This window comes from Actinomadura rifamycini DSM 43936 (assembly GCF_000425065.1).
Classification (GTDB): domain Bacteria; phylum Actinomycetota; class Actinomycetes; order Streptosporangiales; family Streptosporangiaceae; genus Spirillospora; species Spirillospora rifamycini.
In genome coordinates, this window is sequence record NZ_AULB01000042.1 from 1 (window position 1) to 53,241 (window position 53,241).

Genomic DNA, 53,241 nt, shown 5'->3' on the forward strand with positions numbered 1-53,241 from the left:
GTGCCCGATTTGGCGCCTACCTTGTGTCGATCCCGTCGGAATCTATTGAACAGCGACTTCTTTTGCATGCGGATCACCTTCCCGGGCGGGTGGAGTGCCTCGGCGCCGAACATCGCGTCTCGCGGGCGCGCGGGACTCACTGTGCCTCAAGCCGCCCGGGACCCCTCCCGCCGCGCGTTGACTCCGCGGGCGAACTGTAACTAACCTCGTTGCAGTTGCAGTTGCAGTTGCAGTTGCAGTTGCAGTTGCAGTTGCAGTTGCAGTTGCAGTTGCAGTTGCAGTTGCAGTTGCAGTTGCAGTTGCGGTTCGTGGGAGTGGGGGTATGAAGGTCAGCAGCAGGACGGCGGTGGCCATCCACGCGTTGACGTTCCTCGCGCGGTGGGAGGACGACGGGCTCCAGTCGTCCAACAAGATCGCGGAGAGTCTGGAGAGCAATCCGGTGCTCGTGCGCCGGATCCTCGGGTCGCTGCGCGCCAAGGGCATGGTCGACTCGGTCGAGGGCAGCGGCGGCGGCTGGCGGCTGGCGCGGCCCGCCGAGGAGATCAGCCTCCACGACGCCTACGCCGCCGTGGAGAGCGACGAGGCGCTGCTGCCGGTGCACGCGCACCCGCCGAGCCGGAACTGCATGGTCGGACGGCACATGCAGGCGCTGCTCGAAGAGGAGTTCGCGGCGGCGCAGCGCGCCCTCGAAGAGCGTTTGAGCCGGACGAGCGTCGCCGAGATGCTCGACCGCGTCATCGGCCGCGAGCGCACCGCCGTCCCGCCTCGCTGACCGGAACCGCGCGGGCGGAGAGCCACCTCTCCGCCCGTCTTTTTCGCCCATAACTGCAACTACACCGGTATCAGTTCCCTCGAGATCGGAGACCCCCATGCCCTCGGCCCCGGCGTCCGCGGCGCCCGCCGTGTCGATGCCTCGACTGCTGCTCGTGCTCGTACCGGCGATGCTCCTGAACATCACCGCCGCCGACATGGTCTCGCTCGTCCTCCCGCGCATCTCCGAGCAGTTCGCGGCGTCCACCGCCCAGGTCGCGTGGACGGTGACCGGGTTCCTGCTGGCGTTCGCCGTCGGCGTGCCCTTCTACGGACGGATCGCCGACCGGTACAGCCTTCGCGGCCTCTTCACCGTCGTGCTGGCGGTCTTCGCGGTCGGCGGCCTGATCAGCGCGCTGTCGCCCGGCCTGCCGGTCCTCGTGCTCGGCCGGATCGTCATGGGCATCGGCGGGGCCGCCGTCCCGGTCCTGGGGATCGTGGCCGTGATGCGGCTCCTGCCCGCCGACAAGGCGGCGGTCGGCGTCGGGTTCGTCGCCGCGGCCGCGGGCGTCGGAACCGCCGCCGGACCCGCCGTGGGCGGCATCGTCGGGGAGTACCTCGGCTGGCGGGCCCTGTTCTGGATCACGACCGCCGGTGCGCTGGCCCTCATCCCGGCGGTGCGCCGGGCCATCGCCGACGAGCCTCCCGGCGACTCCGGACCCTTCGACCTCGCGGGCGGCGTCCTGCTGGGCCTCGCCGCCGGCCTGCTGCTCTTCGGCGTCACCCAGTCCGAGGGGGCGGGCTTCGGCCACCCGCGGTCGTGGGGGCCGATCCTCGGCGGCGTCGTCCTCGCGGCGCTGTTCGCCGCACGCAACCGCGCCGCGGCGCACCCGTTCGTCCCGCCGTCGCTGTTCGCCGACCGCGCCTACGTCGCCGCAGTCCTCACCGTCTTCCTGGCGATGACCGCCAACCTCGCCACGCTGGTGCTGGTGCCGGTCCTCATCATCGACGTCAACGGCCTCACCCCCGGCCAAGGCAGCCTCGTCATGATCCCCGGCGGCATCGCCCTGGCCCTCCTGGCGCCACTGGCCGGACGGGTCGGAGCCCGCGGCCGCCACGCGCACCCCGTCCTCCTGGCGGGCCTCGCCGTCATGGGGCTCTCCACCCTCTTCCTGTCCACCGTCGCGGCCGGGTCGTCCCACGTGCTGGTCGGCCTGGCCGTTCTCGGCCTCGACGTGGGCTTCGCGTTCGTCATCACGTTGACCACCGGCGTGGTCGGCAGCGTCCTGCCGCCCCAGCACGCCGGCACCGGAGTGGGCATCTTCCAGGGAGCGCAGTTCCTGGGCGCGGGCACCGGCCCCGCCCTCTTCGGCGCCCTGCTCACCGCGCGGGAGTCCACCGGAGCCGGCGCGGTGAACCCCTTCTACACCGGCGACGCCCCCGCCTACTCCGACGTCTTCCTGGCCCTGACCCTGATCACCGCCCTGGCCGCCCTCGCCGCCCTCCGCCTGCGGACGGCATGGTCCCCGCAGCCCACGGCCCCTTCCCCTGTGGACACCGGCGCGCCGGTCAAGTAGCTTTGATGTCAAAGCCTTTGTTGTCAAAGCTATTGGAGGCGGCCGTGCCGCATCTGACCGTGCACCTTCCGGAGAACCGGCTGGCGGGCAAGGAGCCCGAGCTCGTCACCGCGCTCACCGACGCGATCGTCGGCGTCTACGGCGACTGGGCCCGCGACCTGGTGGGCATCCGGCTGGACGGCGTCCCGGCGGGGCGCCTCGCGCAGGGCGGCAAGGCGGTGGACGCGAGCGCCTCGGTGGTCCTGGGCGTCCGCGCCGGCCTCTTCGACCGTCCCGACGCCGCCCGGCTCACCGCCGACCTCGGCGCCGCCCTCACCGACGCCGTCACCGGCGTCCTGGGAGAGGACTTCCGCCCGGGCACCATGGTCGAACTCGTGGCGTCCCCACCCGAACGCACCTTCGTAGCCGGCACCCCCGCCGCCTGAACCGGACACACGGCCGCATGCGGCCCGTCCCGGAGGACACCCCACATGCTCGACATCCGTGAGCACGCCGCCGTCCTGTCGAGCCCGGCGGCGACGGCGGAGGCGGCCCTCTCGTTCTGAGGGCTCCGGGTCACGGCTCGGCGGACGGGTCCGGTGGCTCGACGTAGCGGGCGTCCGCGAAGTGGGCGAGCGCCGCTCGGAGGTCGACGATCTCCTCCTCCGCCATGACATCGCTGATCGAGCAGACGACGGTGCCGCCGTGGAGGTCGTCGCCTTCGATCGGGCGCTCGTCCCCGGCGTACCAGATGACGAGCTTGTGCTCGTGGCCGTCGCCGATCACGCCCACCTGCTCGACGAGGTTCCAGGGGACGAACGTGTCCGCGACGTACCGGAACGCGAGGCCGTCGCGGTTCAGGGTGAGGCGGTCCGAGGGGAGCCACAGGCCGAGGAGCGTGAACAGTCCGCCGCCGAGGACGCTGATCGCCGCCGCGGCGGCGATCCTGCCGGACGTCCCGAGGCCGTGGAGGACGGGCAGCGCGAACAGCGGGAGGAGGACGAACATCCAGGTGACGAACAGGCCGGCCGTGAAGTGCGTCGACACCTGCCACCGCCTGTCCCGGACGTAGACGGCCTCGCCCGGAATCCGTGCGAGGACGTCGCCGGGGGTCGGGCGCTCGGCGGGGTCCTTGGCGAGGCAGTCGGCGGCCAGGGCCGCCAGGCCGTCCGGCATTCCGGACAGGTCGGGCTCGTCGTGGACGACGCGGTGCAGGACGTCCTCGGCGGGGCCCGTCCCGAAGGGCGGGCGGCCCGTCGCGGCGAAGGCGAGGACGGCCCCGAGCGCGAACACGTCGCTGGGCGGGACCACGTCGTGCCCGCGCGCCTCTTCGGGCGAGACGAACGAGGGGTGCGCCGCGCCGGACTCGACGACGCGCGGCCCGTCCTCGGCGAGCAGCACCCCGGACGGGTGCAGGCCGCGGCCCGCCGGACTCCGTGCGAGCCGCCGGGCCAGCTCCGCCGCCAGCGCCGCGGCGTCGGCGGGCGCCAGCGGCCCGTACCGGTCGACGGCGTCCCGCAAGGACGCGGGGGGCGGGGTGCCGGCGAGGGCGTGGGCCGGCTCGGAGCCGTCGGTGTGGGTCACGCGGCGGGCGGGGAGTCGATCACGCTCATCGGGCTTCGGACCTCCTCGCGTACGGTGCCCCTAGATCTTCCACGGGCGGGACGGCGTCGGCAATCAGGTCTCGTCGTCGCGTTCGACGACCGCGGCGACGGCGAGGTGCAGCAGGGCCGCCAAGTGCGGTTCGAGCTCGTCGGCGGGGACGGCGCCGACGAGGGCGGGGAGCATGACCCGGTCGCGGGCCGCGGCGGCGGCGAGCACCCGCGCGGCCCAGCGCGCCGGGACCGGCGCCTGCTCGATGCCGGGCCGGATGCCGGCGGCCCGCGGGTGCTCGTCCAGGATCGCCCTGCACCAGACGGCGACGAGGCGCTCGACCGCGGCGGGGCCGCGGTGGACGGCGCGGGCGGTCAGGGCGCGGCTCCGCCGGTGCTCGCCGTAGACGGCGGCCGTCAGCGCCCGCCCGGCCAGCAGCCCGGCGTGCCAGCGGAGGGCGAGGTCGGCCGCCCTGGGCCGGATCGGCATCACCGACTCCCGGGGTCAGTCGCAGAGCGTGGGGCGCGGGCTGGTCAGGCCGTCGGTGCAGTCCTCGGGGACGAACCCGGCCCGCTCCGTCGGGACCTTCGGCCGCCACGTGTGGACGGCCTCGCCCGCGGCGTCGTAGCCGGTCACGGCCGCGACGCGGATGGTGGGCGAGGACATGGCGTCGGTCGACCCGCCGTCCCGCACCATCTCGGCGGGGGTCTGGGCGATGAAGAAGCCGTCGTGGACGACGGCCTGCGCGGCGCGGCCGCCGTCCCACGCCACGCCGACGCGGGTGACGCCGGGTTTGGCGCGGCCGACGACCACCGCGTGCAGTTCGTCCCACTTCAGGGCCTGCACCTGCCGGATGCCGTCCACGCGCAGCGGCGCGTCGAAGCCGAAGAGGCCGCCGTCCGTCCCGCCGGGCCAGGGGTGCACCTGCGGCGGTTCGGTGTTGTGGCCCCCGCCGGTCACGCAGAGGACGTAGCCGCGGGGGCCGCCGACCTCCACGAGCTGCCCGCCCGGCACCCGCTGCCGCGTCAGCAGCCGGAAGTCGGACGACGGCCCGTCGCGCAGGCACGCGCGGGTGATCGCCCGCTCGCTCGGGGTGTCGCCCGGGAGGGCGGGCGGCGACTCGCCGGGCGGGCCGAGGACGCCGGGGGCGGACGTGTCGGCGCCCGCGGCGAACGTCGCGGGCACGGCGATCGCGAGGGCGGCGAGGGCCGCGCCGGCGGCCGTCCTGCCCCGGCGGCGGCGGGCGGCGGTGCGGAGGGCGCGGTCGGCGAGGTCGGCGGGCGGCTCGGCGCGGTCGGCGAGCGCGGTGAGCGCGTCCTTGAGCATCCGGTCGGTCACGGTCGGCCTCCGGCGGGTTCGAGGTGGGCGGCCAGGTCGGGGGCGAGTTCCCGGAGCCGGGCGATGGCGCGGTGCGTCTGGCTGCGGACGGTGCCGACCGAGCAGCCCATGATCGCGGCGACGTCGCGTTCGGGCAGGTCCTCGTAGTAGCGCAGGACGAGCACGGCCCGCTTGCGCGGCGGCAGGGCCAGCAGCGCGCGTTCCAGCGTCAGCCGCAGGTCGACGTCCGGGCCCGGGGAGGGCAGGTCGGGAGGCTCCGCGACGACCGACTCGCGGCGCCGGCGGCGCCACCGGTTGACCTGCTCGTTGTACATGGCGCGGCGGACGTAGCCGTCCGGGTTGTCCCGCACGCGGCCCCACCGCGCGGCCGTCTTCGCCAGCGCGTTCTGCAGCAGGTCCTCGGCGGCGTGCTGGTCCCCGGCCAGCACGTACGCCGTCCGGATGAGGCTGCCGGACCGTGCCGCGACGAACGCGGCGAAGCTCTCGCGGGCCTCTCGGTTCAACGGACCTCCTCTGTGGTGTCACCCTCTGAGACCCGCGAACCCCCCGCGGCTATGCTTCCGCGCCCGATCTTTTTCCGCCGCCGGTCTGCGGGACGTCCCGGCCGTCCGGCGGTTGGCCGGTTCCGGCCTGCGCCGGGAGGGGCCGCGCCTTGAGGCGCTTCGGGGGGACGGCTACCTTGATCACCTTCTCTCTCGCGGTTCCGCGCGTGCGCGCCGAACCCCACCCCCTCTGGAGGACGTCCGTGCGTCAGTGGCTCCTTGTCGGCTCCATGTGCGCAGTGCTGGGCATCACCGGCTGTTCGGGCGGTGACGACCCGGAGCCGTCCGCGGGGAGCGGGCAGACGGCGTCGGCCGGGAGCGGGCAGGGCGGCCAGGAGGCCGCCGAGGCGGCCGGGGACGACCAGGCGTCGATCACCGGGACGTGGCGCGGGCCGAAGAACGGCGCGGACAACGAGACGTTCGAGTTCCGCGGCGACGGGACGGTCAGCCTCTCCAGTGACGGCGAGACCTGCGACGGGACCGTCGAGCCCAAGGGCGGGGAGCGGACGTACGCCTTCCAGATCGACTGCGGCGGTGGCCCGTTCCCGGGCACGGCGGTGGTGTCGCCGGACGGCGCGACGGTCACGCTCACCGACCCGGACGGCGAGAAGAGCGACTACGGCCGCGTGCCCGACTGACCCCACCCCGAAAACGTGCCACGGTTTACTGGCATGGACGGTGCGGATGTTGCATCGTGGCCTCTATGAGGACATTCCTGGTGAGTGCGGCCGTCGCGGGCGCCGCACTGCTGGCCCTGCCGGCGGCGGCGCACGCCGCCGAGACCGACCCGCGCACCGTGCCGCTGCCGTTCCTGTGGCCGCGCGCCGACCTCACCGCCGTCGCCCCGGACGGAGCGGGCGGCGTCTGGATCGGCGGCGGCCAGGGCGCCCACTGCCTGGTCGTGCTCAACCCGTGGTGCTACAACATCGGCAACCCGGTCGTGCGGCGCTGGACCGGATCGGGCTGGCAGGAGTACCCGATCCGCGGCTGGACGGGCAACGGGTTCGTCCGGCAGGTCGCGTCAGGGGCGGGCGGGACGTGGATCGGCGGCGTCGAGCAGGGCGCGGCCGGGACGAACCGGCTGTTCGCGTTCGACGGGACGTCCTTCCGTAGGGTCGAGACGCCGTCCGCCGCCGCTATCGGCGTGCTCAGCACCGGGCCCGCCGGGACTTGGATCACCCAGGACGTCCCCGCCGGTTCGGGCGAGCCGCACCTCCTCCGGCGCGACGGCGACGCCTGGACCGCCGTCGGCCTCCCCGACCCGGGCGCGCGGTTCAACGACGTCCGTGCGTCGTCCGCCGCGGACGTCTGGGCCGCGGGCTCCCGCCCCGGCGCGGACGGCGGCGAGCGGCGGCCCGCCGTGGCCCGCTTCGACGGCACCGCCTGGACCCGGCTGCCCGAACCCGACCTGCCGTCCTCCAACAGCATCGACCGGGTCGTCCCGCTGGCGCCCGACGACGTGTGGGTGTCCGCGAACGCGCACCTCGCCCATTGGGACGGCTCCGCGTGGACGACGATCGACGGGCCGGGCGGCCCCGTCGTCGACATCGCCGTCGACGGTTCGGGCGCCGTGTGGGCGGCGACCGTCCCGTCCGGCGGCACCGGGCTCGCGCGCTACGAGGACGGCGCGTGGCAGCCGGTCGCCGTTCCGGACGGCGCCGAACTGCACGACCTCGCGGCGGTCGGCGCGTCGACGATCTGGGGCGTGGGCCGCGCGAACGATGCCCCGATCGCGGTGCGCACAGGCTGACCCCGGGCGGGGAGCGTCACGCCTCGGCTCGTCGAACGGCCGGGCCGACGCGCGGGTCGCGGCGGAGTCGCGTCCGCGCGATCGTCGCGTTCCGGCCGGGTACGGGGGCGGGCGTCCGGGCATCCTCTGGACATGGGCGACGCGACCGCCGCCATCCGGCCGTTCCGCCCCGGCGACGCCCGGCAGGTCGCCGGGCTCGTCCGGCGGTGCCTGCACGCGGTGAACGGCCGCGACTACCCGCCCGACGTCATCGACCGGATGTGCGCGCGGTTCACCGCCGAGCGGTTCGTGGAGCTGTCGGCGGTCCGCCGCGTCTACGTCGCCGACGACGGCCGGGTCGTCGGCACCGTCTCCCGCGACGGCAACCGCGTCTACTCGCTGTTCGTCGATCCCGGCGCGGCCGGGCGGGGCCTCGGACGGCGGCTCCTGCGGCACGTCGAGACGCTCGCCGCCCGCGAGGGCCACGCCCACATGGAGACCGGCGCCACCGTCACCGCCCACAGCTTCTACCTGCGCCTCGGCTACCGCGACGCCGACACCGGGCCCGGCTCCGACTACCTCCTGCGCAAGCCGCTGCCCCCGGCCGGGGGTGCCGGGGGTCAGCGCTCGCGGTAGAGGACGAGGTGCTCGTGGTAGAGGACGCCGTCGCGGACGTCGCCGGTGGCGGTGAAGCCGAGGTCGTCGAAGTAGTCGATGTGGTCGCCGGTGACCGTGTAGCGGCCGGTGTAGGCGCGTTCGCGGCCGTCCCGCGCCTCCTCGTAGCGGCCGTCGGGCAGGAGCTCCTGCCGGATGCGGCCGTCGGCGGTGACCCACATGCCCACGTGGGGATGCGGGGCGGTCTGGGGGCGGCCGGGTCGGTCCTGCTTGCAGGCGGACGCGGCGAGGACGGCGAGCAGGCCGAGGGCGACGGCGGCGGTGCGCGGCATGGCGGGCTCCTTGGACAGGTTGCTGGGACGGGCTGCTGGGACGGGCTGCTGGGACGGGCTGCTGGGGACACCGTCGAGTCTGCTGCGGCGCCGGTGCCGGGGGCAGGGCGCGGTCTTCCTGGGAGGGCCGCACCGAGGAACGCTCGGGGACTCCCCGGCGTGGTCGCCGCGTGACAAGATGTCAGTCAAAGGAACAGGTTTGTTCTCAATAAGGGCGGAGGCGCCGGGTGGCGGTCGCACCGGTGAAGACGGACGATCCGGAACGGGTCGGGCGGTACCGGATCGTGGGGCGGCTCGGCCAGGGCGGCATGGGGCGCGTGTACCTGGGGCTGTCGCCGGGCGGGCGTCCGGTCGCGGTGAAGGTCGTGCGGGACGAACTCGCGGGCGACCCGGGCTTCCGCGGCCGGTTCGTCCGTGAGGTGGCGGCGGCGCGGCTGGTCGCGGGCTTCTACACCGCCGAGGTCGTGGACGCCGACCCGGACGGCGACCCGCCGTGGCTCGCGACGCGGTACGTGGCGGGGCCGTCGCTGGAGGCGGCGGTGGCGGCGCACGGCCCGTGGCCGGAGCGGTCGGTGCGGGCGCTGGGCGCGGCGCTGGCGGAGGGGCTGGAGAGCGTGCACGGCGCCGGGGTGGTGCACCGCGACCTGAAGCCGTCGAACGTGCTGCTGGCGGCGGACGGCCCGCGCCTGATCGACTTCGGGATCTCCCTCGCGGCCGAGGGCACCCAGCTCACCGAGACCGGCGCGGTGATCGGGACGCCCGGCTTCATCGCCCCGGAGCAGCTCGTGCGGGACGAGGCGTCCGCGGCGAGCGACGTCTTCGCGTTCGGCGCCGTCCTGGCGTTCGCGGCGACCGGGAGCGGGCCGTTCGGGGGCGGCCCGGCGCACGCGCTGCACTACCGGGTGGTGCACGAGCCGCCGGACCTGGCGGGGCTGCCGTCCGGGCTCGCGGACGTGGTGGGCCGCTGCCTGGCCAAGGACCCCGAGGAGCGTCCCGCGGTGTCCGAGCTGGTCGCGGAGCTGGGCGGTGCCGGGGACGGCCCGCTGCCCGACGCGGTCGCGGCCGACATCGGGCGCGCGGAGGCCGCCCCGGTCCTGGTACCCGCCGGGGCGGTGGCCGAGCCGCCCGCGGAGCCGACGGCCGTCGACCGCCGCGCGCGGGCCGGGTGGCGCAGGCCGCTGCTCGCGGGCGTCGCCGTCGCCGCCACGGTGTCGCTCGTCGCGGCGGGGGCCGTGCTCGCGGCCCGGACGTCCGGGGACGAGCGGGACACCGCCGGGCCGCCCGCGTGGAAGGAGCGCTGGTCGTTCCCGCTGGACGGCGACCTCGAACTGGTGCGCGTCACCGAGAGCACGGTCTACCTCGGCGACCAGGACGGCACCCTGGTCGTGCTCGACGCCGCCGGCGGCGCGGAGCGGTGGCGGAAGCGCTACCCCGGGGAGTACCCGGCCCTCGAGGAGGGGAGCGACGAGATCGCGTACTACGGGGACGGCACGTACACGTACGCCCTGGACGCCCGGAACGGCCGGGAGCTCTGGAAGGAGAAGGACCACGGCATCACCGGGCCGTCCAGCACCGTCGGAAGCACCACGTACAAGGCGTTCGCCAACTGGCTGTTCGAGATCGACGCCCGCACCGGCGACAAGCGCTGGGAGAAGCGCACCGAAGGCGTGATGTGGGACACCCCGGTCGCCGCCGGCGGGACCCTCTACGTCGTGGACGGCGAAGCCGCCCTGCACGCCGTGGACGCCGGGACCGGCGACGGCCTGTGGCGGTTCGACGCCGGGAGCGAGATCGAGGCGCTGCCGGTCGCCGCGGACGGCATGGTCTACCTCGCCACCATGGACGGCGCGGTGCACGCGGTGGACGCCGACACCGGGCGGGAGGCGTGGAGCCGGGAGTTCGACGGGCCGGAATGGGACCCGGCCCTCGCGGCGGGGGCCGGATACCCGATCGCCGCGGGCCGGGTCGTCTACTTCGAGAACGACGCCTACGTGTGCGCCTTCGACGCCGGGACCGGCGAACTGCTGTGGAAGCACGAACCGGGCCCGGACAAGGAGCTCGTGCTGCTGGAGGCGATGGACGGCCAGGTCCTCTTCAACGAGGTCCCCGACAACGACGGCGACGGCGAGAACGAGACCGTGCACGCCCTCGACGCCCGCACCGGCGAACGGCTGTGGACGGACGTCCTCGGGGAGAGCACGACGATCGTCGGCGGCACCGTGTACTACGAGGACGGCGGGCGCCTGCGGGCGGTCGAGGCCGCCGGGTGAGCGCGAGGAGGAGCAGGGTGGGTGCGCGCGCGCCGCTGGAGGCGGACGATCCGGAACGGGTCGGGCGGTACCGGCTCGTCGGCCGGCTCGGCCAGGGCGGCATGGGACGCGTCTACCTGGGGCTGTCGCCGGGCGGCCGGGCGGTCGCGGTGAAGGTCGTGCGGGACGAGCTCGCGGAGGACCCGGGCTTCCGCGGCCGGTTCGTCCGCGAGGTGAGGGCGGCGCGCCGGGTGACGGGGCTGTTCACGGCCGCCGTCGTGGACGCCGACCCGGACGGCGACCCGCCGTGGCTCGCCACCGAGTACGTGCCGGGGATGTCGCTGCGGGAGGCGGTGGCGGCGCACGGCCCGTGGCCGGAGCGCTCGGTGCGGGCGCTGGGCGCCGCGCTCGCCGAGGCCCTCGAAGCCGTGCACGCGGCCGGGGTGGTGCACCGCGACCTCAAGCCGTCGAACATCCTCCTGGCGGAGGACGGCCCCCGCCTCATCGACTTCGGGATCTCGCTCGCGGTCGAGGGCACCCGGCTGACGGTGACGGGCGCGGCGCTCGGGACGCCCGGGTTCATGGCGCCCGAGCAGCTGCGGGGCGGCGACACGGGTCCCGCGGGCGACGTGTTCGCGCTCGGCGCCGTCCTGGCCCACGCCGCGACCGGGGACGGGCCGTTCGGCGGCGGGTCGGCGCACGCGCTGAACTACCGGGTGGTGCACGAGCCGCCGAACCTGGCGGCGCTGCCGTCGGACCTGGCGCACCTCGTGGCGCGCTGCCTCGCCAAGGACCCCGGCGCCCGCCCGGCGGTGTCCGAGCTGGTCGCCGAGCTGGCCGCGGACGGGCCGTCCGGCGGGTCCCTCGCGGAGGAGGGGTGGCTGCCCGGGCCGGTGACGGCCGAGCTCACCCGCGAGTACGCCCGCCCGTCCGTCGAGCCCGCGCCGACCGTCGTCGAGACCGCCGTCCTGCCGGACCCGCCGCCCGCCGGACGGCGCAGGTGGGCGCGGCGCCCGCTGCTCGCGGGCGCCGCCGTGGCGGCCGTCATCGCGGTGGTCGCGGCCGTGGTGCTCGTGTCCGGCGGCTCCGGCGCCGGGTCGTCCGGGGCGTCCGAGCCGTCCGCGAGTCCCGATCCGCCGAAGCTGACGCAGCTGTGGTCGTACGAGAAGGCCCCGTCCGATCCGCCCGTCGTGGCGGACGGGACGGTGTACTTCGACAGGGACTCCGTCGTGTACGCCGTGGACGCCCGCACCGGCGGCCTCCGCTGGACGTTCGACCGGACGGGCATCCCGCTGGGCTTGACCGTCGTCGGCGGCCGGCTCTACTTCGAGAGCGGCCACAACGACGACGGTGGCCGCGTGTACGCGCTCGACGCCGGGACCGGCAGGCAGGTGTGGGAGCACCCGGTCGGCAGCACGGTGACCGAAGGGCCCATCGTCGCCGACGGTGCCGTGTACTTCGGCACGTCGGAGTTCGGCGAGGGGGGCAAGGGGGGTGTCCACGCGGTGGACGCGGCCACCGGGCGGAAGATGTGGAGCGCTCCGGCCGGGCTGGTCGGCGGGCTGGCCGTCGCCGACGGCGTCGCCTACTTCGCCGAGGTCGGCAAGAAGGGGCGGGAGCACCGCATCCACGCGGTCGACGCCCGCACGGGCGAGGAGCGCTTGAACCTGCTGGACGGGAACGTCCGCAACCGGCTGGCGTCGCTGACCGCCGCGGACGGCGTCCTCTACGCCCTCAGCGATTACGGCGGTGTCCTCACGGCCCGGGATTCCGGCGGGCGGGTCCGCTGGCGGATCGAGACCGAGATCGAGGAGTTCGAGAACGTCGAGTTCCCGACCGTGCGCGGCGGCGTCCTCTACCTCGGCGGGAACGACTACAACGAGCACAACGGCACGGTGCTCGCCGTCGACGCGCGGACCGGCAAGGAGCTGTGGAGGGAAGAGACCGCCGACGCCCTTACCGCGCCGCCCAGGCTCGCGGACGGCATCGTCTACGTGAGCACCAAGGAGGGCGACCTCCACCTGCTGGACGCCCGCGCGGGCGACTCGCGCGGGACGGTGCGGCTGGCCGACGGGTCGGACGCGTCCCCGGCCGTCGTCGGCGGGACCGTCTACTTCGACGGCGGCGACGGCCGCCTGCGCGCCGCGGAGATGGCCCGGTGACGCCCCCGACCCCGGCGGGCACGGGGGCACCGCCGGGGCCGGGGCCGCGCGGGGGCGGGCCGGGACGGTAGCGTTCGGGTCGGACGATCGCTCGCGGCCCTGGTCCGGCCCGGTATGGCACGTTCCAGGCCGGACGGACCCACGGAACGGCCGGACGTCCGCGACGCACCCGGTTCGAGGAGGAAACGCGTGCCCAACGCCAGCCCGGCCCCCGCCCCCGCCGACGCCCCCGCCGACGGGTTCGTGGAGGTGCGGTCGCCGGACGTCCTGCGGGAGATCCTCGGCGAGCCGCTCCCGATCGTCATCGACAAGGTGCACGACCGGCTCACCCCGGACGACGCCGACATCCTCGCCCGCGCCCGGCTCGCGCTCCTCGCGACGTCCGACGCCGCCGGGGAGCTGGACGTCTCGCCGCGCGGCGGGAAGCCCGGGTTCGTCCGGGTGCTGGACGACCGGACGCTCGTCCTGCCGGAACGCGTGGGCAACCGGCGCGGCGACACGCTGCACAACATCCTCGCGCACCCGAACGTCGGGATGCTGTTCGTGATCCCGGGCGACACGCGGGTGCTGCGCGTCAACGGCCGCGCCCGGATCCTGCGGGACGCGCCGTTCTTCGCGGAGATGGCGGAGAAGGGGACCGCGCCGAAGCTGGCGGTCCTCGTCGAGGTCGACGAGGTCTACCTGCACTGCCCGGCGTCGCTGCGGCGCGCCGGGCTGACCGGCTGACCGGCTGACCGGCACGGCCCCCTCCTCCTGACGGGCGCTCAGGCGAGCAGCTCCGCCAGCTCGCGGGCACGGGCGTGGCGGCGCAGGCTCGTCATGCCCTTCTTCTCGAGCTGGCGGATGCGCTCGCGCGTCACCCCGTAGTTGCGGCCGATCTCGTCGAGCGTGCGCGGCCCGTCGCCGTCCAGCCCGAACCGGAGCGTCAGCACGGCGGCCTCGCGCTCGGGCAGCGTCGTCAGCACCGAGTCCAGGTAGCCGCGCAGCAGGGACGACGCTACGGCGTCGGACGGGTCGGGCGCGTCGTCGGGGACGAGGTCGCCGAGTTCGCCGTCGCCGTCCTTGTCGGCCGGCGCGTGCAGCGACACCGGCTCCCGGGCGTCCCGCAGCACCCGCTCGACCTTGTCGGCGGGCACGTCGAGCGCGGCGCCGATCTCCGCGGCGGTCGGCTCCCGGTCGAGGTCGGCGAGCAGGGCGCGCCGGGTGCGGGTGATCCGGTTCAGCAGCTCGACGACGTGGACGGGGAGCCGGACGGTCCGGCCCTGGTCGGCCAGCGCGCGGCCGATCGCCTGCTTGATCCACCAGGTGGCGTAGGTGGAGAACTTCAGGCCGCGCGTGTGGTCGAACTTGTCGACGGCCCGCATCATCCCGATGTTGCCCTCCTGGATCAGGTCGGCGAGCGGCAGCGCGCCGCCGGCCGCGTAGCGCTTCGCGATCGACACGACCAGCCGCACGTTGGCCCGCACCATGTGGTCGCGGGCGCGCTCGCCGTCGGCGGCGGCCGCTTCGAGCGCCCGCCGCTCGGCGCCGTCCGGCGGGGCGTCGCCGTCGGCCAGGCGGCGCCGGGCGAGCCGTCCGGCCGCCATCCGCTCGCCGAGTTCGCGCTCCTGCCCGCCCGTGAGCAGCGGAGTGCGGCCGATGCCGTTCAGGTAGTCCCGCACCGCGTCCGTCATGCCGACCGCCTCTCTCCGTCGCCGGTGCCTTCGGACCTAAAGTTAGAGCTGACCCAAAAAGAAGTCAAGCACAAATTTCGGTCGAGCCCATGTATGGTGGGGGCATGAGCGAGCAGGCGATGGGCTTGAGAGAGCTGAAGAAGCGGCAGACCAGGGAGAACATCTCGAACCACGCGACCAGGCTCTTCCTGGAGCGCGGCTTCGACAACGTGACGATCGCGGAGGTGGCGGCCGCCGCGCAGGTCGCCAAGATGACCGTCACGAACTACTTCCCCCGCAAGGAAGACCTCGCCCTCGACATGCGGGACGCCTTCGTCCAGATGCTCGCGGAGACCGTCCGGGACCGCGGTCCGGGCGAGTCCGCGCTGGCCGCGCTGCGCCGCGCCTTCCTCGCCGCCGTCGCCGAGCGGAACCCCGTCGCCGGCTTCTCCGGCCCCGCGTTCGCCCGCATGATCACCGGCAGCGCGGCGCTCGTCGCCCGGCTGCGCGAGTTTCACGACGAGCGGGAGAAGGCCCTCGGCGACCTGCTCGCCGCCGAGACCGGGGCCGGACCCGACGACATCGCCCCGCGCGTCGCCGCCGCCCAGCTCGGCGCCGTCCACCGGCTGCTGTTCGAGGAGATCCTGCGCCGCACCCTCGACGGGGACGGCGACGACGCGGTCGCGGCGGCCGTCGGCCGCGACGCCCGCATCGCGTTCGACGCCCTCGAACCGTCGCTCGGCGGCTACGCCGTCCGTCCCGCGGACTAGCCGACTGGACGTCCCGTATGTCCCGTACGTCCGGTACGGGAACGGGTTCGGAGGGAGCGGCGAAGGCTCGGTGACGGTCGACCCTTCGAACGGGAGGCGCACATGACGAGACCGCTCACGAGACCGCTGCCGGGACCGGCGACGTGACCGCCGACGTGACGGCCGCCGAGGACCGCCGCGCCGCGGACCGCCGCGCCGGGGACGCCGAGCTCGTCGCCCGGTTCCGGCGGGACCCCGACGCGTTCACCGCCGTCTACGACCGGTACTTCCCCGAGGTGTACCGGTACGCGGTCGGACGCCTGGACGTGCAGACGGGCGAGGACATCGCCGCCGAGACCTTCTGCGTGGCGTTCGCGCAGCGCGACCGCTTCGACCCCGGCCGGGGCGGCCTGCGGCCGTGGCTGTTCGGCATCGCCACCAACCTGATGGCGCGGCACCGGCGCAAGGAGGCCCGCCACTACCGGGCGCTGATGCGGACGGACGCGGCCTCGTCCGTCGAGGGGCACGAGTCCCGCGTCGTGACGTCGCTGGCCGCGCGGCGCCTCCAGCCGCGGCTCCTCAAGGCGCTCACCGGACTGAACCAGGGCGAACGCGACGTCGTCCTGCTCATCGCCGTCGGCCAGCTCAGCCACGAGGAGGTGGCGCAGACGCTCGGCATCGCCGCCGGGACGGTCCGCTCCCGGCTCAGCCGAGCCCGCGCCAAGTTCCAGAAGACGATCGACCGGGAGGCATTCCATGGATGACGACCTGCGGCTCCTCGCGGCCGCGCTGGCCAAGCCGGAGCCTTCCGCCGACACCGTCGAGCGGCGGCGGCACCAGCTCCGGAACACGATGCGGGAGCCCGCGCGGGCGCCGCGGCGGCGCCGGTCGCGGCGGCCGCTCCTCGCGCTCGGCACGGCCGCGGCGACGGCCGCCGCGGCCGTCACCGTCATCGTCGCGTCCGACACGGGCCCGTCCGCCCCGCCGCCGTCCCGCAACGGCACGGCGGTCGCGGAGATGTCCGGCCCGCAGGTGCTGCTCGCCGCCGCGACCGTCGCCGAGGCGCAGCCCGCGACGTCCGGCACCTACTGGTACGTCAGGAACGCGGGCCGGTCGGGCACCGCGAACGCCGGCACCTACGAGTCGTGGACCACGGCCGACGGCCGCAGGTGGTACCGCGCGGAGGGGAAGGCGGTCACCCGGCTCCCCGGACGGCACCCCATCGCGCTGGAGCGCGCCGGTCTGGAACTGGCGGAGATCGAGCGGCTGCCCACCGACCCGGAGGAGCTGAAGAAGGCGCTGCTGGAGGGCGCGTCCGGCGTGCCCGCCGCGGAGAAGGGCGACATCACGCAGGAGACGCTCATGCTCATGCTGCTGTCCGACCTGCTCGTCGAACTGCCGGCGCCGCCCAAGGTCCGCGCCGCGGCCCTCCGCGCGCTCGCCGCACTGCCCCACGTCGAGAACAAGGGGGCGGCGCCCGGCGGGCAGAGCCTGCTGTTCGCCGGCGACGGCGGCGGGACGAAACTGCTGGTCGACCTCGAGAACGCCGCGGTGCAGACGGAAGGCTACGCCGACGTCAATGGGAAGCAGGAGTCCATGGGCGTGCGCACCACCACGGCCCGGTGGACCGACGAACCGCCCCGCTGACCCGGCGGCCCGGCGGCGGCCCGGCGGCGGGCACGGCGAGATCCGCGGGACGGCCCTGGGAGTGCGCCGGGGCCGATAAGTTCGGTGGCATGTCCGTCCCGCGGCTCGCCGTCTCCGTCGACCTCGTCGTGCTCACCGTGCGGGCGCAGCGGCTCTGCGCGCTGATGTGGCGGCGCGACCGGGCGCCCTACGACGGCGCCTGGTCGCTGCCCGGCGGATTCATCCAGCTCGACGAGGACCTGCCCGTCGCCGCGTCCCGGCTGATGGCCGAGCGCGCCGGGCTCGCCGACGTCCGCATCCACCTGGAGCAGCTCGCCACCTACGGGTACCCCGACCGCGACCCGCGCCAGCGCGTCGTCAGCGTCGCCTACCTCGGCCTCGCCCCCGACCTGCCCGCCTCCAGCCGCGCCCAGGTCCTGTGGACGGCCGTGGACGACCTCCTGCACCACGACCGGGCCGCGTTCGACCACCGGCGCATCCTGTGCGACGGCATGGAGCGGGCGCGGGCGAAGCTGGAGTACACCTCGCTCGCCGCGGCGTTCTGCCCGCCCGAGTTCACCGTCGCCGAGCTGCGCCGCGTCTACGAGATCGTCTGGGGCACCGCCCTGGACCCCCGCAACTTCCACCGGAAGGTCACCGGCGCCGACCGGTTCCTCATCCCCACCGACCGGACGACCACCCGGGACGGCGGCCGCCCCGCCCGCCTGTACCGGCGCGGCGACGCCGAGCAGCTCCGCCCGCCGATGCTGCGGCCCCGCGGCTGAATAAGCTGGGGCGCATCACCCCTGCGCACCCTGGAGGACAACGGTGTCCGAGGCAACCACTCCTCGCTTCCGCTCCGTTCTCGACCGGTTCACGGCTTACAAGCCGGGCAAGGTCGTCACGTCACCCGACGGGCGCTCGTTCAAACTGTCGTCGAACGAGTCCCCGGAGGGGCCGCTCCCGTCCGTGCTGGACGCGATCGCGGACGCGGCGCGGAACGTCAACCGCTACCCCGACAACAACGCGACCGCCCTCACCGAGGCGATCGCCGGGTTCTGCGGCGTCCCCGCCGACCACGTCGCCGTGGGCTGCGGCTCCGTCGGCGTCTCGCAGATGCTCCTCGAAGCCGTCGCCGAGCCCGGCGCCGAGATCGTCTACGCGTGGCGGTCGTTCGAGGCGTACCCGCTGCTCGTCGCGCTGTCGGGCGCCACGTCCGTCCAGGTGCCGCTGAAGGACGAGACCCACGACCTCGCGGCGATGGCCGACGCCGTCACCGAGCGCACCCGGCTGATCTTCGTGTGCAACCCGAACAACCCGACCGGCACCGTCGTCCGGCGCGCCGAACTGGAGGCGTTCCTCGACCGGGTGCCCGCCGACTGCCTGGTCGTCCTCGACGAGGCGTACCGCGAGTACATCCGCGACGACGCGGTGCCCGACGGGCTCACGATGTACGGCGACCGGCCGAACCTGGCGGTCCTGCGGACGTTCTCGAAGGCGTACGGGCTCGCGGGCCTGCGCATCGGCTACCTCGTCGCGCACCCCGAGGTCGCCGCCGCGATCCGCAAGACGTTCCTGCCGTTCAGCGTCAACTCCGTCGCCCAGGCCGCCGGGATCGCGTCGCTGGACGCGACCGGCGAGCTGCTGGAGCGCGTCGAGGCGACGGTGAAGGAGCGCGACCGGGTCCGCGGCGCGCTCGTCGCCGACGGCTGGACCGTCCCGCCCACCGAGGCCAACTTCGTGTGGCTGCGGCTCGGCGAGCACACGATGGACTTCTCCGCGGCCTGCGACGCCCAGGGCGTCAGCGTCCGCCCGTTCGACGGGGAGGGCGCGCGCGTGTCGATCGGCTCGCCCGCGGAGAACGACGCGTTCCTCGCCGTCGCCAACGCCTACCCGCACCGCGTCTGACCCGTCCCTGACGCCCGCAGGCCCCGGACGTGCGCGCGTTCGCGCGTCCGGGGCCGTGCGCTCGCGGGCGGCCCGCGACCGGGACGTCCGCGGTCAGGACGCCTTGGACGGGCCCAGCTTCTCCACGATCAGCCGGTACAGCTGCCGGGGGCGGCCGGGTTGCGGCGTGCGGTTGGGCGGCAGCGGCCACGCCAGCCCCTCCTCGACGAGGGTGCGCAGCAGCCGCCGCGCGGTGCGCGGGGTGACGCCGAGCATGCGGCCCGCGTTCTCCGCGTCGACGATCAGCGGCTGGTCCTGGTCGCCGAGCTTGTCGGCGAGCCGGGCCAGGATCTCCAGGCCCTTCGGTTTCGCCTGCGGCTGCGACCGCGGCGGCGTGCGCGGCGCGGGGACGAGCGCGCGGCCGTCCCGGTCCAGCGCGAACCCCTGCGACCGCTGCGAGCTCTGCGAGCGCGCCAGCGCCGCGCGGGCGTGGTTCTCCGCCTCGTGCGCGGTGCGGCCCATCCCGATGCCGACCTCGATCGCGAGGCCGAGCTCCTCCCGGACGCGCTCCACGAACGGCGGCGTGCGGAACCCCTCGGTCGTCGCGGTCACCGAACCGCGCGTCGCGATGACGAGGTAGCTGTGATCGTCCAGCGGCCACACCGACGCGTTCATGCGGTGCGCCTCCTGCAGCAGGACGCGGTGCAGCGCCAGCTTCAGCTCGTCCCGCCAGTAGCGGGGCGTGACGCGGCGGGGCGTCTCGCGCAGCGTGGGGACGTCCACCAGGACGACGACGAGCTGCGACTCCTCCAGCCGGTGGTGCGCGCCGAGCAGCGCCGCCGTCTGCAGGGAGCTGCGGATCGCCGCGCCCGTCGGGCGCACCCGGATCGTCGGGACGCCCGCCATCTCCATCCGCTCGGCCGTCGCGTGCACGCACGTCATCGCCACGGTCGTCGCGCCGCGCCGCCACAGCCGCTCGTGGAACGCCGCGAGCGTCCCCGGGCCGGCCGACTCCTCGCGCAGGTGCACCTGCTCGGTGCCGAGGCTGATCTCCGCGTACGCCTCCTCGACCTCCGCGCGGCCCAGCACGTCGATGCTGACCCGCGCCGGGTCGTAGCGCTCGTCGAGGGACGCCCGCAGCAGCGCGCCCTGGAGGGCGGCGCCGTTCAGCGGGACGTACGTCGCGGGCATCGTCAGCACGCCGGCCTTGCGGGCGAAGTCGTACGGGACGGGACTGGCGAACAGGCACACGTCCACCCCCGCCCCCAGCCGCACGACCTTGTCGGCCGCCTCCTGTTCGTCTCGGTACGCGGCGGCCACCAGCCGGCTCGGCACCGGCGTGGGGCCGTGGCCCATCAGCATGACCCGTTCGACCAGGTCATGGGGGCCCACAACCCCGATCGTGAGATCGGGCGTGACCGATCCCGTTCGTGCGGCCGTCATCGATGTTCGCTCGCTTCCGGTCCATCCTCTCGGCGGGGGGCCCGCCCCGGCCATGCGTTCGCGCACGTTCCGCCCAACGGTTGACTCATGTCCTCTTGCCCTGCTTCAGACTCGGCACCGCAGACCCCCGTGCGATTCGCTCCCTCGTTGCCCTCGTGGGCTGATCGGGTCGGGACGACGCCGTGTGACGTCCAGACGCGAAATCGAATCAAGAGTGCGGCGAAAAAGTAACCTACGCGACCCCCTAGTCAGTAATTTGTCACCATTCGGCCAGTCATGATCCTGCATCTTCGGGTGTCCGAAGTTCAAACACAAGACCCGAAATCACGGCGGGTCACCCGCTGTGACCCGGTCGCCCACTGAGGAGACCCCTCCGTCCGGCGATCGGTTTACGCGAGGGCCGAAATGCGGACGTCCCGACGCCGCGGCGCCCGGAAAGACGACGGATCCGGTTCGGCGCTCGCGGCGCTCACTGCCGGTGATTTTTTGCCGCGTTACGGTCGGTCCCATCCGGACCGTTCCAGCGCCTATTCCCCCAGCGAGGAGGCGTGTCGGACGGCCGAAACTCGCGACGGCGCGAAACGCCGAGTGATCATCCGGTGACCGATTGCTGATCGCTTTCGGAGCTGTGCGTGACAACGCACGTCAGATGGCACGCCGAAGTTGGTCAGGAGGAACCCGAATGGCGGCACCAAACCGCCCAGTCGCATCGAGAAGTCCGGCACGGACGGCCCGTTCCGTGCGGAGGTACGTCACGCGGGGGCCCGGCCGGGTGCCGAATCCGCGTGCGGCCGCGCGCCGCGCACGTCCGTCCGGTCCGAAACGCAGAGCACCCCCGCGCTCACCGCCGGTCGTACGGGCGGTGACCACGGGGGTGTTCCGCTGAGCGGCCCGAAGTCGGGGCGGCCGGCCGGGCGGGCGCGGCCGGCGGGTCAGGAGACTTCGCGGACGATGTCGGCGCCGAGCTGCGACAGCCGCTCGGCGGTGTGCCCGTGGCCCCGGTCGAGGTAGTAGGCCGACGTGATCGTCGTCTCGCCCTCGGCGGCGAGGCCCGCCAGGACGAGCGCGCTGCCGCAGCGCAGGTCGTGCGCCTCGACCTCGGCGCCGCGCAGCGCGCGCGGCCCGTTGACCTTCGCGCGGTTGCCGTCGACGTCGATGTCGGCGCCCATCTTCCGCAGCTCGTCGGCCAGCTTGAAGCGGCCGTCGAAGATGCGCTCGTAGATGTAGGACGGGCCGTCCGCGAGGCACGACACCGCCATGATCGGCGACTGGAGGTCGGTCGCGAAGCCCGGGTACTCGTCGGTGATGACGTTGATCGGCCGCAGCGTGCGCTCCCGCCGGACCTGGAGCACCGCGCCCTGCTGGTGGAACTCGACGCCCATCTGCTCCAGCTTGTCGGCGGCGACGCCGAGGTGCTCGAGGGTGGCGCCGACGAGGTTCAGGTCGCCGCCGGTGATCGCCGCGGCCATCACGAAGACGCCGGCGTCGATGCGGTCGGGCATCACGGTGTGCTCGACGGCGGTCAGCTCGTCGACGCCCTCGACGGTGATGAACCCGGTGCCGCCGCCGCTGATCTTGGCGCCCATCGCCTGGAGGATCGCGATGTTGTCCAGGACCTCGGGCTCCAGCGCCGCGTTCTTGATCAGCGTGGTGCCCTGCGCGAGCGCCGCCGCCATGATCAGGTTCTCGGTGCCGGTGTGCGACGGGGTGTCGCAGTACAGCGTGCCGCCGCGCAGGTCGCCGGCCTTGATGTGGATGACGCCGTCGCCGTCGTCGCCGACGTTCTCGGTGACGGTCGCGCCCATCCGCTTGAAGCCGTTGTAGTGGAAGTCGAGGTTGCGGGACCCGAGGTTGCAGCCGCCCACGCCCTCGATGACCGCCTCGCCGAGCCGGTGCAGCAGGGCGGGCACGAACAGGAACGAGCCGCGGAACCGGGACGCGATGTCGGCGGGCAGCACGGGGCTGCTGAGCGACGAGGCGTCGATGACGAGGGTGCGCTCGGTCTCGTGCAGCTCGGCGCGGGCGCCGACCGCGCGGGCCAGCTCGACGGCGCGGCGGACGTCCTCGATGATCGGCACGTTGCGCAGCACGGTCCGCCCCTTGGCGGCCATGAGCGAGGCGCCGATCATCGGCAGGACGGCGTTCTTCGCGCCCTGGATGAAAACGGTGCCGTGCAGCTGCCGGCCGCCGCGCACACGGTAACGAACCTCGTGGCCCATGCTCATGCCGCGATACTCCTTTGGATGCGGGAAAACCTGCCGGATCGTGTGGGACCGCCTGGGCCGTGCGCGCCGAACGGCGTCCCCCTTGCGTCTGCCGCGACGCGTCCCCAGTAAACCACCGTGCCGAGGGTGCGGCGCCCGGAGCGACGTCCACGGAGCGGTTCGCTCGTTGAGATGTCCATCGAACGGAAAAAGTTCGCTTGCCCAACCGGACGGTGCAACCGCCACTATGGTGATCAATATGGACGAATCGCCAGGGTGGGACGCGATCGACGCCGCGCTGCGCAACGTGTACGGGGATGTCGCGCCCAAGCGTTGGGGAACCGTCCACCCGTGGGCGCTCGGCGGACCCGACCCGCTCGACGGCATCAGCGCCTACCCGCGCACCGACCCCGTACCGCACTGGCATTTCGTCTCGTACGGCATGAGCGAGCTGTACGAGAAGAGTTCGTCGGACCCGGACGAGTCGGGCTGGGGATTCGAGTTCACGTTCCGCGTGGCCAGGGATCCCGCGGACGAGATGCCCCCGGTCTGGGCGGCGAGCATGCTGCAAAATCTCGGTCGGTACGTGTTCAAAACCGGCAACTGGTTCGAGCCGGGGCACAAGATGAACGTTAACGGGCCGCTCCAGGCCAGTCGGCAGGAGTCCGACATCCGGGCGGTCACCTTCGTCGTGGACCCCGAACTGGGCGACATCGACACCCCGCACGGGTCGCTCCGGTTCCTGCAGGTCGTCGGACTGGCGAGCGAGGAGTACAGGGCCGCGGGCCGGTGGAACGTCGACTCGCTGATGCAGGTCCTCGCACCGCACCTGCCGCTGTTCGTCACCGACCTCGACCGCCGGTCCCTGCTCGACGTCCCCGAGGTCGCCCGCGCCGTCCAGCAAGGCATCGAACGCGACGGATCCAGCGCCGGCATGCAGTTCGTGTCCACCGCCCACTGGGAGCGGGGACCCGACGGCACCACGATCAAACTCGGCGCCCTGCAGGCCCCCGGGCTCGCCGGCGCGCTGCGCGGGCGGCTCCCCTTCGGCCGCGACCTGGTCCTGAAGAGCGACGACACGTTCCTGCTCTTCGAGCCCGCCGACGCGTTCGAGATCGAGGAACCCGGCACGGGCGGCCTCGTCCTGCGCGTCCCGCCCGGCGCCCTGGACGACCTCCTCGCCACCCTGGAGCCCGCGGCGGGCCGCAGGCCCGTCCCGTCCCTCCCGGGCCTCACCGTCGAGATCGTCCCGACCGCGATGAAGGACGCGTACGGCAACGAGACGGGCGAAGTGGTCGGCTGACCCGCGCTCAGCGGCTCTCGACGATCTCCACCGGGTCGCCGACCGCCAGCGTGCCCACGGTGCGCGGAACGCAGTTCTGGCCGAACAGCAGCCCGCCCTCCCCGGACCGGTAGGCGGCGAGCGTCCGCAGCGGCTCACGGCCCCGCTCGCCGGTCTCCTGGTCGGTCGTGGTGATCACGCAGCGGGTGCACGGCTTGATCGCCTCGATCAGCGTCCCGCCGATCCGCAGCAGCCGCGCGCCGTCCTCGCCGAACGCCCCGAGCCCCTCGACCACGAGGCTCGGCCGGAACCGGTTCATCGGCAGCGGCTCGGCCAGCCGCCCGTTCAGGTCGTCCAGCGACTCCTTCGAGATCAGCAGCAGCGGGTACCCGTCCGCGTACTGCACGACCCCGCCGCCGCGGCTCGTCTCCCGCCGGCCCGCGAACCGGACGAGCCGGCACTCGCGCCCGAGCAGGTCCGCGAACCACGCGGCGGCCTCGTCGCCCTGGTCGACCCCCCGGCACTCCTTCCAGTGGACGAGCACGTCGCGCGGCTCGCCGTCCCCGGTCAGCGCCTTGTGGACGAGCGGCGCCGCGCCCGGCGCCGTCACCGTGAGGACCTCGCCGTCGAACGACGGCCGCATCAGCGCCATCGCCCCCGAGTCGCGCTGCGTGAGCGACCGGCCCTCCGCATTGACGAGCATGAACTCCCGGTCGTACCGCAGGCCCGTCGGCAGCAGCTCGGCGGTGCGCAGCGCGGTGCCGCCGCCGCTCTTGACGGGGTAGACGTTGAGTTCGGTGAGCGTGGCCGGCACGGCTCCTCCGGTCGTTTCGGTCGGGTCAGGTGAGGTCGGCGAGCCGGTCGAACACGGGGCCGAGCCGCTCGACGAACCGCTCGGGACGGCACACCTCGTCCAGCCGTCCCTCGTCCAGGGACAGCCCGGCCTCCGCCGCGTGCCGGCGCAGCGTCTCGCGGAACGGCACCCCGGTCTCCCAGGTCTCCATGGCCGCCTTCTGCACCAGCGGGTACGCCTCGTCGTCGCGCGACATCCCCGCCTCGACCAGCTCCAGCAGGACCGTCGACGTGTAGATCAGCCCGCCCGTCGACTCGAGGTTCTCGGTCATCCGGGCCTCGTCCACCACCAGGCCCGACATGAGGCGGTTCGTCAGGTTCAGCATGTAGTCCAGCGCGACGGACGCGTCCGGGAGCGCGATCCGCTCGGTCGACGAGTGCGAGATGTCCCGCTCGTGCCACAGCGGGATGCCCTCCAGCACGGGCACGATCTGCGCCCGCACGATCCGCGCCATCCCCGCGAGCCGCTCCGAGATGATCGGGTTCTTCTTGTGCGGCATCGCCGACGAGCCCTTCTGGCCCTTGCCGAACGGCTCCCACAGCTCCCGCACCTCGGTGCGCTGCCCGTGCCGCACCTCCAGCGCGATCGCCTCGCACACCGTCGCCATGATCGCGAGCGCCGACACCCACTCGCTGATGCCGTCCCGCATGACGACCTGCGTCGACACGTCCGCGCACCGGAGCCCGAGCTCCCGCGCCACGTGCGCCTCGATCGCGGGGTCGATGTTGGAGTACGTCCCGACCGCCCCGGAGATCGCCATCACGCCCACCGACTCGCGCGCCCGGCGCAGCCGGTCGCGGGACCGCGCCATCGCGAACGCGAAGTCCGCGACCCGGTGGCCCCAGACGTCCGGCTCCCCGTGGATCCCGTGCGTCCGGCCCACCCGCAGCGTCCCCTTGTGGGCCAGCGCGTGGTCCCGCAGCGTCGCGACCAGCGCGTCCGCCTTCGCCAGCAGGATGTCGGTCGCCTCGACTAGTTGCAGCGCGAGCGCCGTGTCCAGCAGGTCCGACGACGTCATGCCGAAGTGCACGTACCGCGCGGCCTCGCGCGGCTCGGTGTTGTCCGCCCACGCCGACAGGAACGCGATCACGTCGTGCTGCGTGACCGCCTCGATCTCGTGCACGGCCTCCGGCGTCGGCGGCGGCGCCTTGCGCACCGGCTCCACCACCTCCGGCGGGACCGTGCCGGCCGCGGCGTGGGCCTCGACGACGAGGACCTCCACCTTGCACCACAGCTCGTACTTGTGCGCGTCGCTCCAGACGCGCCCCATCTCCGGAAGGGTGTACCGCTCAATCACGCGACGATTGTCCCAGGTCCAGGAACACGATGACGCGGCGGCCTGAAGTTCGCTCGTGCGCGGGCGTGTTCGGTCCCGGGCCTGCGCGGGGGCCTTGGTGCGGGCGCGGGGCCGGGGGGCGGGGCTCGTGGGCGGTGTGCGGGTCAGGCGGGGGTCGGGGCGGGGTGGTGGTCGGGGTGGTCGGTCCGGCTGCGGCGGGGGTGGCGGCGTTCGAGGAGGACCGCGGCGGCGAGGACGAGGATGAGGGCGGCGATCTCGGCGGCGGCGAGCCAGAGGCCGAGCGGGACGGTGGCCAGGGCGGCGACGGCGGCGCCGAGGCGGATGCCGGACGGGCCGATGCGCATCACGCGGCGGAACAGGACGTCGCCCGCGAGGTAGAGGGCGACGCCGCCCGCGATGGCGAGGGCCGTCCCGGGCTTGAGGTGCTCCCAGGCGTGCTCGACGGCCTTCTTCATCCCGGCCGCCGCCACGAGGACGCCGATGATCAGCGGGATGTGCGCGTAGAAGTAGCCGAACATCGTCATCTGGACGCGGCGGACGTCGTCGGCGGCGGCCAGCGACGCCTCCGCGCGCTCGTCGTCGCCGGTGAAGTACGTCCACCAGACGGCCGCGGCGAGGGCGAGGCCGAGCAGCGCGGCGACGACGAGGCCCGCGTCCAGCTCGGCGTGCGCGGCGCCCGTCCCCACGGAGATGATCGACTCGCCGAGGGTGATCATGACGAGCAGGCCGTGCCGCTCGACGATGTGCTCGGGGCGGATGCTGAACAGGCCGCCCGCCGGGACGATGTACGGCTGGACGATCGGCACGACCAGCGCGAGCGTCCACAGCGCGTACACGACGGGGCCGCCGTCGAGCAGGCCGGCGACGATGATCAGCACGGCGGCCAGCAGGTTCGCGGGGAGGACGCGCAGGATGTTCGGGTTGCCGCGGGCGTACAGGACGACGTGCGCGAGGACGAGCAGCAGGTAGCCGAGGCCCCAGACGAGCCCGCCGCCGCCGGTGAACGCGGTCGGGGTCCCGATGGCGACCATGAAGAACCCGCCCATGCCCGCGAGGATCAGCAGCCGGTGGGGCGTGGTCCTCGGCGCGGTCATGTTCGTCAGCCAGGCGTACCCGCCGTACATCCACCAGAGGACGCCGAACATCAGGACGATCTGGAAAACGCCGAGCGGGGTGAACTCGCCGATCAGGACGTCGGTCAGCCAGATCAGCGTGAAGACGAACACGAGGTCGAAGAAGAGCTCCAGCGTCGTGACGCCGTAGACCTCCTCCTCGTCCGTGGGGGTGGGGGAGGAGGTCATGAGCCAGCCTTTGGGGGTTATGTCCGTGTAATCATGTAATCATGACACGGCTTCGGCGGCCGTGCGGGCGATATCGGTCCGGTGGTGCGAGCCGCGCAGGCCGATCTTCCCGACCGCCTCGTACGCCGCCGCGCGGGCCGCCGCGAGGTCCGCGCCCGTGCCGACGACGCTCAGCACGCGGCCGCCGCTCGCGACGAGCCGTCCGGAGTCGAAGTCCAGGCTCGTGCCCGCGTGCAGGACGTACGCGCCGTCCACGGCGTCCGCCTCCGCCAGGCCCGTGATCGTGTCGCCCTTCACCGGCGACGCCGGGTAGTCCTCGGCCGCCACGACGACCGTGACGGCGGCGCCCGGGTGCCACTCGGGCCGGGCGTCGGGGTCGAGGCCGCCGATCGCGCACGCCTGCAGGAGCGTCGCGACGGGGGTGGCGAGCCGGTCCAGGACGACCTGCGTCTCGGGGTCGCCGAACCGCGCGTTGAACTCGACCACGCGGACGCCCTTCGACGTCAGCGCGAGGCCCGCGTACAGGGTGCCGACGTACGGGGTCTCGCGGCGGCGCAGCTCGTCCAGCGTCGGCTGCACGACCGTGGCCATGACCTCGTCGACCAGGCCCTCCGGCGCCCACGGCAGCGGCGTGTAGGCGCCCATGCCGCCGGTGTTCGGGCCCGCGTCGCCGTCGAGGGCGCGCTTGAAGTCCTGCGCGGGCGGCAGGGGCACGGCGTGCCGGCCGTCGCACAGCGCGAACAGCGACACCTCCGGGCCGTCCAGGAACTCCTCGATCACGACCCGGTCGCACGCCTCCGCGTGCGCCAGCGCCACGTCGCGGTCCTCGGTCACCACGACGCCCTTGCCCGCCGCGAGCCCGTCGTCCTTCACCACGTAGGGCGGGCCGAACGCGTCGAGGGCCTCCTCCGCCTCCGCGCGGGACGAGCAGACGCGCGCGTCCGCCGTCGGCACCCCGGCCGCCGCCATGATCTCCTTGGCGAACGCCTTCGACCCCTCGATGCGGGCCGCCTCCCGGTCCGGGCCGAAGCACGGGACGCCCGCCGCGCGCAGCGCGTCCCCGACGCCCGCGACCAGCGGCGCCTCGGGCCCGATCACCACCAGTTCGGCGCGCAGCCGCGCGGCGAGCCCGGTCACCGCCGCGGGATCGGACGGGTCGAGCTGGTGGTTGTCCGCGATCTCCGCCGTGCCGGGGTTGCCCGGGGCGCAGTGGAGGGCGGTGACGGCAGGGTCGCGGTGCAGGGCGCGGGCGAGCGCATGCTCGCGGCCACCCGATCCAAGGACGAGTACTCGCACGTCACGCGAGCTTACCGATCCGGCGGCCGCGGGGCGGTTCGTCCGATGAGTCCGCCGTCACACCGGGGTGCGGTGAACTTCCCCGAACCTCACGACGTCCTAACGATCGGCTGGTACGCTGCGATCGGCCTTGACAGACCGTGGTCGTGGTGTGTCCGGAAGGAGGTGGTCGGGATGAGTCCTGGTGATCCTTGCAGTTCGCCGGAGAACCCTCACAGTCCGATGACTGTCCGTCCGTCCGCCTCCCTCTGGCGTCCGGCCGCCCCCGCGCGCTCCCTCTAGGGTCGAGCGCGCGATGCGCGCGTGGCCGGCGGTTAGGAGCACCTCATGGCCATGACGCGAGTCCGTCCCACCCGCGCGCTGTTCAAGGCGCGCCGCCCCCAGGGCACGCCGCGGCAGGGCCCGCCCCGGGGCTCCGCCGTCATCGACTGGGCCGCCTACATCGACGGCCACCGCGTCTGCACCGACACCGTCGGGGACGCCGTCCGCCTCATCCGCGACGGCCGCCTCACCCCCGAGGGCGACAGCGCCGGCTTCGTCTGGGTCGGGCTGCACGAACCGTCCGCGACCGAGCTGGCCGACCTCGCCGAGGTGTTCGGGCTGCACCCGCTCGCCGTCGAGGACGCCATCCACGCGCACCAGCGCCCGAAGCACGAGCGCTACGACGACGTCCACTTCGTCGTGATGAAGACCGTCGGCTACGTCCCGGGCGAGGACGGCTCCGAGGTCGTCGAGACCGGCGAGATCATGATCTTCTGCGGGCCCGACTTCGTCGTGACCGTCCGGCACGGCACCCACGGCGAGCTCGCGCCCGTCCGCACCCGCCTCGAACGCGACCCGTCCCGGCTCGTGCACGGCCCGGCCGCCGTCCTGCACGCCGTCACCGACCACGTCGTCGACGGGTACGTCAACGTCGCCGACGCCGTCCAGGAGGACATCGACGAGGTCGAGGAGGCCGTCTTCTCGCCCGAGCGGACGGACGAGTCGCGCCGCATCTACCGGCTCAAGCGCGAGGTCATCCAGCTCAAGCGGGCCGTCGGCCCCCTCGCGGGCCCGCTGCGCAGCCTGTCCGGCCGCCGGTTCGTCCCGGCGGAGATCAAGGAGTACCTGCGCGACGTCGAGGACCACCTCACCCGCGTCCGCGAGCAGGTCGAGTCCTACGACGAGCTGCTGAACCCGATCCTGCAGGCGCACATGACGCAGGTGACGGTCGCCGACAACCAGGACATGCGCAAGATCTCCGCCTGGGGCGCGATCTTCATGGTGCCCACCGCCATCGCGGGCATCTACGGCATGAACTTCGACGTCATGCCCGAGACCGACTGGCGGTACGGCTACTTCATGATCCTCGGCGTCATCGGCCTCGCCTGCCTGTCCCTCTACCGCGGGTTCCGCCGCAACGGCTGGCTCTGACCCGCCGGTTCAGAGCTGCCCGAACACCCAGCCGACCGCCTGCCGCCGCAGCTCCTCCGCGATGACGGAGTTCCCGCCCGGCGGGGCGGCGGTGTCCCGCGGGACGGGCGCGGCGTACGACACCGTCGGGCCGGCCGCGGCCTCCGGATCGGACGGGTCGGCGAGCACGCCCCCGAACCGCAGGTCGCCCGCGAACCACAGCACCCCGTATCCGTCGGTCAGCGACATCCACGTGCGGTGCTGGAGCCGGGTCTTCAGCACCGCCGCCGTGTTCTCGTTCGGGTCCAGCAGGAACACGTGGACCGTCGCGCCCCACGTGTGCGCCTCGACCTGCTCCACGCGGCACGGCCACACCTGCCACGGCTCGCGCTCGAGGACCGGCGCGAGCGCGTTCGCCTCCGGGCCCGTCAGCGACCCGACGGACGGCCGGTCGTTGCGCTCCATCACCCACATGAAGAGGCAGAACACGGGCATGACCACGCAGGCGACGGCGACGAGGGCGGCGCTCTCGAACTGCACGGCGAGCACCACCGCCAGCACCGCCGTCCCGACCACCGCCAGCACGACCATGAAGCGGCGCATCCTGCGCGCCCTCTCCATGGGCGGGCGAAGCTGCTCCAGTACCGCGGGAGTGGTGGCCGCGGCCGGTTCGGGGGAGACCGCGTAACCGAAGCGCCTGGCGAGCATCGAAGCCTCCAACGACCGGGCACCGTACCGGTCGCCGATCATCATCCTCAGAACGCCCGGCCCCCGGCAAGCGCGGTCCGGGTGCGGCCGTCCGGCGATCAGTTCCGCGCCGCGCGGGGGGTGCCGCCGTCCGGGGGGAAGAGGGCGGCTTCCAGGACGGCGACGAGCGTGTCCGCGGCGGCCGCGGTGTCGTAGCCGTCGTCGCGCAGCCACTCCCCGACGATCCCGTCGATCGCGCCGCCCGCGATGATCGCGAGCGTCCGGGGGTCCGGTCCCGGCCCGAGCCCGCGAGCCCCGCGGGCGGCCGCGAGGAGGCCGGCGAGAGGCCCCCAGCGCGTCTCCCCCGCGGGCGGGCCGGCGGCGGCCATCGCTTCGGTGATCATGCGGGCGTGGTCGCGGTGCTCGGCCAGGTGCCCCACCATCCGCCGCACGTACACGGCCGGGGCGCGGTCGGCCGGGGCCGCGTCGACGGCCGCGCCGACCTCGGCCACGAGCGCGTCCAGGACGTGGTCGAGCGCCGCCGCCACGACCGCGTCCCTGGACGCGAAGTGGTACAGCACCGCCCCCTTGGTGATCCCCGCGGTCCGCGCGATCCGGGTCAGCGACGCGGCGGCGTACCCCTCCTGCGCCACCAGGTCGATCGTGATCCGGATGAGCTGCTCGCGCCGCGCCCGCTCGATGAAGCTGCGCGTCTCGTCCGTCTTCCCGGGTGCGGGTCCCCTGGCGGTCATGGCAGGACGCTACCCCATCCCGCAGTACTGTTGAACGACGGTGAGAAATTTGACCGCTGTTCAGAAGGAGGGGCGATGGCCGGGAGCGAGCAGGCCGGGAGCGAGCGGGATCCCCAGGCCGCCGGGGAGGAAGCGGCGCCGGCACGGCGGACCGGGAGGCGCCGCCGCCGGCTGAAGATCGCGGCCGGGGCCGTCGCGGCCGTCGTCGTGGTCCTCGCGTTCGCCCTGCGCGCGCCGTCCCCGGTGGGCCACTGGAACGGCGCCGAGGCGCGCGCGGAGTTCCTGGCCGCCTACGACCGGGCGATGGCCGCCATGCCGCGGCCGGCCGCGACGCTGGACGTGCGCACCGACTTCGGGTTCGTCCGGGTCTACCGGTTCGAGGGCACCGCGGACCGGGCCGAGCCGCTGGTGCTGCTGCCCGGCCGGGCGTCGGCGTCGCCGGTATGGGCCGACAACCTGCCGCACCTGCTCGGGGTCGGCGACGTCTACACGCTCGACCTGCTGGGCGAGCCGGGCCGGAGCGTCCAGGACGCGCCCATCGCCTCCGCCGCCGACCAGGCCGCCTGGCTGCACCAGGTACTGGAGCGGCTGCCGGAGCACTCCTTCCACGTGGTCGGGATGTCGATCGGCGGGTGGACGGCCGCGAACCTCGCGGTGCGCGAACCGGCGAAGGTCGCCACCCTGACGCTCCTCGACCCGGTGTACACGTTCACCGACATACCGATCGGGACGGCGGTCCGCGCCATCCCGGCCTCGGTGCCGTGGCTGCCGAAGTCCTGGCGCGACGCGTTCAACTCCTACACCGCCGGCGGGGCTCCGGTGGAGGACGTGCCGGTGGCGGACATGATCGAGCGCGGCATGAAGGGCTACACCCTGCGGCTCCCGCAGCCGTCCCGCATCGACGAGCGGGCGCTGCGCCGCATCGGGACGCCCGTCCTGGCGCTCCTCGCCGGCGAGTCGGTGATGCACGACCCCGGCGCGTCCCGGGAGGTCGCCGAACGCGCGCTGCGGAGCGGCACGGTGAAGGTCTACCCGGACGCCTCGCACGCGATCAACGGGGAGTACCCCGAGAGGGTCGCCGCCGACATCGCCGCGTTCCTCGACGCCGCCTGACGCCGCCGGACCCTCCGGCAGGCGCGCGCAGAGCCGGCGGGCCCGGAGGCCGGAATCGCGCGCCGCGTCCGCGCAACCGGTCGGGGCGGGTCGGGATAGAGCAGGGTGTCAGCACTCCCCAGACGTGGAGGACCCCATGAAGGGATACCCCGGCCCATGGCCACGGTGAGCCCCGCGAGGGACGGACGGGACGACGCGCGGATCGTCGCGGCGTCCCTCGACGACCCCGAGGCGTTCGGCGAGCTGTTCCGCCGGTACGGGCCCCGGATCCACGCGTACGTCCGCCGGCGGCTCGGGCCCGTCCTGGCCGACGACCTGCTGTCGGAGACGTTCGCGACCGCGTTCCGGCAGCGGGAGCGGTTCGACGGCCGCGCCGAGTTCGGCGCCTGGCTGTGGGGCATCGCGAGCAACCTGATCGCGCGGCACCACCGGCAGGAGACGCGGATGTACCGCGCGTTCGCCCGCACCGGCGTCGACCCGGCGGAGGACGGCGTCGCCGAACGGGCGAGCGAGCGCGCGACGGCGGCCGCCCTCGGACCGGCCATGGCGAAGGCGCTCGCGTCGCTGACCGTGAAGGAGCGCGGCCCCATGCTGCTGCTGGCCTGGGGCGAGATGTCGTACCCGGAGATCGCGGCGGCGCTCGACCTGCCGCTCGGAACGGTCAAGGCCCGCATCCACCGGGCCCGCAAGAAGCTCCGCAAAGCCCTCCCGGAGGAGAAGAACCATGGATGAGATCGACGCCCTGCGCGGCATGCGGACGGCGCTCGCCGAGGAGGAGTCCCCCGAGGCGCTCGCCGCGCGCATCGACTGGCGGACCGACCGGCGGGCCGCGCCGCCGAAGCCGGAACGGCGCCGGCCGCGCTTCGCGCTCCCGCTGGTGGGCGTGGTCGCGGCCGGCGCGGCGGCCGCGGCGGCCGTGGCGCTCGTCCCGGACGGCGGGGGCGGCGGCGAGGTCCGCGCGGAGCCGGGGAACGTGCTGCTGGTGGCCGCGGACAACGCGCAGAAGGCGCCGACCGGGAAGTACTGGCACGCCGAATGGGTGCTGGGCGACGTCTACACGGTCGGGAAGACGGCGGAGAACCACTACAAGGTCGATTCGCGGCAGCGGCTCATCAGCTGGGTCGGCCCCGACGGCAAGGAGCGTGCGGGGAGGCAGGAGGAGACCGACCGTCCGCTGACGGACGAGGACATGCGGAAGTGGCGGGCGGCGGGGTCCCCCGAGTGGCTGGACGTGCCCGACCCCGTAGGGCCCGGGCAGATCGGCCTGTGGATGGCGGAGCCGGAGTCGCGCCAGCTGTTCCCATGGGACCTCTACGAGGGTGCGTTCGGCCTGTCCGTCCAGGAGATCGAGAGCATGCCGACGGAGGCGGGGGCGCTGAAGAACACGCTGCTCGGTCTGAAGGGCAACTGGCACGCGTACACGTCCGGTGACACCGGGAAGGAGCCGATCCGGGCCCTGGAGGGCGCGGAGCGCGTCCGGGCGTTGAGCGAGGTGGCGGGGACGCTGCTGTCGAGCGCCCCGGCGCCGCCGAAGGTGCGTGCGGCGGCGTTCCGGATGCTCGCCGACCTGCCGGGAGTCGAGGTCGGGGGCGAGGCGGCCGACCGGATGGGGCGCAAGGGGACCGTGGTCTCGCTGCCACTGGAGACGACCATGCCGCTGGGCCTGTACACCGCGCCGAAGCAGCTCGGCACCTACGAACGGCAGTTCATCGTCGACCCGGCGAAGGGCGCCCTGCTGGAGATCCGGGACGTGGTGGCCACGCCGCCGAAGGGGTCCCGGACGCTCCCGCCGGGGGACGACGGCAAGCCCCGCAGCCTCCGGGCCGAGAACATGCCCGACCGGTTCCACAAGCCCGGTGAGCTGGCCGGATACCAGCTCTTCACCGTGGCCGAATGGACGGACGAACGCCCGGAGTGAGCGCCGCCCGGTCGGCCGTGCGGCCCTCCGGCCCTGCGGCCGACCGGAGGTTCGAGGTATGGCCCGCCCTACCGTGAAGAGTCGGTCTGGCCCTGATGCTTCGCGCCCTTCGATCACTTAGCGTTATCTCAGGTGACGGAACGGGGAGGACCGATGAAAGCGCGGAACGTCTACACGCGGACGACGGCGGTGGCGGCGGCAGCGGCCGCCGCCCTGGCCCTGGCGGCGGCGCCCGCCGACGCCCGGACGGCGGAGGGCTCCGCCCTCCAGCGCGATCTCGACGCGCTGCGGAGAACCGGGGTGACCGGTACCTGGGCCGAGGCGACCGCCGGGCGGCGCACGCTGACCGCCCGCTCGGGCGTCGCCGACCTCGCCACCGGACGTCCGGTGCCGCGCAACGCGCACTACCGGATCGGCAGCACCACCAAGACCTACGTCGCCGTGGTGGTCCTGCAACTGGTCGCCGAGGGCCGGATCGGCCTCGACGACACCGTGGAGCGGTGGCTGCCCGGCGTGGTCGCCGGCAACGGCAACGACGGGCGCAAGATCACAATCCGGCAGTTGCTGAGACACAACAGCGGCCTCCACGACTACATCCTCGACCAGCCGATGTACAAGGCCGCGGTCACCGAGGGGTACCGGGGCTTCGTCCGGGAGCGGTTCCGGACCCACCGCCCCGAGGAACTCGTGGCGATGGCCATGGGGCACCGCCCCCACTGGATCCCCGAGGGGCCGGACGAGCAGCGCTGGTCGTACTCCAACACCAACTACATCCTCGCCGGAATGATCATCGAGAAGGCGACCGGGCGCGACTGGAAGGAGGAGGTGCGCACCCGGATCACCGGGCCGCTGGGCCTGCGCCGCACCGCCGTCCCGTTGGACCCGCGGCGCTTCCCCAGCCCGCACGCGACGGCCTACCAGCGCTTCCTCGACGACGACCGGCTGTACGACGTGACGCTCACCGCCGACGCGTACGCCGACGGCGGCCTGGTCGCCACCACCGGCGACGTCGGCCGGTTCTTCCGCGCCCTCATGCGCGGCGACCTGCTGCCCCCGGCGCAGATGGCCGAGATGAAGGAGACCGTCCCGATGCGGGAACCGGGCGGCGCCGGGACGGTCGAGGGCCGGTACGGGCTCGGCCTCGAATGGAGCCCGCTGACCTGCGGCGGCGGCTACTGGCACCACGGCGGCGACTCGCTCGGCGTCTCCAACCGCCTCGGAGTCGCCCCCGACGGCCGCCGCAGCGTCGTCGTGGCCATCTCCACCGAGACCCTCGACGAACACACCGAGACCACGAAGGACGCCGCCGCCGCCCGCCTCATCGACCGGGCCCTGTGCGCCCCCACCGGAGACCGCTCCTCGTGACGCCCCATGGCCGGGCCCACGCCTCCCGACCCAACGGAGCACCACGCGCTCACAGGCTGTGAGCCCAGCGGTGGAGTTCGACGGCGGCGCGGGCATCGGCACCTTCCTCGCGTGGCACGTCGCCTCCCGCGTGTTCCCGCCCCGGTACGAAGTGGGCGCGGCCGTCCTGGTGGGACGGCCGCGCCCGGTCGGCGGAACTCGGGGGCTTGCGGGGTGGTGAAGACGGACGTCTTCGCCTTGACCCGGGTCCTGCGTAGCTATTCGTTGTTGCCGGTCGCCGGGGTTCGGGGGGTGGGGCGTGCGCGGATGAGGAGGGCGATCGCGGCGCTGAGCAGGACGAGCGCCGTGACGAAGAGCCAGCCGTTCTCGAAGGTGTCGCGGGCGCCCGCGGTGTGGACGTCCGCGGTGGTGCGGGTGCCGAGGATCGCCACGAGGCCGGCGACCCCGAGGGCGTAGCCGGTCTGGCGGGCGGTGTTGACGATGGCGCTGCCCGTGGCAGCCTGGGCCGGGGCGAGGTCGGCGGTGGCGGTGCCGAGGAGGGTGGGCATCGCGATGCCGATACCGACGCCGATGACGATCCAGCCGGGGAGGACGTCGGTCGCGTAGTGGGTCGCGCCCTGGACGGCCAGGAGCAGCGACCCCGCGGCGAAGACCGCCAGTCCGACCGCGATGACGAACCTCGCCGGCACGTCCCTCGCCCAGCGCTGGGTGAGGGCCGCGAAGAGCGGCACGGCCAGCGGACCGGGCAGCAGCGCCAGTCCGGCCTGCAGCGGGTCGTAGCCGGCCGCGGTCTCCAGCCAGAGCGAGACGCCGAGGAAGACGGCGCTGAAGGCGCCGGTGAAAAGGAGGGTCGCGACGTTGGCGATGGTGAAGCTGGGCACGCGGAACAGCCGCGGGGGCATGACCGGCTCCGGATGGGTGCGAATGCGGTGGAGCAGCACCAGCACGGCCAGCACGGTGATCGCGGCGGCGAGGAGCGTTCCGGGGGCGAGCCAGCCCCGGTCTTCGGCCTTGACCAAGCCCAGTGACAGGGCGCCCACCGCGGCGGCGATGGCCAGCGCCCCGACCGGGTCGGGGACCCGCGTGCGTGCGGCCGGCGGGGATGTCGGGAGGAGGCGTGCGGCCATCACGAACGCGACCAGGCCGATGGGGAGGTTGAGCAGGAACGCCCAGCGCCACGAGCTCTGGGCCAGGAGCCCGCCGATGACCGGGCCGGCCGCACCCGCGAAGGAGGAGCTCGTGGCCCAGATCTTCACGGCGCCGGCGCGGCGCGCCTCGGGCAGGACGCTCAGGATCAACCCCAGGCTGGCCGGGGTCAGCACCGCGGCGCCGACGGCCTGGGCGACCCGGAAGGCGATGAGGAACTCCAGCGTGGGCGCGGCGGCGCAACCGACGCTCGCGATCGTGAACAGTCCGAGGCCGACGAGGAATCCCTGCTTGCGGCCGTACCTGTCCGCGAGGCTCCCGGCCGGGATCAGGCAGGCCGCGTAGACGACGGTGTAGGCGTTGAGGATCCAGCTGAGCCCCGCCAGGGAGGAACCGGAGTAGGTCTCGCCGATCGACCCGAGGGCGACGTTCACGATGAACAGGTCGAGCATCGTCATGAACGCCGCCGTGCACAGCAGCACGATGGTCCAGGTGGCCGCGTGCTCCGGGACCTCGGCCGTCGGCGCGGGGGCGCCGCTCGACGCGGGCGCGCGGGTGCTCACCGGCGGTCCAGCCTCTCGATGATGGCGGCGTCGGCGAGCCCGCCGGCCTCAAAGGCGTCGATGTCGTCGACGCTCAGGACTTCGGCGCGGCGGTCGACCGGATGGACGTCGGCGTGGGCGGCGCCTGGCTTGCCCTTCGCCAAGGGGGTGCGGACCGCATCGGTGATCACGGCAGCGGGCATGGCAACCTCCGGGGGGTAGGTTGGTAAATCAAACTGACGTCAGTGTGCAGTAGTCGGTTTGGATTCACAACTCACTGCCGCGAGAATGTGAGCATGCCGACAGCACCCGCGGAGGAAACACCCAGGGACTGCACGATCGCCGACGCCCTCGAAGTCGTCGGGGACCGCTGGAGTCTGCTCGTGGTGCGCGAGCTCTTCTACGCCCAGCGGAGGTTCACCGAGATCGCCCGCAACACCGGCGCGCCCCGCGACATCCTCACCACACGGCTGAAGAAGCTGGTCGAGCACGGCGTGCTCGCCCGCGAGCAGTACAGCGAGCGGCCGGTCCGCTACGAGTACCGCCTCACCGACAAGGGCCGCGCCCTCTCACCCGTGCTGCTGACCCTGAAGCGGTGGGGCCACGAGCACGTCAGGCAGGAAGAGGACCCCGTCCGGTTCGAGCACACCTGCGGGCACGAGTTCGTCGCCGAGGTGCACTGCACGGCGTGCGGCGACGCGCTCGGCCACGGGGAGCTCACCCTGGACCCCAAGCAGTAGGCGGCCGAGCGCCGCTCGGGATCAGGCCGGGACCAGGGCGCGGGCGGCCATGTCGGGGTAGTCGGTGACGATGGCGTCGGCGCCGTACTTCACGAAGCGGGCCATGTCCTCGGGGTCGTTCACCGTCCAGACGGCGACGGCGAGGCCCGCGTCGTGGGCGTCGTCCACGAGCCCGGGCGTGGTGATCGCGTGCTCGGGGGACAGGGCGGTCGCGCCCGCGGCCGCCGCGGACGCGACGGGGTCGCGGGAGGGGAGGCCCGCGAGCCAGCGGGTGCCGGGGGCGAGCGTCTTGCGCTCGATGAGCGCGACCCGGCCGAACTCGCGCGGGGTCTCGGTGAGGACGCGCCAGTCGAAGGCGAGCAGGCGGCTGCGGGCGGCGAGCCCGGCGGTGCGCAGGACGTCCGCGACGGCGGCGACGAACCGCGCCACGTCGGCGTCCGGCCAGGACGGGTCGGTCTTGAGCTCCACGGCCAGCGCGGCGCCCGACGGGGCGACGAGGTCGCAGACCTCGGCGAGCGTCGGGATCCGCGTCCCCGGGGCCGCCCGCTGCGTGACGGCGAACGCGTCGGCCGTCCGGCGGGTGCCGGCGTCGAGGGTGCGGAGCTGCGCGAGGGTGAGGTCGCGGACGGCCTTCCCCACGTAGGGGAACGCCGGGTCGCCCGGGTGCGCGGGCGCGGTGTCGGCGAGCGTCACCGCCGACAGGACCTGGTCGTGGCCGAGGACGACGACACCGTCGGCCGACAGGCCCACATCGAGTTCGACGGCGTCGACGCCCAGGTCCAGCGCGTGCGCGAAACCGGGAAGGGTGTTCTCCGGAAGGAGGCCGCGGGCGCCGCGGTGGCCGTGCAGCTCGGCGGTACGGATCACGGTGAGCAACCGTACCCGCCGAACCGCAATGGCCGGTGACGGGAGTCAGACGAGCGGGCGGAGCTGCAGTGTCTGGTCCCGGCCGGGGCCGACGCCGATCGCGGAGATCTGGGCGCCCGACATCTCCTCCAGGGCCCGGACGTACGCCTGCGCGTTCTTCGGGAGGTCCTCGAAGGTCCGGGCGGCGGTGATGTCCTCGCGCCAGCCGTCCAGGTACTCGAGGATCGGCTTCGCGTGGTGGAAGTCGGTCTGCGTGGTGGGCAGCTCGTCGACCCGCTCGCCGTCCACGTCGTACGCGACGCAGACGGGGACGCGGTCCAGCCCGGACAGGACGTCCAGCTTCGTGAGGAAGTAGTCGGTGACGCCGTTGACGCGGGTGGCGTAGCGGGCGATGACGGCGTCGAACCAGCCGCAGCGGCGGTCGCGGCCGGTGGTGACGCCGTACTCCCCGCCGGTCTTGCGGAGGTACTCGCCCTGCTCGTCGAGCAGCTCCGTGGGGAACGGGCCCGAGCCGACGCGGGTGGTGTACGCCTTGAGGATGCCGATCACCCGGTTGATCTTCGTGGGGCCGACGCCGGAGCCCGCGCAGGCGCCGCCCGCGGTCGGGGACGACGACGTCACGAACGGGTACGTGCCGTGGTCGATGTCGAGGAGCGTGCCCTGCGCGCCCTCGAGCAGCACGACCTTGTCGTCGTCCAGGGCCTTGTTCAGGACGAGCGTGGTGTCGGTGACGAACGGGCGGAGCCGCTCCCCGTACGCGACGTACTCCTGGACGATCGGGCCGGTGTCGATGCGGCGCCGGTTGTACACCTTCGTGAGGACCTGGTTCTTCTCGCGGAGCGCCAGGTCGAGCTTCTGCGTGAGGATGTTCGGGTCGAACAGGTCCTGGACGCGGATGCCCATCCGGTTGATCTTGTCGGCGTAGGCGGGGCCGATGCCGCGGCCGGTCGTGCCGATGCGGGCCTTGCCGAGGTAGCGCTCGGTGACCTTGTCGAGGGCCCGGTGGTGGGGCATGATCAGGTGCGCGTTGCCGGAGATGAGCAGGCGTTCGCAGCTCACGCCGCGGGCGCGCAGACCGTCGATCTCCTCCAGCAGGACGGCCGGGTCGATCACGACGCCGTTGCCGATCACGGGGACGACGTCGGGGGACAGCACCCCCGAGGGCAGCAGGTGCAGTGCGTAGCTCTTGTCGCCGATGACGACGGTGTGGCCCGCGTTGTTGCCGCCCTGGTAGCGGACGACGTAGTCGACGTCTCCGCCCAGCAGGTCGGTGGCCTTGCCCTTCCCTTCGTCTCCCCACTGAGCCCCGACCAGAACGATCGCCGGCATGAAGATTCACCCTTCCCACGACGAAAGGCCCCTGAATCGCAAGTGCGAAAGGGGCCTCTTGCGGTCAGATCGTACCCGCATGCGGGCGCCGAGAAAACCCCGGGCCGGGCGGCGACCCTGGTCAGCGGCCCTGGACGGCCGCGCGCCGGGGCCAGTGCCGGTCGGCGAACAGCCGCGCGACCAGCTCGCCGCGGCTCGACGCCCCCGTCTTCCCGAAAATCGCTTTGACGTGGTCGCGGACGGTGTGCGGGGAGATGACCAGTTCGGCGGCGATGTCGCCGGTGGGCAGTCCCCGCGCGATCAGCTCGGTGATCTCCAGCTCGCGCGGCGACAGCCCGTAGGCGTCCGCGATCAGCGGCGCGAGGTCGGGCCCGGCGGCGGGCTGGACGACGACGGCGGTGGGGCCGGGCGCGCCGCCCGGGCCCTCGGTGCAGGTCGCGTGGCAGACGAGCCACCGCCCGTCGCGGGTGCGGACCCGGATCCGCGCGTCCTCCCGGTCGTGCCCGGACGCGACGGCCCGCGCCTGCGCGGCCGTCCCGACCAGCCAGATCGGCAGCGGCGGCCCGAGCGGGGACGGTACCGACGGCCCGGCCGCGACCCGCGCGAGGTGGTACCGGGCCTCATCGTTGATCGACAGCGGCACCCCGGCCGGATCGAACAGCACGAGCCCCGGCCCCGGCCCGTCCGCCCCTCCGCCGCCGGTGGGGACGGCGAGGGTGCGCAGGCGGGTGGCCAGGGGCGCGGAGAGGCCCGCGACCAGCGACACCTCGGCGGGGGTGAAGGGGGCGCGGCCCTTCTCCCGGAACAGGCTGGCGACGCCCCACGGGCGCCCGCCGACGCGCAGCACGGCGCGCAGCTCGTCCCCGACGCCCTGCCGGGCGAGGAGCTTGCGGAACTGGACGCTGCGGGCGGGCAGGTCGCCGGTCGCGGCCCGCAGCCCGGCGGCGGGCACGGCGGCGCGGGCCAGCTCGCGGAACGGGAGGACGGTCTCCTCCAGCAGCGCGGTCTCCCAGTAGGCGAAGCAGTCCTCGCCGCGGCCGAGGTTCTCGACGTGCATCGGCGCGGTGACGAGCCCGGTGCCGGGGTCGGTCGCGGACCAGGCGGCGGCCTGGAAGCCGACGAGCCGGCGGAGCCGCGCGGACACCGCACCGAACAGGGCCGCCGCGTCGGGTGCGCGTTCGGCGCCGTCCAGCAGCGCGCGTCGGTCGTCCATACGGCCAGTCTGCCCGGGGACGGACGCGCCCGGACCCCCTCGAACGGGGGGTCCCGGGGCGGGCGGGTCCCCCGCGCCGGGGGATGGGCCGGACGGCGCCCGCCGCCGAAGCTCGACCGCATGCAGATCGCGATCATCGGGGCGGGGGCGTCGGCCGTCGGGCTGCTCGACTCCCTGGACCCCGCCGCCGTCGAGTCCGTCACCGTCTACGACCCGGCGCCGCTGCCGTGGCGCGGCCGCCCCTACGGGCCCGACCTGGAGTCGGTGCGCGTCAACGTGCCGCCGGAGATCATGTCGATCCGGGCGGGCGACCCGGAGCACTACGGGAAGTGGCTCGGCGGGACGGACGAGCACGACGACCCGTGGCTCGGCCGTCCGGTGCCGCCGCGCGCCGTGTACGGGCGGTACCTGGAGGACACGGCGGCCGAGGCCCTCGCCCGGTTCGCCCGGGCGGACGTGGTGCGGGCGGCCGTGACCGGCCTGCGCCTCGGCGCGCCCGGGGGCCGGGTCACGGTCGAGACCGCGGGCGGGAGCCGCACGGCCGACGCCGCCGTCCTGTGCGTGGGCGGCGGGACGCCCCCGGACCTGTACGGGCTCGCGGGCGCGCCCGGGTTCGTCCTCGACCCCTACCCGCTGGAGCGGACGCTCGACGGCATCCCCCGGGACCGGGACGTCGCCGTGATCGGCTCCGGGCTCACCGCCGTGGACGTCGTCGTGTCGCTGGCGGCGCGCGCGCACACCGGACGCATCAGCCTCGTGTCCCGCAGCGGGACGCTGCCGCACGTCTGGCAGCGCCCGGTGCGGACGGACGTCCGGTACCTCACGCCGGACGGCCTGCGGGCCCTCGACGGGCCGGTGACCCTCGCGCGGCTCGAAGCGCTCGTCCGGCGGGAGCTGGCCGACGCCGGCGACGCGTGGGAGGACGTCCGGGCGCTGATCGCCCGGTCGATGACGGGGGACCCGGCGGCGACCCTCCGGGAGCAGTTCGCGCTGACGGGCGATCCGCTGCCGGGCCGCCGGATCGTCCGGACGGCCACGCACACGGCGGGGGCGGTCGCGTGGCGGCGGCTCCCCGCGGCGGACCGGGCGCGGCTGCGGGCGCACGCCCGCGCGATCACGGTGCAGGCGTCCCCGATGGTGCCCCGCAACGCCGCCGTCCTGCTCGACCTGCTCGGCGCCGGGACGCTGGAGATCCTGCGGGGGGCCGGGGAGATCACGGCGGCGGGGGGCCGGTTCCGCGTCGGGCACGCGGGCGGCGTCCGCGCCGCGGACGCGGTGGTCAACGCCGTGAACCCGCCCGCGCACGCGGTGCCGGGGGCCGCGGTGCCGCTCGTGTCGTCCCTGCTGGGGCAGGGGGCGGCCCGGCACCCGGACGGCGGTCTCACCGTCGATCCGGGCACCGGGCGGCTCGTCGTCGGCGGCCGCCCCGACCCGCGCGTGCTGGTCGCGGGCGACCTGGCGGGCGACGGCCCGTTCCTGACGACCTCGATACCGGGCCTGGCCGCGCTGGCGGCGCGGGCCGCGGCGGCGCTCGTCAGCCCCCGTTGAGGGCGTCGGCGGCCTCGGCGCTGCTGTCGCGCAGGAACCGCTTGCAGCGCTCGGCCTCGTCGTCCTCGCCGATGGCGGCGGCGGCGCGGCCGAGCGCGTGCAGGGCGCGCAGGAACCCGCGGTTCGGTTCGTGCTCCCACGGGATCGGCCCCTGGCCCTTCCAGCCCGCGCGGCGGAGCTGGTCGAGGCCCCGGTGGTAGCCGGTGCGGGCGAACGCGTACGAGTCGATCACGCTGCCCTTGGCGAAGGCGCGGTCGGCCAGTTCGGCCCAGGCGCCCGGGTGGTCCGGGTGGCGCGCGGCGACCTCGAACGGGTCGACGCCGTTCTCCAGGGCCGTGCGGGCCTCGGTGTTGTCCGGAAGTTCGGTCGGAGGCGGGCCGCCGAGCAGGTTCTGGGTCATGCGGCTCATCGTAAATGGCCACTACCTGTGCGTATCAACCCGGGCGCCCGGGGAGCGGGAGTACGTACCGGGCGAGCCCGTCGCGGTATGCCGGGACCGCGTCCGGCCACACGCCGTGCAGCGCCAGCACCGCCTCCCGGTTGTCCGGCAGGACGTCCGCGCCGAACGCGCGGACGCCGCGCCGCCCCGCGAGCTGCGCCAGGTACCGGACCAGGACGGTCGCGACGCCGCGCCGCTGCCACGGGTCGCCCACGAGGACGGCGAGGTCGGCGAGGCCGGGGCGGTCCGCGTCCCGGCAGTACTCGGCGATGCCGATCATCTCGCCGTCCCGGAGGGCGACGAGCGCGTCCCGGTCCCAGTGGTCGAGACCGTTCATGATCGCGACGTAGTGGTCGGGGATGCGGGGCGTGCCGGAGAAGAACCGCGCGTAGAGGCTCCGGGTGGAGAGGCGGTCCGACAAGCCGCGCAGCCGCGCGCCGTCGGCCGTCCCGTACGGACGCACGCGGACGTCGTCCAGGGGGCCGGTGCGCGCCGCGCCGCGCACAGCGAGTTGCGTCATGAAACCTATTGGAGTGCACGCGGGTTTCATGACGCAACCCTTTGGGGGCGCCGATCCGCCGGACGAACGGCCGGCCGCGGCCGTCAGGCGCGGCGGGCGGGGGCCGCGCCGAACTCCTCGGCGAGGAAGTCCTCCCAGGTCCGGGCGCCGAAGTCGGCGCCGTCCAGGGACAGGTTGTCCTCCGCCTTGTACGCGCGGCCGACCTTGCCCGGCACCCGGATCGGCAGCATCAGCCGCCGCTTGCCGCTCGCCCGCAGGTAGTCGCGCTCGAGCCGCGCCATCTCGTACACCTTCGGGCCCGCGAGGTCGGGGACCATGCCCGCGGGCTCCCCGAGCGCCAGCTCGACGAGGCGCTCGGCGACGTCCCGCACGTCCACCGGCTGCCACCGCATGTCGCGCGGCGCGGGCATCACCGGCGACTTCGCCATGCCCCGGACGGCGTTGAGCGCGAAGCCGTGGAACTGCGCCGCGCGCAGCGTCGTCCACGGGACCCCCGACTCGGCGACGATGCGCTCGGCGGCGTACTTCTGCCGGAAGTACCCCAGCGGCACCGCGTCCGCGCCGATCACCGAGATGTACACGAGGTGCCGCACCCCGGCGGCCTTCGCGGCCCGCACCAGGTTCCGCGCCGCGTCGTCGTCGCCCTTGCGGCCGCCCGCCAGGTGGAGGACGGTCTCCACGCCCGCGACCGCGCGGTCGACGCCCTCGTCGCGGACCAGGTCGCCGGTGACGAACTCGACGCCGTCCCGCGGTTCCCGCGCGCTGCGGCTCAGCACCCGCACCGGCCGTCCGGCGTCGCGCAGCAGCGGCACGACCCGGCGGCCCAGGGCGCCCGTGCCTCCGGTGACCAGGATGGGTGACGTCATGGCTCCTCCTCCAGTGTGGATTCGCCCGAACGACGGGAGCCCGCCGGGGAATGTGACATCCCGGCGGGAAAAACTTCGGCGGGGCCGCCGGTTCCCCGGCGGCCCCGCCCGAGCGGGCGCCTAGCGCCTCTCCTTCGTTCGCCCGGCGAGCCCTTCGGCGACGCCGATCAGCAGCACGGACGCGATCACCGCGACGACGAACCCGAGCACGTTGAGCTCCCAGATGCTCCCGGTGCCCAGCATGTTGGCGATGGTGCCCCCGATCACGGACCCCACCAGCCCCAGCAGGAGCGTCGCGATGATCCCCATCCGCTGCTTCCCGGGCTTGATCAGCCGCGCCAGCGCCCCGATGATCAGTCCCGCGATGATGAAGCCGATCATGGACGGTCGTCCCCTTCCTGCCGCTGCGCGTAGAGCGACGTTCGATCGGCGGTCTGCCCCGACAAACAGCGACAAAACCGACAATGATCGGCGTCACACGACGCCGGACGGCGTCACGCGGCGACGCGCGCGTCCCAGTCGATCGTGTACCGCTGCTCCGGACCGAGCGTCCGCTCCGGAGACAGGAACGTCCGCGTCATGACCGGCATCATCAGCCGCATCATCGTCCGCCCCACCGGACCGACCGTCTTGCTGTTGTTCGTCCGCTTCCCGCGGTCGATGACCCGCTCCACCCGCGCCCGCCGCAGCCGCTCGTAGGCCGCGAACGCGCTCTCCGGATCGGGCAGGTCGCGCAGGCAGCGCGCCAGCTGCACCGCGCTCTCCACCGCCAGCGACGCCCCCTGCCCCGAGCTCGACGACGGCGCGTGCGCGGCGTCGCCCACCAGCACCATCCGGCCGCGGTGCCACCTCGGCACCTTCGGCATGCTCTCCATGGACCCCAGCACCACCAGCCCCTCCGCGTCCGTCCGGGCCAGGACGTCCCGGGCGGGCTCGTCGTCCGCGTACGCCTCCCGCAGCCGCGCCAGCCACTCCGCCCGGGGCACCGCCCGCGCCTCGGCCGACGGCACCGGCCGGTCGTGCGGCAGGTTCGCGAACCACGCCGTCCGGTCGTCCGGCTGCACCCAGTACCCGAAGAACCCGCGCCGGCCGAACACGAAGTAGGACGAGTCCCGCCGCCCCGGCGCCGCGACGTCCGCGGCCCCGCCGAAGTTCAGCAGCCGCGCGGCCACCGGCTCCGGCGCGTCCGGATCGATCAGCGCGCGGACCGTCGAACGGATCCCGTCGGCGCCGACCAGCACGTCCGCCTCGGCCGTCGTGCCGTCCGCGAACAGCGCGACCACCCTGTCCGGGTGCTCCTCCACTCCCGCGAGCCGCTTCCCGTACCGGACGTCCACGCCCCGGGCGGTCGCCGTCTCGTGCAGCACCCGGCACAGCTCGTGCCGCCACAGGCCCAGGCTGGGCGGCAGCCCCGCGGGCCCCGGCATCTCCCCGATCCGCCCGCCGCGGCCGTCCCGCATCTCCGCGCGCACCAGCGGCTGCCCGATGCCGCGCACCGGCCCGTCCGCGTCCACGACGCCCAGCGCGTCCAGCCCGTTCGGCGCGACGGTCAGCGTGACGCCGACGCCGTCGGCCGGGCTCGCGTACGCCTCGTACACCGCGGCCTCGATGCCCGCCTTCCGCAGCGCCATCGCGGTGACCGGCCCGGCGATGCCGCCGCCGATCACGAGCGCCGTCCGCGCCGCCCTCATGCCCGGTCCCCGAACATCTGGTGCCAGCCCCGGACGTACTCGGGCTCGCGCAGGGCCTCCATCAGCTCGCCGACGAAGCGGTGCTCGGCCTCGATCATGGCGATCCGGTAGCGCTCCTCCACCAGGAACACCCACCCGACGCCCTGGTCGGACGCGGCCTTCACGCGGTCGCGGGTCTCCACGAGCTCCGCGGCCAGCGCGTCCGACCGGGTGTCCAGCAGCTCCACGGCCCGCTCCGGGGACAGCACGCCCAGCAGCGACAGCGCCACCCCGAAGTGCGGGTACTCCTGGCGGGGCCGCGCCACCAGTTCGCCGAGCCAGTCGTACAGCTCGGCGCGCCCGGCGTCGGTCAGCGCGTACACGGTCCGCTCGGGACGCTGCGTGTCGCGGACGGTCTCGTGCTCGACGATGAACCCGGCCTTCGCCAGCTGCTTGACGACCATGTAGAGCGAACCGCGGTTGTACTTGACGCTGCGGTCCTGGTCGCTCTCCTCGAGCCGGCGGCCCAGCTCGTAGGGGTGCATCGGCTCCAGCATCAGCCAGGCGAGCACCGCCAGCGCCAGCGGGTTGCCCACTGCGCGTTTCTCGCTCACGGGCACCTCCTTCAGTTAGCTGATTCTGATTATCAAGGCATGACTAGTCAGCATCAACTATGTGGCCGCACCCGGCCGCCGCACGTCCGGGACGGGAGGTCAGCCGCCGCGCGGGGCGTACATGATCAGGGCCATCCCGGCGAGGCACACGAGCGCCCCGGCGACGTCGAACCGGTCGGGGCGGTAGCCGTCCGCGACGACGCCCCACACGATCGACCCCGCGACGAAGACGCCCCCGTACGCGGCCAGCACCCGTCCGAAGTGCGCGTCCGGCTGCAGCGTCGCGACGAACCCGTACGCCCCCAGCGCGATCACCCCGGCGCCGATCCAGATCCAGCCCCGGTGCTCCCGCACGCCCTGCCACACCAGCCACGCCCCGCCGATCTCCAGCAGTGCGGCGAGGACGAACAGCGCGACGGAACGGGCGATCAGCACGGCGAGGGCTCCAGGAGCGTCGGGCGGCGGGAACGCTCCAGCCTACGGACCGGCCCTCAGGCCCCCGCGAGGGACTTCGTCATGAAGACGCTGTTCGGATCGGGACGGTAGTTCCCGAATGGCTCGCAGTAGTCGAACCCGAACTTCTCGTAAAGCTTTCTCGCGGGCTCGAAGAACGGAGCCGAACCGGTCTCGAGACTCACCCGGAGGAATCCCATCCGCGCCGCCTCGCCGATGATGTGCGTCAGCAGCAACGACGCGACTCCGCTCCGTTTCCGGGCGGGCGCCGTTCGCATCGACTTCAGTTCCGCGTGCTCGCCGTCCAGCCGCGACAGCGCGCCGCACCCCACGATGACCTGGGCGTCCAGCACGGACCAGAAAGTGACGCCCGGGCGGCGCAGAGCGTCGATATCGAGGGCGTGCTTGCTCTCCGGCGGCGTGATCGACCGCATTTCCCGGACGTGCCCCTCCAGGAACTCGGCGATCTCCGGTCCGGTGAGATCGTCCACGACGATGTGCATCTCGCTCCCCCAAAGTGACCAGCCGGGCATCACGGTACCGGGGGACCCGAGGGACCCGTGCGGAAAGCGGGCATTTCTGGTTGGATCCCGAGTCATGCGGGGAAGATCGTGATGGAGCGCCGGGACGGCCCGGGCCGCGCGCCGGGACGGCACCGCTCGCCGGAGAAGCCGCCCCCGGCCGGACGCGGGCGCCTGCTGACCGCCGCCGTCGTCGCGGTCGTCCTGGCCGGCGGCTCCCTCGTCGGCTGGGCGCTGCTCAACGAGTCCCCGCCCGAGCCGCGCGCCTCCGGGTGCGCGCCCGACTGCGCCGTCGCCGCGCCCCCGGAGCCGTCCGATCCCTCCCGGCGCCCGAGCGCCCCGGGCGAACCGGTCGCCTCGGACGCCGCGCCGTCCCCCACGCCCTCTACGTCGCCCACCCGGACGCCGACCGCCCGGCCCTCCGCGACCCCGGGCGGCGACGACCGCGGGCGCGGCCGGGACGGCCGCGGCGACCGGGACGACGGCCGCCGGGGCTCCCGCCATGGCCTGCGCGCCGACTACAGCACCCGGGGCGACTGGCGGACGAACTTCATCGGCGCCGTCACCGTCACCAACCTCGGCGGACGTCCCGTGGACGCGGGCGACCTGGTGTTCGGCTACGGCCGCGGCGTGCGGATCACGTCCGCGTGGGGCGCGCCGAGCGAGTGGTCCGGCGGGAGCGTCGTCGCGCGCCTGGGCGTCCTCCCGCCCGGCGGCCGCGCCACGGTGACGTTCCAGGCCGCGGGCGACGCGTCCTCCCCCGACCACTGCACCCTGGCGGGCCGCCGCTGCTGACGTCCCGCCCGCCCGGCCTCGCGGCGGCGCCCTGACCCGGCGGTCACTCCGGGTCGGCGAGCCGGGCGAGGGCCCGCAGGCCGGCGAGCACCTCCGCCGCCGTGGGGGCGTTCTCGGGATCGCCGAGCACCTGGATCATCACGCCGGACATCAGCGCCGTCTGCAGCATCCCGAGGGTCCGGGCGGCGCCGTCGGACACCTCCTCCTCGGGGACGCTCTGCAGGATCGCGGCCATGCCGCGCCGGCCCTCGCCGAGGCCGTCCGCCAGGCGGGTCCGCAGCGCGGGCTGGCGCTGCGCCTGGAGGAACAGCTCGACGCTCGCCAGCCACAGGTCGGGGTGGGCGGTGAACTGCTCGATGAGCCCCTCCCACATGCGCGCGAAGCCGTGCGCCGCGTCGTCCCCGGGGTCGGGGGCCAGCGCGCGGCCGAGGCTGTCGCCCCACTCGTCCAGGATCGCGAAGAGCGCCTGGGTCAGCAGCGCCTCGCGGGAGCCGTAGTGGTAGCCGATCGCCGCCGTGCTGACGCCGGCGGCGGTGGCGATGTCGCGGACGCTGGTCCGGTCGTAGCCCTTCTCGCGCAGGCACCGCATCGCGCCCGCCAGCAGGTCCTCGCGGTTTCCCATGGCGCGGGAGCCTAGCACCGGTTTGCTCGATCGTTTCGCGCACCCGTTTCGCGCGATCGTTTTGCGCGGACGTCTTGCGCGATCGTCTTGCGCGATCGTGCAAACGTCGTCTACGGTCCTCGCATCGGCTCGATCGACAGGAGACGGACGGATGAAACGACTCTCGGCGGCGGCGCTCGGCGCCGCGCTCATCGCAACGCCGGCGCTGCTCGCGCCGGGCGCGACCGCCCGCGCGGACACCGACCGGTCGGTCGTGGTGACCTCCCAGGGCGCCGTGCGCGGCACCGTCGGGGAGAAGGCGCGGTCGTTCCAGGGCATCCCCTACGCCACCGCCGAGCGCTTCGCCGCACCGCGCCCGGCCGCCGGCTGGACGGGCGTCCGGGACGCCACCGAGCCCGGCGCGCCGTGCGCGCAGCCGGCCGGCTACCCGATCGGCGAGTACAGCACCGCCGAGGACTGCCTGAGCGTCAACGTGACGACGCCGGCCGCCGCGAAGGGGAAACTCCCGGTCATCGTGTGGGTGCACGGCGGGAGCCTGATGTACGGCATGGGCGACCTGTACGGCGCCGAGCGGCTCGCGGCGGGCGGCGCCGTCGTGGTGTCGATGAACTACCGGCTGGGCGCCGCGGCCTTCCTCACCCACCCGTCGATCCCCGAGTCGGGCGGGCTCGCGCTGGACGACCAGCGCGCCGCGCTGCGCTGGGTGCGCGGGAACATCGCGGCGTTCGGCGGCGACCCGCGCAACGTGACGCTGATGGGGCAGTCCGGGGGCGGCTTCGCGGTCTGCGGCCACCTCGCGTCCCCGGCGTCCGCGGGGCTGTTCCACAAGGCGATCGTGCAGAGCGCGCCCTGCGGCGTCCCGGGCAACGCGTCCCGGACGCGGGCGGAGGCCCTCGCCGAGAGCGAGCCGGTGGTCGAGAAGCTGATGGAGGAGTGCCCGGACGGCGTCGGCGCGGCGCGCTGCCTGCGCGAGACGCCCATGGAGTCGCTGCTGAAGGCGTACGGGGAGGGGGAGCCGCGTCCCGTCAGCGGCACGCCGCAGCTCCCGCTGCCGGTGGACGAGGCGTTCCGGACGGGCCGGTTCAACCGGGTGCCGGTGCTGATCGGCGTCAACAGCGACGAGGAGAACGGGCGGGTGCTCGGCGAGGAGCTCGCCACCGGTGAGCCGATGGCGGACGACGCGTACGAGAAGGCGATCCGGGACGGCTACGGGCGCCGGGCCGCCGCCGTCCTGCGCCGCTACCCGCTGGGCGACTCGGCCGGGCGGTCGCTGGCGCGGGTGAAGACCGACGAGGTCTGGGCGGCGCCGACCCTCGACACCGCCCGGACGCTGGCGCGGCGGACGCCCGTCCGGATGTACGAGTTCGCCGAGCAGGACACGCCCTGGTACGCGGGCTACCCGGCGCCGAGCTTCCCGGCCGCCGCGCAGCACATGGCCGAACTGGCGTACATCTTCGACCTGGACCTGTTCGAGGACCTCACCGCGGAGCAGGCCGCGCTCGGCGACCGGCTGATCGGCGCGTGGACGCGCTTCGCCGCGACCGGCGACCCGAACGGCGGCGGCGAGGCGGCGTGGCCGCGGCTGCGCGACGACCGGGGCCGGGCGGGCCGGTACGTCCAGTCGCTGACGTCCGGCGCCTGGGAGCGGGCGGACTTCGAGCGCGACCACGAGTACCGCTTCTGGAGCCGCGGCTGACCGTGCCTCGAAAACTTGCCGATCCGGAATGATTGCCGGATCGGCAAGTTTCGTCTAGGGTCCCCCGCATGGCTGTGGACGGCGGAGGGCCCCGCGAGGCGGGTCTGCGGGAGCGCAAGAAGCGGGAGACGCGGGACGCGCTGAGTGCGGCGGCGATCGGGCTGATCGTCGAGCGCGGGTGGAGCGCGGTGACGATCGAGGACATCGCGGCGGCGGCGAACGTGTCCGTCCGCACGTTCCGCAACTACTTCTCGGGCAAGGCCGAGGCGGTCGCCGCCCGGCACGTCGACCGCATGCGCCGCATAGCGGACGGCCTGCGCGCGCGCCCGGCAGACGAACCCCTGTGGGACGCCATAAGCGCAGCCGTCCAAGAGCAGTTCGCCCCCACCGCAGACGGCCCGGATGTCCCGGGCGCCCCGGGCGGTGCGGGCGTGCCGGGCGGTGCGGGCGTGCCGGGCGGCGTCGGCGGCGCGGGCGTGCCGGGTGGTGCGGGCGTGCCGGGCGGCCCGGACGCCCCGGATGTTCCGGGTGGTGCCCCCAGCGCAGACGTCCCGCACGGCCCGGACGGGCCGGACGGGCCCTACGGCGCGGGTGTGCGGCGGCGGGTGGACGGGGTTCGGTTGATGCTCACCGAACCGGCGCTGGCGGGGGAGTTGGCGAAGGCGCACGCGGCGGTCGAGGCGGAGCTGGCCGCCGCGATCGCCGCGCGCACGGGCACCGACCCCGGCCGCGACCTCTACCCGGGGCTCGCGGCGGCGGTGCTCGGCGCCGCGGTCGGCGCGGCCGTCGCGCACTCCCTGCGCGGCGAGCGGCCGGCCCCGCCCGGACCGGTCCTGCGGGACGCCCTCGAACGGCTCGCGGCCGGCCTGCCCACCCCCTGACGGAAGGGACCCACATGGACACGGACACACGAACGGACGCCGACGTCGTCATCGTCGGAGCCGGGCCCAACGGCCTCATGCTGGCCTGCGAGCTGGGGCTCGCCGGGCTCCGGCCGGTCGTCCTCGAACGGGCGCCCGGACCGGACGGCGAGCCGAAGGCGAACGGCCTCGTCGGGCAGGTCGTGCGGATGGTCGACCGGCGCGGCCTCTACGAGCGGCTCGCCGGGAAGGCGCGGCCGGAGCCCGCGCCGTTCTCCATGTTCGCCGCGCTGCCGCTGAACCTCGGCGTCTTGGACGAGAGCCCCGTCCACACGCTGCCGGTGCCGCAGCCGCGCCTCGTCCGGGTCCTGGCCGAGCGGGCGGCCGAGCTGGGCGCGGACGTCCGGTACGGGCACCGGCTCGCGGGGCTGGAGCAGGGCGGCGGCGCCGTGGTCGCCGACGTGGCGGGCCCGGACGGGACGTACCGGCTCGCCGCCCGGTACCTGGTGGGCGCGGACGGCGGGCACAGCACCACCCGCAAGCTGTGCGGCATCGGCTTCCCCGGGATCAGCCATGACCGCATCACCCGCAGGTGGGGCGAGGTCACCGTGCCGGACGCGTGGATCGACGCGGCGACGGGCGGGCTCGACGTCCCCGGCCACGGGCTCGTCCGGCCGTTCCTCGGGGAGCGCACCGAGCACGGCGGGTTCTCGTTCGCGCCGCTCCCGGGACGGCCGCCGACGGTCGCCACGATGGAGTGGGACCGGCCGGGGGACGGGCCGATGACGCTGGACGAGCTGCGCGGCAGCGTCCGCCGGGTGCTCGGCGCGGACGTGCCGATCGGCCCGCCGGACGGCGCGGGGCCGCACGCGCTGCGGCGGATCACGGGCGGCAGCAACCGGCGGGCGGAGCGGTTCCGGGACGGGCGGGTGTTCCTGCTCGGCGACGCGGCCCACGTGGACCCGGCCGGCGGGCAGGGCCTCAACCTCGGCATGCAGGACGCGCTCAACCTGGGGTGGAAGCTCGCGGCGGACGTCCGCGGCGACGCGCCCGCGGGCCTGCTCGACACCTACGACGCGGAGCGGCGACGTCACGGGCCTGCGCGAGCTGTTCGGGG

At 74.3% G+C, this 53,241-nt stretch carries 54 protein-coding genes; 26 read left to right on the forward strand and 28 right to left on the reverse strand.

Features of this window, described 5'->3' with window-relative positions; all coding sequences use genetic code 11:
* The first annotated feature begins 322 nt into the window (after positions 1-322).
* The 3 genes from H505_RS0131005 to H505_RS0131015 all read left to right on the forward strand — a co-directional run bounded on the left by H505_RS0131005 (position 323) and on the right by H505_RS0131015 (position 2,752).
* On the forward strand, positions 323-772 hold the full coding sequence (locus H505_RS0131005; RefSeq protein ID WP_034520732.1) for an RrF2 family transcriptional regulator: 450 nt from the start codon (positions 323-325) through the stop codon (positions 770-772).
* A gap of 97 nt (positions 773-869) precedes the next feature.
* On the forward strand, positions 870-2,327 hold the full coding sequence (locus H505_RS45425) for an MFS transporter (protein ID WP_125616250.1): 1,458 nt from the start codon (positions 870-872) through the stop codon (positions 2,325-2,327).
* A 44-nt stretch (positions 2,328-2,371) separates the two neighbouring features.
* Positions 2,372-2,752: a tautomerase family protein gene (locus H505_RS0131015; protein WP_026405077.1), complete on the forward strand. Its 381-nt coding sequence runs from the start codon at positions 2,372-2,374 to the stop codon at positions 2,750-2,752.
* Between the two features lie 130 nt (positions 2,753-2,882).
* On the opposite strand, the gene H505_RS0131020 is transcribed toward H505_RS0131015, so the two are convergent.
* The 4 genes from H505_RS0131020 to H505_RS45430 all read right to left on the reverse strand — a co-directional run bounded on the left by H505_RS0131020 (position 2,883) and on the right by H505_RS45430 (position 5,740).
* On the reverse strand, positions 2,883-3,890 hold the full coding sequence (locus H505_RS0131020; RefSeq protein WP_026405078.1) for a protein kinase family protein: 1,008 nt from the start codon (positions 3,888-3,890) through the stop codon (positions 2,883-2,885).
* 93 nt (positions 3,891-3,983) lie between these two features.
* Positions 3,984-4,388, reverse strand: coding sequence for a hypothetical protein (locus tag H505_RS0131025; RefSeq protein WP_026405079.1), 405 nt, complete (start codon positions 4,386-4,388; stop codon positions 3,984-3,986).
* A 15-nt stretch (positions 4,389-4,403) separates the two neighbouring features.
* A complete protein-coding gene (locus tag H505_RS0131030; RefSeq protein WP_026405080.1) occupies positions 4,404-5,237 on the reverse strand; it encodes a hypothetical protein in 834 nt (277 codons plus the stop codon).
* Positions 5,234-5,740 carry a SigE family RNA polymerase sigma factor gene (locus tag H505_RS45430; protein WP_051301358.1) on the reverse strand — a complete coding sequence of 169 codons (507 nt, stop codon included), beginning with the start codon at positions 5,738-5,740 and terminating at the stop codon, positions 5,234-5,236. The genes H505_RS0131030 and H505_RS45430 overlap by 4 nt, the downstream gene beginning before the upstream one ends.
* Before the next feature lie 269 nt (positions 5,741-6,009).
* On the opposite strand from H505_RS45430, the gene H505_RS0131040 reads away from it, so the two are divergent.
* From H505_RS0131040 to H505_RS45435, 3 genes are all read left to right on the forward strand, one after another.
* Positions 6,010-6,417 carry a PA14 domain-containing protein gene (locus tag H505_RS0131040; protein ID WP_157433198.1) on the forward strand — a complete coding sequence of 136 codons (408 nt, stop codon included), beginning with the start codon at positions 6,010-6,012 and terminating at the stop codon, positions 6,415-6,417.
* A gap of 65 nt (positions 6,418-6,482) precedes the next feature.
* Positions 6,483-7,529, forward strand: a complete 1,047-nt coding sequence (locus H505_RS0131045; RefSeq protein WP_157433199.1) for a hypothetical protein — start codon at positions 6,483-6,485, stop codon at positions 7,527-7,529.
* 132 nt (positions 7,530-7,661) lie between these two features.
* Positions 7,662-8,144 carry a GNAT family N-acetyltransferase gene (locus H505_RS45435; RefSeq protein WP_051301359.1) on the forward strand — a complete coding sequence of 161 codons (483 nt, stop codon included), beginning with the start codon at positions 7,662-7,664 and terminating at the stop codon, positions 8,142-8,144.
* Here H505_RS45435 and H505_RS0131055 read toward each other — a convergent pair.
* Positions 8,129-8,455, reverse strand: a complete 327-nt coding sequence (locus H505_RS0131055) for an Atu4866 domain-containing protein (RefSeq protein ID WP_084551022.1) — start codon at positions 8,453-8,455, stop codon at positions 8,129-8,131. The two genes, H505_RS45435 and H505_RS0131055, sit on opposite strands and share 16 nt — an antisense overlap.
* A gap of 227 nt (positions 8,456-8,682) precedes the next feature.
* Here H505_RS0131055 and H505_RS45440 point away from each other — a divergent pair, with 227 nt between their 5' ends.
* The 3 genes from H505_RS45440 to H505_RS0131070 all read left to right on the forward strand — a co-directional run bounded on the left by H505_RS45440 (position 8,683) and on the right by H505_RS0131070 (position 13,592).
* Positions 8,683-10,725 (forward strand): serine/threonine-protein kinase, encoded by a 2,043-nt coding sequence (locus H505_RS45440; protein WP_051301360.1) that lies wholly within the window; start codon positions 8,683-8,685, stop codon positions 10,723-10,725.
* Positions 10,726-10,742: 17 nt separating this feature from the next.
* Entirely contained in the window at positions 10,743-12,866 is a 2,124-nt protein-coding gene (locus tag H505_RS45445) for a protein kinase domain-containing protein (protein ID WP_051301361.1), read from the forward strand.
* Between the two features lie 189 nt (positions 12,867-13,055).
* Positions 13,056-13,592, forward strand: coding sequence for an MSMEG_1061 family FMN-dependent PPOX-type flavoprotein (locus tag H505_RS0131070; protein ID WP_026405084.1), 537 nt, complete (start codon positions 13,056-13,058; stop codon positions 13,590-13,592).
* A gap of 38 nt (positions 13,593-13,630) precedes the next feature.
* Here H505_RS0131070 and H505_RS0131075 read toward each other — a convergent pair whose 3' ends face one another.
* On the reverse strand, positions 13,631-14,539 hold the full coding sequence (locus tag H505_RS0131075; protein ID WP_026405085.1) for a sigma-70 family RNA polymerase sigma factor: 909 nt from the start codon (positions 14,537-14,539) through the stop codon (positions 13,631-13,633).
* 104 nt (positions 14,540-14,643) lie between these two features.
* Between H505_RS0131075 and H505_RS0131080 the strand changes: the two genes are divergently transcribed.
* The 5 genes from H505_RS0131080 to hisC all read left to right on the forward strand — a co-directional run bounded on the left by H505_RS0131080 (position 14,644) and on the right by hisC (position 18,801).
* A complete protein-coding gene (locus H505_RS0131080; RefSeq protein ID WP_026405086.1) occupies positions 14,644-15,288 on the forward strand; it encodes a TetR/AcrR family transcriptional regulator in 645 nt (214 codons plus the stop codon).
* 143 nt (positions 15,289-15,431) lie between these two features.
* Positions 15,432-16,031, forward strand: coding sequence for an RNA polymerase sigma factor (locus H505_RS0131085; RefSeq protein ID WP_026405087.1), 600 nt, complete (start codon positions 15,432-15,434; stop codon positions 16,029-16,031).
* Positions 16,024-16,914 (forward strand): CU044_5270 family protein, encoded by an 891-nt coding sequence (locus H505_RS0131090; RefSeq protein WP_026405088.1) that lies wholly within the window; start codon positions 16,024-16,026, stop codon positions 16,912-16,914. Before H505_RS0131085 ends, H505_RS0131090 begins: the two co-directional genes overlap by 8 nt.
* Positions 16,915-17,003: 89 nt before the next feature.
* Positions 17,004-17,678 (forward strand): NUDIX hydrolase, encoded by a 675-nt coding sequence (locus H505_RS0131095; RefSeq protein ID WP_026405089.1) that lies wholly within the window; start codon positions 17,004-17,006, stop codon positions 17,676-17,678.
* 43 nt (positions 17,679-17,721) lie between these two features.
* Positions 17,722-18,801 (forward strand): histidinol-phosphate transaminase, encoded by a 1,080-nt coding sequence (gene hisC, locus H505_RS0131100; RefSeq protein ID WP_026405090.1) that lies wholly within the window; start codon positions 17,722-17,724, stop codon positions 18,799-18,801.
* Positions 18,802-18,894: 93 nt separating this feature from the next.
* Here the strand turns inward: hisC and H505_RS0131105 are convergent, their stop codons facing one another.
* Together H505_RS0131105 and murA are read right to left on the reverse strand one after the other, a co-directional pair.
* Positions 18,895-20,157 (reverse strand): transcriptional regulator, encoded by a 1,263-nt coding sequence (locus H505_RS0131105; RefSeq protein ID WP_026405091.1) that lies wholly within the window; start codon positions 20,155-20,157, stop codon positions 18,895-18,897.
* A 998-nt stretch (positions 20,158-21,155) separates the two neighbouring features.
* On the reverse strand, positions 21,156-22,442 hold the full coding sequence (gene murA / locus H505_RS0131110; RefSeq protein WP_026405092.1) for a UDP-N-acetylglucosamine 1-carboxyvinyltransferase: 1,287 nt from the start codon (positions 22,440-22,442) through the stop codon (positions 21,156-21,158).
* A gap of 244 nt (positions 22,443-22,686) precedes the next feature.
* Between murA and H505_RS0131115 the strand changes: the two genes are divergently transcribed.
* Positions 22,687-23,730 carry a suppressor of fused domain protein gene (locus tag H505_RS0131115; protein ID WP_051301362.1) on the forward strand — a complete coding sequence of 348 codons (1,044 nt, stop codon included), beginning with the start codon at positions 22,687-22,689 and terminating at the stop codon, positions 23,728-23,730.
* 7 nt (positions 23,731-23,737) lie between these two features.
* On the opposite strand, the gene H505_RS0131120 is transcribed toward H505_RS0131115, so the two are convergent.
* From H505_RS0131120 to purD, 4 genes are all read right to left on the reverse strand, one after another.
* A complete protein-coding gene (locus H505_RS0131120) occupies positions 23,738-24,523 on the reverse strand; it encodes an MOSC domain-containing protein (protein ID WP_026405094.1) in 786 nt (261 codons plus the stop codon).
* 25 nt (positions 24,524-24,548) lie between these two features.
* Complete coding sequence (purB, locus tag H505_RS0131125; protein WP_026405095.1) at positions 24,549-25,859, reverse strand: adenylosuccinate lyase; 1,311 nt, start codon at positions 25,857-25,859, stop codon at positions 24,549-24,551.
* Between the two features lie 143 nt (positions 25,860-26,002).
* The gene (locus tag H505_RS45450; RefSeq protein ID WP_051301363.1) at positions 26,003-27,160 is read right to left on the reverse strand and encodes a low temperature requirement protein A; all 1,158 of its coding nucleotides are present in this window, start codon (positions 27,158-27,160) and stop codon (positions 26,003-26,005) included.
* 39 nt (positions 27,161-27,199) lie between these two features.
* Positions 27,200-28,456 carry a phosphoribosylamine--glycine ligase gene (gene purD, locus H505_RS0131135; RefSeq protein ID WP_026405096.1) on the reverse strand — a complete coding sequence of 419 codons (1,257 nt, stop codon included), beginning with the start codon at positions 28,454-28,456 and terminating at the stop codon, positions 27,200-27,202.
* A gap of 327 nt (positions 28,457-28,783) precedes the next feature.
* Between purD and H505_RS0131140 the strand changes: the two genes are divergently transcribed.
* Positions 28,784-29,869: a magnesium and cobalt transport protein CorA gene (locus H505_RS0131140; RefSeq protein WP_026405097.1), complete on the forward strand. Its 1,086-nt coding sequence runs from the start codon at positions 28,784-28,786 to the stop codon at positions 29,867-29,869.
* Positions 29,870-29,878: 9 nt separating this feature from the next.
* On the opposite strand, the gene H505_RS0131145 is transcribed toward H505_RS0131140, so the two are convergent.
* Positions 29,879-30,556 carry a hypothetical protein gene (locus H505_RS0131145; RefSeq protein ID WP_157433200.1) on the reverse strand — a complete coding sequence of 226 codons (678 nt, stop codon included), beginning with the start codon at positions 30,554-30,556 and terminating at the stop codon, positions 29,879-29,881.
* Positions 30,557-30,654: 98 nt separating this feature from the next.
* Positions 30,655-31,287, reverse strand: coding sequence for a TetR/AcrR family transcriptional regulator (locus H505_RS45455; protein ID WP_051301364.1), 633 nt, complete (start codon positions 31,285-31,287; stop codon positions 30,655-30,657).
* A gap of 75 nt (positions 31,288-31,362) precedes the next feature.
* Between H505_RS45455 and H505_RS0131155 the strand changes: the two genes are divergently transcribed.
* The 4 genes from H505_RS0131155 (at position 31,363) to H505_RS0131170 (ending at position 35,683) form a co-directional block, all read left to right on the forward strand.
* The gene (locus H505_RS0131155) at positions 31,363-32,400 is read left to right on the forward strand and encodes an alpha/beta fold hydrolase (protein ID WP_084551028.1); all 1,038 of its coding nucleotides are present in this window, start codon (positions 31,363-31,365) and stop codon (positions 32,398-32,400) included.
* Between the two features lie 156 nt (positions 32,401-32,556).
* Positions 32,557-33,132 (forward strand): RNA polymerase sigma factor, encoded by a 576-nt coding sequence (locus H505_RS0131160; RefSeq protein ID WP_034520737.1) that lies wholly within the window; start codon positions 32,557-32,559, stop codon positions 33,130-33,132.
* The gene (locus H505_RS0131165) at positions 33,125-34,318 is read left to right on the forward strand and encodes a CU044_5270 family protein (protein WP_026405101.1); all 1,194 of its coding nucleotides are present in this window, start codon (positions 33,125-33,127) and stop codon (positions 34,316-34,318) included. Before H505_RS0131160 ends, H505_RS0131165 begins: the two co-directional genes overlap by 8 nt.
* A gap of 153 nt (positions 34,319-34,471) precedes the next feature.
* Entirely contained in the window at positions 34,472-35,683 is a 1,212-nt protein-coding gene (locus H505_RS0131170; RefSeq protein ID WP_026405102.1) for a serine hydrolase domain-containing protein, read from the forward strand.
* Between the two features lie 257 nt (positions 35,684-35,940).
* Here the strand turns inward: H505_RS0131170 and H505_RS0131180 are convergent, their stop codons facing one another.
* Both H505_RS0131180 and H505_RS0131185 read right to left on the reverse strand, forming a co-directional pair.
* Entirely contained in the window at positions 35,941-37,392 is a 1,452-nt protein-coding gene (locus H505_RS0131180; protein ID WP_211238592.1) for an MFS transporter, read from the reverse strand.
* Positions 37,389-37,574, reverse strand: coding sequence for a hypothetical protein (locus H505_RS0131185; protein WP_026405104.1), 186 nt, complete (start codon positions 37,572-37,574; stop codon positions 37,389-37,391). Before H505_RS0131185 ends, H505_RS0131180 begins: the two co-directional genes overlap by 4 nt.
* A 93-nt stretch (positions 37,575-37,667) precedes the next feature.
* Here H505_RS0131185 and H505_RS0131190 point away from each other — a divergent pair, with 93 nt between their 5' ends.
* Complete coding sequence (locus H505_RS0131190; RefSeq protein ID WP_026405105.1) at positions 37,668-38,111, forward strand: winged helix-turn-helix transcriptional regulator; 444 nt, start codon at positions 37,668-37,670, stop codon at positions 38,109-38,111.
* 21 nt (positions 38,112-38,132) lie between these two features.
* On the opposite strand, the gene H505_RS45460 is transcribed toward H505_RS0131190, so the two are convergent.
* From H505_RS45460 to H505_RS45465, 3 genes are all read right to left on the reverse strand, one after another.
* Positions 38,133-38,978 carry a glycerophosphodiester phosphodiesterase family protein gene (locus tag H505_RS45460; protein WP_245592671.1) on the reverse strand — a complete coding sequence of 282 codons (846 nt, stop codon included), beginning with the start codon at positions 38,976-38,978 and terminating at the stop codon, positions 38,133-38,135.
* Between the two features lie 45 nt (positions 38,979-39,023).
* Positions 39,024-40,307, reverse strand: a complete 1,284-nt coding sequence (locus H505_RS0131200) for an adenylosuccinate synthase (protein ID WP_026405106.1) — start codon at positions 40,305-40,307, stop codon at positions 39,024-39,026.
* 121 nt (positions 40,308-40,428) lie between these two features.
* Positions 40,429-41,520, reverse strand: coding sequence for a helix-turn-helix domain-containing protein (locus H505_RS45465; RefSeq protein ID WP_034520740.1), 1,092 nt, complete (start codon positions 41,518-41,520; stop codon positions 40,429-40,431).
* Positions 41,521-41,640: 120 nt separating this feature from the next.
* Here H505_RS45465 and H505_RS0131210 point away from each other — a divergent pair, with 120 nt between their 5' ends.
* On the forward strand, positions 41,641-43,068 hold the full coding sequence (locus tag H505_RS0131210; protein ID WP_026405107.1) for an FAD/NAD(P)-binding protein: 1,428 nt from the start codon (positions 41,641-41,643) through the stop codon (positions 43,066-43,068).
* Here H505_RS0131210 and H505_RS0131215 read toward each other — a convergent pair.
* The 8 genes from H505_RS0131215 to H505_RS0131250 form a co-directional block, all read right to left on the reverse strand.
* Positions 43,055-43,477 carry a DUF3151 domain-containing protein gene (locus H505_RS0131215; protein WP_026405108.1) on the reverse strand — a complete coding sequence of 141 codons (423 nt, stop codon included), beginning with the start codon at positions 43,475-43,477 and terminating at the stop codon, positions 43,055-43,057. The genes H505_RS0131210 and H505_RS0131215 overlap by 14 nt on opposite strands.
* Before the next feature lie 25 nt (positions 43,478-43,502).
* The gene (locus H505_RS0131220) at positions 43,503-44,027 is read right to left on the reverse strand and encodes a GNAT family N-acetyltransferase (protein ID WP_026405109.1); all 525 of its coding nucleotides are present in this window, start codon (positions 44,025-44,027) and stop codon (positions 43,503-43,505) included.
* Between the two features lie 83 nt (positions 44,028-44,110).
* Entirely contained in the window at positions 44,111-44,893 is a 783-nt protein-coding gene (locus H505_RS0131225) for an SDR family oxidoreductase (RefSeq protein ID WP_026405110.1), read from the reverse strand.
* Positions 44,894-45,013: 120 nt separating this feature from the next.
* Positions 45,014-45,274, reverse strand: a complete 261-nt coding sequence (locus H505_RS0131230; protein WP_026405111.1) for a GlsB/YeaQ/YmgE family stress response membrane protein — start codon at positions 45,272-45,274, stop codon at positions 45,014-45,016.
* Positions 45,275-45,387: 113 nt separating this feature from the next.
* Positions 45,388-46,584, reverse strand: coding sequence for an FAD-dependent monooxygenase (locus tag H505_RS0131235; RefSeq protein WP_026405112.1), 1,197 nt, complete (start codon positions 46,582-46,584; stop codon positions 45,388-45,390).
* Positions 46,581-47,177, reverse strand: coding sequence for a PadR family transcriptional regulator (locus tag H505_RS0131240; RefSeq protein WP_026405113.1), 597 nt, complete (start codon positions 47,175-47,177; stop codon positions 46,581-46,583). The genes H505_RS0131235 and H505_RS0131240 overlap by 4 nt, the downstream gene beginning before the upstream one ends.
* A gap of 99 nt (positions 47,178-47,276) precedes the next feature.
* A complete protein-coding gene (locus tag H505_RS0131245; protein WP_026405114.1) occupies positions 47,277-47,612 on the reverse strand; it encodes a YnfA family protein in 336 nt (111 codons plus the stop codon).
* A 56-nt stretch (positions 47,613-47,668) separates the two neighbouring features.
* Entirely contained in the window at positions 47,669-48,133 is a 465-nt protein-coding gene (locus H505_RS0131250; protein WP_026405115.1) for a GNAT family N-acetyltransferase, read from the reverse strand.
* 111 nt (positions 48,134-48,244) lie between these two features.
* Here H505_RS0131250 and H505_RS52540 point away from each other — a divergent pair, with 111 nt between their 5' ends.
* A complete protein-coding gene (locus H505_RS52540; protein ID WP_026405116.1) occupies positions 48,245-48,946 on the forward strand; it encodes a cellulose binding domain-containing protein in 702 nt (233 codons plus the stop codon).
* 43 nt (positions 48,947-48,989) lie between these two features.
* On the opposite strand, the gene H505_RS0131260 is transcribed toward H505_RS52540, so the two are convergent.
* Complete coding sequence (locus H505_RS0131260; RefSeq protein ID WP_026405117.1) at positions 48,990-49,568, reverse strand: TetR/AcrR family transcriptional regulator; 579 nt, start codon at positions 49,566-49,568, stop codon at positions 48,990-48,992.
* A gap of 151 nt (positions 49,569-49,719) precedes the next feature.
* Between H505_RS0131260 and H505_RS0131265 the strand changes: the two genes are divergently transcribed.
* From H505_RS0131265 to H505_RS0131275, 3 genes are all read left to right on the forward strand, one after another.
* Complete coding sequence (locus tag H505_RS0131265; RefSeq protein WP_026405118.1) at positions 49,720-51,264, forward strand: carboxylesterase/lipase family protein; 1,545 nt, start codon at positions 49,720-49,722, stop codon at positions 51,262-51,264.
* Between the two features lie 68 nt (positions 51,265-51,332).
* Complete coding sequence (locus H505_RS50790) at positions 51,333-52,145, forward strand: TetR/AcrR family transcriptional regulator (RefSeq protein WP_026405119.1); 813 nt, start codon at positions 51,333-51,335, stop codon at positions 52,143-52,145.
* 14 nt (positions 52,146-52,159) lie between these two features.
* A partial coding sequence (locus H505_RS0131275) for an FAD-dependent monooxygenase (RefSeq protein ID WP_026405120.1) occupies positions 52,160-53,241 on the forward strand: 1,082 nt, incomplete at its 3' end.

Excerpts from the sequence above, each read along its gene's own strand:
- H505_RS0131200 (WP_026405106.1), bottom strand. The coding sequence starts at position 40,307 with ATGCCGGCGATCGTTCTGGTCGGGGCTCAGTGGGGAGACGAAGGGAAG.
- H505_RS0131250 (WP_026405115.1), bottom strand. The coding sequence starts at position 48,133 with ATGCACATCGTCGTGGACGATCTCACCGGACCGGAGATCGCCGAGTTC.
- H505_RS0131185 (WP_026405104.1), bottom strand. The coding sequence starts at position 37,574 with ATGCCCGCTGCCGTGATCACCGATGCGGTCCGCACCCCCTTGGCGAAG.
- H505_RS0131235 (WP_026405112.1), bottom strand. The coding sequence starts at position 46,584 with ATGAGGGCGGCGCGGACGGCGCTCGTGATCGGCGGCGGCATCGCCGGG.
- H505_RS0131115 (WP_051301362.1), top strand. The coding sequence starts at position 22,687 with ATGGACGAATCGCCAGGGTGGGACGCGATCGACGCCGCGCTGCGCAAC.
- H505_RS50790 (WP_026405119.1), top strand. The coding sequence starts at position 51,333 with ATGGCTGTGGACGGCGGAGGGCCCCGCGAGGCGGGTCTGCGGGAGCGC.
- H505_RS0131215 (WP_026405108.1), bottom strand. The coding sequence starts at position 43,477 with ATGAGCCGCATGACCCAGAACCTGCTCGGCGGCCCGCCTCCGACCGAA.
- H505_RS0131260 (WP_026405117.1), bottom strand. The coding sequence starts at position 49,568 with ATGGGAAACCGCGAGGACCTGCTGGCGGGCGCGATGCGGTGCCTGCGC.
- H505_RS0131080 (WP_026405086.1), top strand. The coding sequence starts at position 14,644 with ATGAGCGAGCAGGCGATGGGCTTGAGAGAGCTGAAGAAGCGGCAGACC.
- H505_RS0131095 (WP_026405089.1), top strand. The coding sequence starts at position 17,004 with ATGTCCGTCCCGCGGCTCGCCGTCTCCGTCGACCTCGTCGTGCTCACC.
- H505_RS0131165 (WP_026405101.1), top strand. The coding sequence starts at position 33,125 with ATGGATGAGATCGACGCCCTGCGCGGCATGCGGACGGCGCTCGCCGAG.
- H505_RS0131055 (WP_084551022.1), bottom strand. The coding sequence starts at position 8,455 with ATGCCGCGCACCGCCGCCGTCGCCCTCGGCCTGCTCGCCGTCCTCGCC.
- H505_RS45425 (WP_125616250.1), top strand. The coding sequence starts at position 870 with ATGCCCTCGGCCCCGGCGTCCGCGGCGCCCGCCGTGTCGATGCCTCGA.
- H505_RS0131210 (WP_026405107.1), top strand. The coding sequence starts at position 41,641 with ATGCAGATCGCGATCATCGGGGCGGGGGCGTCGGCCGTCGGGCTGCTC.
- H505_RS0131145 (WP_157433200.1), bottom strand. The coding sequence starts at position 30,556 with ATGCTCGCCAGGCGCTTCGGTTACGCGGTCTCCCCCGAACCGGCCGCG.
- H505_RS0131155 (WP_084551028.1), top strand. The coding sequence starts at position 31,363 with ATGGCCGGGAGCGAGCAGGCCGGGAGCGAGCGGGATCCCCAGGCCGCC.
- H505_RS0131075 (WP_026405085.1), bottom strand. The coding sequence starts at position 14,539 with ATGACGGACGCGGTGCGGGACTACCTGAACGGCATCGGCCGCACTCCG.
- H505_RS45435 (WP_051301359.1), top strand. The coding sequence starts at position 7,662 with ATGGGCGACGCGACCGCCGCCATCCGGCCGTTCCGCCCCGGCGACGCC.
- H505_RS45465 (WP_034520740.1), bottom strand. The coding sequence starts at position 41,520 with ATGGACGACCGACGCGCGCTGCTGGACGGCGCCGAACGCGCACCCGAC.
- H505_RS0131160 (WP_034520737.1), top strand. The coding sequence starts at position 32,557 with ATGGCCACGGTGAGCCCCGCGAGGGACGGACGGGACGACGCGCGGATC.
- H505_RS0131090 (WP_026405088.1), top strand. The coding sequence starts at position 16,024 with ATGGATGACGACCTGCGGCTCCTCGCGGCCGCGCTGGCCAAGCCGGAG.
- H505_RS0131025 (WP_026405079.1), bottom strand. The coding sequence starts at position 4,388 with ATGCCGATCCGGCCCAGGGCGGCCGACCTCGCCCTCCGCTGGCACGCC.
- H505_RS52540 (WP_026405116.1), top strand. The coding sequence starts at position 48,245 with ATGGAGCGCCGGGACGGCCCGGGCCGCGCGCCGGGACGGCACCGCTCG.
- H505_RS0131005 (WP_034520732.1), top strand. The coding sequence starts at position 323 with ATGAAGGTCAGCAGCAGGACGGCGGTGGCCATCCACGCGTTGACGTTC.
- H505_RS0131220 (WP_026405109.1), bottom strand. The coding sequence starts at position 44,027 with ATGACGCAACTCGCTGTGCGCGGCGCGGCGCGCACCGGCCCCCTGGAC.
- H505_RS0131225 (WP_026405110.1), bottom strand. The coding sequence starts at position 44,893 with ATGACGTCACCCATCCTGGTCACCGGAGGCACGGGCGCCCTGGGCCGC.
- H505_RS0131170 (WP_026405102.1), top strand. The coding sequence starts at position 34,472 with ATGAAAGCGCGGAACGTCTACACGCGGACGACGGCGGTGGCGGCGGCA.
- H505_RS0131265 (WP_026405118.1), top strand. The coding sequence starts at position 49,720 with ATGAAACGACTCTCGGCGGCGGCGCTCGGCGCCGCGCTCATCGCAACG.
- murA (WP_026405092.1), bottom strand. The coding sequence starts at position 22,442 with ATGGGCCACGAGGTTCGTTACCGTGTGCGCGGCGGCCGGCAGCTGCAC.
- H505_RS0131040 (WP_157433198.1), top strand. The coding sequence starts at position 6,010 with ATGTGCGCAGTGCTGGGCATCACCGGCTGTTCGGGCGGTGACGACCCG.
- H505_RS0131140 (WP_026405097.1), top strand. The coding sequence starts at position 28,784 with ATGGCCATGACGCGAGTCCGTCCCACCCGCGCGCTGTTCAAGGCGCGC.
- H505_RS0131230 (WP_026405111.1), bottom strand. The coding sequence starts at position 45,274 with ATGATCGGCTTCATCATCGCGGGACTGATCATCGGGGCGCTGGCGCGG.
- H505_RS0131045 (WP_157433199.1), top strand. The coding sequence starts at position 6,483 with ATGAGGACATTCCTGGTGAGTGCGGCCGTCGCGGGCGCCGCACTGCTG.
- H505_RS0131190 (WP_026405105.1), top strand. The coding sequence starts at position 37,668 with ATGCCGACAGCACCCGCGGAGGAAACACCCAGGGACTGCACGATCGCC.
- H505_RS45450 (WP_051301363.1), bottom strand. The coding sequence starts at position 27,160 with ATGACCTCCTCCCCCACCCCCACGGACGAGGAGGAGGTCTACGGCGTC.
- H505_RS45455 (WP_051301364.1), bottom strand. The coding sequence starts at position 31,287 with ATGACCGCCAGGGGACCCGCACCCGGGAAGACGGACGAGACGCGCAGC.